Origin of the sequence: Bacillus sp. JH7, assembly GCF_001563515.1 — a bacterium.
GTDB lineage: Bacteria > Bacillota > Bacilli > Bacillales > Bacillaceae_G > Bacillus_A > Bacillus_A cereus.
The window spans coordinates 1-57,671 of record NZ_LPUS01000001.1 but is presented as its reverse complement, the minus strand read 5'-3'; the positions used below and the strand labels follow the sequence as shown (position 1 = coordinate 57,671).

Sequence of the window (57,671 nt, the reverse complement as noted above, 5' to 3'; positions counted from 1 at the left end):
TGGATCATTTCCTCTATTTCTTTAACTCTCTCTAAAGTAATTCCATTTCTTTGTTCGATCGCTAAAGGATGCTCGGTTGGCTCTAATTCAACATACGGTGCCATTCCAACTTCTCTTATATGTACATTTGTTTTTAAATTTAATGTTTCTGGATAAACTGGTATTTCTACAGATAACCAACCAAAATAAGGATCACTATTTTCTCGGCCTCTTTCATCCCACTTTTCTAATACTTCATCATAACTTTCTTTACTAAGTGATACCCACACAGTCCATATGAAATTTTCGTGGTAGTCAATTATAGGAATCTCTAAACATCCTCTAATAAAATAATGTTCACCATCCATTACACAAAGATCTGATGTTAAATGGAAGCGTTCCTCTCTTTCATGGGGCGCTACCTCGTAATAATAATATGGTGCTTCACTTCCGTAGCATAGAGGTAGTGCAAAACGATGCATTTGTACTTTTTCTCCGGATTTTCTTCTTCTTTTCATTTGTCATTCTTTCTCCTATCCTTTTCAGTCACAATCAAACTCTACCCAATTTCTCCAATGCGTATTAGCATTTTCATTCACAATAACACTTGGATCTTTCTTCTCTATTGCAGCGGCTACTGATTGGAAGAATTCATTTTCACTTACTTTTTCGTCTTCAACATGTTTCCATTCTTCCGTTTCATACGCTACTTCCCAGTCGCCTTCTAAACCGAACTCTTCTAAAATTTCTCCTTTATCCCACCACAATAATTTTTGAGCTTCCTCATTAGTAGCAAGCATACGCATAAAGTATGTTGGATAATGCTCTGTCGTTTGTACTTCTATTCCATTATTTATATAATCCTCTTCTGTAAATTCATATTCAAAATGATGCTCGCGAATTTTTAAACTGCCGTTATAAATATTCGGTATAAATTCACCTTCATCATCAAACAACTCATAATCGCCATTATTTAATTGTAAAATGCAATCATCACCCATTGAATGAGTAATTCTATCGCCATATACTTGAATATCATTACATACACCTAATGAACCTACACCCACAATTTGAAACACCATTAGCCAATCCTTAGCATCTTTAAAGAAAAGAGAGAATTTCACTTGTGAAATATCCATATATTCATTATCAAAGGCAGGAAATTCATAGTTACTTTGCTTTTTATCTAATAGTTTTAAAATATCTTTTTGCATATGTATCATCTTCACCCCGATATAAACAAAAATATTTTTTTAATTTCACTAGAGTATAACATAACCATACTTACCTGTGACATTCTAATAAAACTACTAAAAAATAGAAGAATGGCTTGTTTGCATACTCTAGTTCTTTTTATGTACAATGAAGGAAAGAAGTACCTTCATATAAGGGAGAGGACAAACTTTGTTCAACCAACAGTTAGTTAATTTACGCATTGATTTTGCATTTAAACAATTGTTTGGTACGAATGGTAGCGAAGATATTCTAATTGCATTTTTAAATGCTATGTTACAAGAGTCTTTAGAGTCGCCCATTGCTTCTCTACAACTAGAAGATCCACATTTACACAGGGAATATGAAGAGGATAAGTTATCTATTTTAGACATTTCAGCAACATTAGACACAGGAACAAAAGTCAATGTAGAAATACAACTCAATAATAATCACGATATGGTTAAACGCAGTTTATATTATTGGGGAAGACTATACACATCTCAACTACAAAAAGGGATGCCCTACAGTGCACTTCACAAAACCATCACCATAAACTTACTAAACTTCGTAATGTTTTCGGAACACCCAGCCTTCCAAACAACAAGCATATTATGGAATACACAACAACAAAAACTCCTGAGTGACGACATTGAAATCCACATTATAGAAATTCCAAAGTTAACTGAACAATGGCATGAAGAAAAAGTAAATCCGTGGAAAGATCCATTTGTTCGTTGGCTTTTATTGCTTTCAGCAAATGAGGATGAGCACTTAACTAAACTATTGGAGGATATTGCTATGAACCAAGACCCTATTTTACAAAAAGCGATAAATAAATGGGAACGTATGAGTCAAGATTCATCTTTCCGACAAGCCTATGACGCAAGGGAGAAAGTTTTAATGGATGAAGCAGCAAAATTCGCCCATGCAGAGACAGAAGGAATAAAAAGAGGAATGGAACAAGGGATGAAACAAGGAATTAAAAAAGGCATTGAACAAGGCATTGAACAAGGTCGAAAAGAAGGAGTTCAGCAGGGAAAAATTCAAATGATTAAAAATATGTATGATCTTGGTATACCACTTGAAACGATTGCTAAGGCAAGTAAATTAAGTTTGCATGAGATTGAGCATATTTTAGGACATAAATAGTGATAAAAAAAGAGCTTGAATAGTTTCAAGCTCTTTTTTATCAACTCTCCTCAATATCATCCAATTGAGTCTTATAACATTCATCACACTCTGGCCTCGTAGGAAGAGTTCCTCTTTCATCAGGTAATAAAACCCTCAAAACTTCTCGATCCATCTCTACGAAAGACTTCATAATAATGGGATATCCTTCAATAATATTCGTATACTCAATCCCTTGTTCAAACTTTTTTCCGCTCTTTATTTCTTCTATTATGGTACAAAAAACACTATGCGCGGCTTCAGGATCCATATTTAATGCTATTTGTAAATCTTGATGATTAAAGTTATCTCTTAGACCATGCGTATGATAATTAGCATGGATGCCATCAATATCTTCTGCTAATATGCTATGCATGTACCATCCATACTCTTGTAGCATGTTTTCTTCCCATTCATCTGCATCCTCTTCTAAATCTTCATCAAACAAATTCGGATCATACCACACGTCCTCGTAATCTCCAGCAATTAAAAATCTCCAACCAGGTGGTAACCCTAAATACTTCTTTATTTCAGGTGCCCATTCATCAATATGTTGAACGTGTAAAGGAAGAAAGAAATCTTCTTCTGTCCCCATTTCTTCACCAGCCCAAATGTACCAACCTGTCGTTCCGTTTTCTATAGGCATTCGTAACCCATTAATCGGAGCGATACCATCTTTCACATTTTGCGCTATTCCTAATTTCAAGTCATTCGGAGATTCTACATACTCCGCTTTATATTTATCACATATACTCCTCTGTTCTTTTATGTATTTTTCCATCCTTTTAGCACACTCCCCAATTTTTGAAAGATAGATTTCTTTGCCGAAGCACTCTCTAACTTCCATACCCCACACGGATTATAAAATGGATCCTCTTGTTCATATATATCAATTTCAAAGCCAATCTCTTTCTCCTTATGGTGCATAACATTTCCCGCTAATATATAGTTACTTTTACTCACAACTTCTTGTATTAATTCTGTTCTATCTTTCCATAAACCAGGTACTCCAATAACGATTTGTGTCTCCATCATATGCACTCCACTTCTCATCTATTTTCAATCTATTCTTTCAATCTTCCAAACTAAATTAGCTGGGATATCTTTCTCTAAAAAGGTTAACATCCATACAGTTTAGGCATCCTACTATGATTAAAATCTCCAAATATAACACTCCATGTGTACATTTATATTTATTTTCGTTTACATACTATTGTTATTCATAATCCATTTTAGCTAATAAACAAACGAAAGAGAACTAGGTGGATTAATGTTTACTTAAAAATAAAAAGTCCGAAACTATATAAAGTGATTTCGGACTTTTTATTTTTAAAATATTAAATTACATTTCGAACAAAAAGGAGCTGAATTTCCTCTTCTAATTTTTGTATCACATTTTGGACAATATACATATCGTTCCTCTACCTTTTGTCGTTCTATCATGTGTAAAGATACTATTTTCATACTGCACATAATTCCAATTAAGATAAGGCTAAAAATGAGTAGCACAACGCTCTTCCTCCCTTAACTACTTACCTATATTTTACCATTAAATAAAGATAATTTTATACTTATAATCCTATCTTGTCCTTCATACTGGAAGAAACTTTCTTTACTTCTATTTACTCATCAGTGTGATTCTTTTTTGTCTATATAAATAAAGAATACCTGTAACAATAAAAACAATCACGCCAAAATACAAGCCATATTCTATCGCAATCGCTACAATACTTTCAATGTGTTGTCCAAATAAAGCACCGAGCACAAAGTAAACGAGTGTCCAAACAAATCCTGTCGTATAAGAATACAAAGCATACGTCTTAAATGGCATGTTATTCATTCCAACTAAATACGGTACGATATGTCTTACAACTGGTATGAAGTAACTTGTGACTAACGCATAATGACCATACTTCTCTACCATTTGTTGAGATTTCAAAAGATATTTCGCCTTTTTCTTTTTCATTAGCTTATCAAGTACTTTCGTACCAAATATTTTCCCTAATATATAACCTAAAGAAAGCCCAGATACAACACCTAAATATGTTAATAAAAATGCAGGAATGACACTTAATATCCCTAGTGAAGATACAAAGCCACCACTCATTACGATCATTTCGTCTGGAATTGGCATACCAATAATACCTAACCATAAACAGAAAAATAATGCCCAATAACCGTATTGTTCAATATAAGATAATAATTCATGTAATTTCATTATGCATATGCTCTCCTTAGCTCTTTTTTACAGCTAAAGACATACGCTGGTGGGAAATTGAGCCACACTTTCTCTAGCGTAATTTCAGGAAAGAAGTGCTGTATAAATCCTTTTTTCACAAGTGAATATTGAAATGTAATAAATTCACCATTCTCATGTATCCCTTCCATTACATTGTTTAAAATACGCTTTGAAACTTCTTCTGGTAAAGAGGTAAAAGGTAATCCCGATAAAACGTAATCCACGCATTCTATATTGAGATCTTCTATATACTTTTTTATATTTTCGGCTGAACCGTGTACAACAATGACGTTCTGCTCATCTTTAAATTTTCTCTTTAGCTCCTTGCAAAACACTTCATTAATTTCAATAAGAAGAAATATTGTTTCCTTCTTCTTTCTCTTCATAATTTCTTTCGTAAAGACTCCTGTACCAGGACCTAACTCTACAATGCATTTCGCTTTATTAAAATCAATTACATCTACCATTTTCTTTGCTAATATTTTTGAACTTGGCGCAATTGCACCAGTATGTTTCGGATGTTTAATAAATTCATGTAAGAATGTTATGAGTTGCATATAAACCTCTCCTCATTCGTTCAATAGTTTCTAACTTGTTTCTAAGTATAACTATTATTTCTTAACAAAAATTGAGGAGATTTCTTAAGATTTTATGAAGAATAAAAAAACAGCTATCGCCTCTAGCGATAGCTGTCCCTTATTACTTCGCACTCACGATCTTATAATAAGAACGAACTGTTAAGAAGTAATATCCAATATAAATCGCGCCGTATACTCCAATACTAATTAGAAGCGGAATCATAATTTCAAATGGTAATATATTTGATAAACCTTTTAGTGCAAATAGGCTGTGTAAAATACCAATTACTAACGGAATAGCAAAGATAAAGCTCACTTGTTTTGCGATAGCTCTCTTCATCTCTTGCTTCGTTACACCAATTTTATGAAGAACAACGTAGCGATCACGGTCAGCACTTGCTTCTGTTAATTGTTTAAAGTAAATGATTGAGCCTGTTGCTAATAGGAATACTAATCCTAAGAATAACCCAATAAACATCATTAAGCCTGTTGTTTCAAGCCCCATTTGGAATCCTGTATAGAAATCGTTAAATGGTTTTAAAACTTCTGATTCTCCAGCTGGCATAATGCTTGCTAATTTTGCTGTTAACTCTTTACTATTTCGCTCACCTTTTACATCAATATTTTTTACAGTACGCGTTTCGTTTACTTGTTTCACTTGCTCATATGTTTTATCAGGAACGATTACAAATAGTTCATTTAAATTTGTAAGGCTTCTATTATTTACACCTTTAATTTTTAATTCTTTTGACTCGTTTCCAACAGGGAATACAGCTGTATTTCCTGTATAAAGAGGACCAAAATCAAGTTTCTCAATATATAAGCTATCATATACGAAAGCTTCATTCGCACTTAAATTTACAGGTTCTACATCTAAATGTTTCACAAGTGTATTAAAGCTTGATTGAGAAATAAGCTGGTACTGATTCGTAACATTATAGTGTGTGTTCAGAACTTGATCAGCTCTTTCACCTTTAAATGTTCCCTTCACAGGAATCATTTCAACTTCTGATTCATATGTGACTGGGTGATTATTCTTCTCTCCAGCAAGTATTTCATTTACTTTTTTATCTAATGCTGCATCTTTTTTCTCATAGGAATAACTATACGGCGCAGCAACTTTTGATTGCGTAAATGTGTTGTAATACATCGTAACTGACGTACCAACCGCTGTTAATGTTACCGCACTTAAAATAGCGATTGTCGCAAGTGATTTCGCATTTCCTTTAATACGATATAGTAACTGTGATGTCGTTACCATATTCATACCATTATAAAATGCTGACTTATTATTTCTTGCACGTTTCAATACAAATACTGTGAAGAACATGAACAGTAAATAAGTCCCTGCTACTGTCGCTAATAAAATATATAATGCAACGACCATAAAGTCTGCATACATAACTGCTTTCATGTACATTAATGCTAAAAAATAACCTGAACCGATTAAGAAAACTGAAATTAATGCCATAATGACAGATCCTTTTGGCATTGCTTCTCCTTCACGTTCTGCACGGAAAAGTTCAATTAACTTAAAGCGATAAATTAAACGATATCCTTGAAGTGATGTATATAAAATAATCACAAAGAAAATAATTGCTGTATCAATAATGGCAGCCATCGGTACTTCAAAATGAACGTTTAAATTTAATCCCATCATATTTACTAATAACTCAAGGAATAATTTTGAAAGGACACTACCGATTGCAATCCCAATTACTAATGACATTAATCCCATTAACATATTTTCATAAAAGAGCATTTTACCAATTTGTCTTTTACGAATACCTAATAACGAATATAAGCCAACTTCTTTTTTACGTTTACGTGTAAAGAATCCGTTCGAATATATAATGAACACTGCTACGAAAATGATAAGCATCACACTTGAAACTTGGAACGCTCCGCTAATTTTTTTTGAAGCTTCTGCTGCTTTTTCCATTTGTGAATTATATTGCAGTGCTTTAAATGTAAAATAAATAACGATACTAAAAATCATAGATGCAAAATATACAAAGTAGTCTTTAAAGTTCCGCTGTATGTTGCGGAGGGCAATGCTAGATAAGGTCATCAGCCATACCTCCAGAAATAGAAGACATTACGTCAACAATTTTTTGGAAGAACTGTTTACGCGTCGATTCACCGCGGTGTAATTCTTTATATAGTTCACCATCTTTAATGAAAATAACTCGTTTACAATAACTTGCTGCAAATGCATCGTGCGTTACCATTAAAATTGTTGAGTTATCATATTCATTTAACGACTTCATACTTTCAAGTAAATCTGTTGCAGATTTAGAATCAAGTGCTCCAGTTGGCTCGTCTCCGAAAATCATACTTGGATTCGTAACAATTGCACGCGATGCTGCACAGCGCTGCTTCTGCCCACCAGATACTTGATATGGGAACTGACTTAAAATATGATCAATACCGAATTTCTTTGAGATTTCAAGAACGCGGCGATCAATCTCACTCGCTTTCACCTTTGATAACGCAAGTGGTAAAGCGATATTCTCTTTCACCGTTAACGTATCTAATAAGTTATAATCTTGGAAAATGAAACCTAAATGATCACGGCGGAATAACGCTAACTTATCATCATTCATCTTTACAATATCTTTTCCATCAATTAAAATTTCACCGTTCGTCGCATTATCAATTGTAGAAAGAACATTTAGTAAAGTCGTCTTACCAGAACCAGAAGGTCCCATAATTCCAACGAACTCACCTTCTTTTACTTGTAAGTTAATACCTTTTAACGCTGCAAATTTATTCCCACCCGTGTCGTACACTTTTTCAATATTTTTTGCTTCTAACACTGTTTTCATCTCGACATCCCTCATTTCTTCTATTCTCTATTTTCAACTATATACACTCTCTACTCTTGCCACTATCGATGTTTCTTACACAAACATGACAGTTATGTAAGACGCATAAGTAAAGATATAAAAATTTAACCTACTGAACAAAAGTACTTTGTTACTATAACATTGGGATATCATACCATCCATTCATTCTCCTTACAGGAACATTACAATTTTGTAAGGTTAAAAATGTCCCCTACAAAGTTGTGCACGAAATGTCGGATGGAGCTATTTCGTTCCTGCTATTCTATGTACAGAGGAGGTCATAATATGGATTCACTTAAAAATATGAATACTGCAATGCGCTATATTGAAGATAACCTTACGAATGAAATTGATTTTAAAGAAGTTGCGAGGCTAGCTCTCTGTTCTGAGTATCACTTTAAAAGAATGTTTTCGTTTTTAGCAGGTATATCACTATCTGATTATATTCGCTGTAGACGTCTTACTCTTGCTGCCTTTGAACTAAAAAATAGCAATGCAAAAGTCATTGATGTCGCTATAAAATATGGCTACAACTCACCAGATTCATTCGCTCGTGCATTTCAAAACTTGCACGGTATAACACCTTCTGAAGCCCGAAATAGTAGCCGTTCTTTGAGAGCTTATTCACCAATGACCTTCCAGTTATCCATTCAAGGAGGAAATGAAATGAACTATCGAATTGAAGAAAAAGAGCCATTTCGAATTATAGGTATTACAAAACGAGTACCAATTGTTTTTAACGGTGTAAATGAAGAAATTGCTTCTATGTGGAAAAGTTTAAACCCAGAGTCTATTCAAACATTAAAGTCCCTTTCAAACATTGAACCTACTGGAATTATTAGTGCTTCTACTAATTTTTCTGAAGGAAGAATGGAGGAAAAAGGCGAACTCGATCACTATATTGGAGTAGCCACAACAAAGGATTGTCCAGAGGAGTTTAAACAGCTTGAAGTTGCTGCTTCAACATGGGCTATATTCGAAGCTGTCGGTCCATTTCCTGATGCACTACAAAATGTATGGGGACGTATTTATTCTGAATGGTTCCCTTCTTCGAACTATGAACTAGCGGAAGGACCGGAGATATTGTGGAATGAACAGAAAGATATATCTTCTCCAAACTTTAAAAGTGAAATTTGGATACCGGTTTTGAAGAAGTGATAAAAAACAAAGCTGCTCTTCCCTAAAAGGAAAAGCAGCTTTATTTACATTTACATTTTCAACTCTTCTTTATAAATACTATATGACTTTATTGTTGATACGATAATGCATATTAATATGATTCCAATCCCTATAAAAATATTAAATGGATCTGGAAGCAAAGCCCCGGCATATATACAAAGTGAACCTATTACAAATACCCTCGAAGCAAATCTATGTGTTTTCCTCCAAACTACAGGATTTTCTAATGTCCAGTCCATTCGAATGCCTACTAACCCGTTTGGCTTCGTTTGTTGCATGTAATTACCTAGTACAAGAAACAATGTTCCAAGTCCAAAATTAAATGCAATTGAGCCCGATGCAATATAATTAGACGCTGCTAATAGCGCAAATAAGTTACAGCCGAATCCTATCAAAAGAATAGCATAACGGATTGCGGAAAGGACTTTAGCATGCTGTTTATACTTATCTTTCGTTACGTCAATATACCCAAGAGCTAGCCATATCAAATACAGCAACATCATGCTTCCTATTGAAACAGAACTTGCTTCTACTTTAGAAAAATATCCATCTACTACTCCTGCTGCATTATAATGGCGTGGAATTTGTTCTGGTAAATATGGCCATACAATATACCATCCAATTGCAATACCAATAATTAAACTCCATGGTAATACGTGTCTTTTCATCCTCTCTCCCCCATAATTTTTTATTAGGCCCCTATTTCTTTTTTATAAGCAATATATGAATATCCCATTGTTAATCCTACTGCACCGGTAATAATTCCAACCATTACGAAAGATTTCCACGTTACTGGTACAAAAACACTTAGAATCATAATAATTCCTAATATAACAAACACCTTTCCGCTAAAACGGTGTGTCTTTCTCCATACTTCCTCGTTATTTAATGTCCACGGTGTTTTTATACCTACAAAGTAATTTGGTTTACATTGTGGTAAATAGTTACCGATGACTATAAATAAAATACCAACTAATAATTCCGGCACACGATTAATGAATAAGTTATATCCTAATCCACTTGTAATAATATCTATATTTCCTACAAATAGTAGCAATAGTACACCATTATTCATCATCATAAAAGCTTTAGAGAACTTCTCGTAATTTACTTTCTTTGGGTCAATCTTTGGTAACACGTTTAGAAAAATATATAAAACAATCATAATTCCAATCATAGAAATCATTCCATACAATTTAGAAGAATATCCATCTACCTTACCACCGCTCCAATGCGTTGCAATTGTATCCGGCAAATGTGGCCAAGCAAACGCCCAAGCTAAACAAGTTATAACAATTAATAAGATTGCAAAAAGATGTTTTTTCATTTCCCCTCTTCCCCCTTATTCGTAAATGTAAACACCCAAGTTAATAAATCTTGAAAGACAGTTGTGTTTAAAGAGTACACAACAAATTGCCCTTTCTTTTCATCTTGAATAAGTTCAGCATTTTTAAGTGCGCTTAAGTGGTGTGAAATACTTGGTTTTGTCATATTGAAATGTTCAGCGATTTCACCAGCGGTTAAATCACCTTCTTTTAATAAGTCTAAAATTTTTCGCCTTGTTGGATCTGCTAATGCTTTGAATGCTTGATTCAATGTCTTTCTTCCTTTCGATAATTAGACATTTAGATATTTATCTAAATGTTAAACCAATTACTGTTATTTGTCAATTGTATCCAGTGCCCTTTTTACTTTTCTCACTTTTAACCTATACTGTTTACTAGCTTATCTTTCAACATAATGAAAAGACTTGAAACACATGATACACTATAGCTACAATTGTTTTTCTGAGGAGGAATATACATATGTATAAAATTTTAATCGTTGAAGACGATCCAAATATTTCATCATTACTGCAATCTCACATTCAGAAGTACGGTTATGAAGCTGTTGTTGCAGAGAATTTCGATGATATTATGGAATCGTTTAACGCTGTGAAACCACATCTTGTTTTACTTGATGTAAACTTACCGAAATTCGATGGTTTCTACTGGTGCCGTCAAATTCGTCATGAATCTACTTGTCCAATTATTTTCATTTCAGCGCGTGCTGGTGAGATGGAACAAATTATGGCAATTGAAAGCGGTGCGGATGATTACATTACAAAACCATTCCACTACGACGTTGTAATGGCAAAAATTAAAGGACAATTACGCCGTATTTACGGTGATTATGCACCAAATATTTCTGAACGTATCGTTGAAGTAGAAGGTTTAAAACTATTCCCAGAACGTCCTGAAATTCACTTCGGATCTGAACAAGTTCTTTTAACGAAAAAAGAAGCTATTTTAGCTGAAATGTTATTATCTAAATTCCCTCGTACAGCAAGCCGTGAAGATTTATTAGCTGCGCTTTGGGATGACGAAAGCTTCGTTGAAGAAAATACATTAAACGTAAACATTACGCGTCTTCGTAAAAAGTTTAATGAGCTTGGTATTGAGAACTCTATTGAAACAGTACGTGGACTTGGATATCGCTTTAACGCAACTTGGAGTGAATAAGCATGAAGCTATTTTTACGTGATCATTTTGCATTTTTCCTACTGTACGTTTTAAACTTCGGTATCATTTTCGTTCTTTATGATGCAGTAGATGGATTTCAAAACAATAAATTTTATTTCGTCGTTTTAAGTTTATATTTATTTATTTGTTTCCTCGCTTACCGTTACGTTCGCAATCGTAGAATGTACCATAGATTAAGCGAGCAACCAGAAAAAATGGAAGATGCGTTTATTGAAAGAGCAACTGCTCCGATGCCTCACGGTGTCAATGAACTCGTGCGTACGCAGTACCGCCTCTTCCAAAAAGAACTACAATCGTATGAAGTAAAACAACAAGAACATCAATTATTCATTAACCACTGGGTACATCAAATGAAGACACCTGTTTCTGTTATGCAGCTTATGGTGCTAGAAATGGAAGACGAGCATTTAATTCCAAAGTTTAAAAAAGAATTAGAGCGTCTAAACCAAGGGCTTGATATGGCTTTATACATGGCTAGGTTAAATAACTTCCATGAAGATTTCCATGTTGAGACGATTTCATTAAAAGATACGGTAACAAAAAATATTAACGGATTAAAAGAACTATTCATTCGTAATGGTGTCTTTCCTGTTTTAGAAGTTCATTCTGATTTAAAGGTTGCTTCTGATGCAAAATGGCTAAAATTTATCATCTATCAGTTAATGACAAATGCTGTTCGTTACTCTGGTGAGCGCGGAAAGAAAGTTTTCTTATCTGCTTACCGAAACGGAAAAGATATTATTTTAGAAGTTCGCGATGAAGGTGTTGGTATTCCACAAGAAGATATTCGAAGAGTATTTGAACCATTTTACACTGGGAAAAACGGTCGCGCATTCGGAGAATCTACTGGTATGGGACTTTATATTGTAAGTAAAATTTGTGATTATTTAGGTCACTCTGTCAAACTAGATTCTGAAGTTGGTAAAGGAACGACGATTAAAATCATCTTCCACAACGCTGCAAATAATCAAGCAGAACATACGGAGAAGGTGACCGAAGCATGATCGTAACATATGCAAGCAAAATGTATGAGAACTCACTCTCATACATTTTTTGCAATACAACTACTTCTATATCTTCTAGCCGGAGGTATAATCTATGACATTTTGGCAATTTGCATTTAAAAACGTCACGCGCAACTCAAGAGCTTATTTTGCTTACTTTGTAAGTAGCTCCTTTTCCATTGCTGTGTTCTTTTCGTTTGCTGTTTACTTATTCCATCCGAAATTACAAAACTTTGACATGACTTCTGAAATTTCAGGATTAATGATATTTTCAGAAGTAGTAATTGTATTTTTCTCTTTCTTCTTTTTACTATATTCCATTGGTACTTTTTTAAAAGTTAGAAAAAAACAATTTGGTGTTTTGACCATTTTAGGAATATCGAGAAAACAATTACATCGTCTTGTTTTTATGGAGAATATGTTAATCGGGATTTTATCTATATTTTTCGGCATGCAGTTTGGAGTTGTTTTTTCTCAATTTTTCTTATTAGTAACATCCAAACTTACGCATGTTCCAGGAATATATTTATACGGTCCTACTAACGCGTTTATTTTAACAACCATTGTTTTCCTTAGTCTTTTTATCATTGTATCTGCATTCACACCAATGCTTATTCGTACAAAAAAAGCGGTACACCTTTTAAAAACAAATGGTGGAAAACAAAAAGAAAGAAAACCATCCATACTTGTTTCATTATTTGGTGCGATTTGTTTATTTGGTGGTTATGCGTTAGCTGGAAATCCTAAATATTTCGTATCAGTAAGCCCGCAAATCGGTGTTATATATATGGTTTCGAGTATTTTCGTTATCCCAATGCTTGTTACAATAGGAACATATTTTTTCTTTTCTCAAATTAGTTTCTTACTGATTTATATTTTAAAGAAAAGAAGAAGATTTTATATGAAACGGATTAATATGCTTTGGATTTCAGATTTAGCAAACCGTATTCGGACGAATATTAATATGCTTTTTATTGTAGCGATGCTCTCTACAATTGCTTTCACAATGATCACGTTCCTATATGGATTCGGGAAATTTATTAAGCTAGAGGTGAATAGAACTTCCCCTTTCCCAATTTCTTATTTCTCTTATGATGCGAACCCTTTTGTTACAGAGCATTTAAATTGGCTTGAGCAACAATTACAAAAAGAGCATTTCCCTTATCAAAAAATAAAAGCTGATATATATGAAACACCACTAAAAGAAGATAAAGATATAGCTATTTATAATGACGTATACGCAATTAAGCAAAGTGACTATAACAAACTTGCGAATTCTTTACGAATGAAACAACTATTTATGGATGATAACGAAGCATATGTGTTAACAGGGACATCTTATATCACCATATTCAACGAATTTGAGCAAAGCTACAATAGAGATTACATTACACTCTCTAGTACAAATACGAAATTAAGAGTTAAAGGCTATGAGCATGTAAACGCAATCCCATCTGACTTTTCATATCAAACGATAGTGTTGCCTGATGTTATCGTAAATAACTTACCTAACACCGTAAAACATATATCAGCATACAATTACAAAATTCAAAACTGGGAACAGACATATGAAATTGCTGATAATTTTATAGAAAAGGTACAAAAAGATCGAAATAAATACCAGTATGAAGGGCCTCTTATTCGTTCCTTTGAATCAGCAGGATCGTTATACAAAATAACATCAGGTAGTGCCGCGTACTTCCTAATCGGGACATTTTTAGGAGTTATTTTCTTCATTGGAGCTGGTAGCGTTCTTTACTTTAGAATGTATACGGATTTGACGAACGAACAAGAGAAATATATAACGATTTCTAAAATCGGTGTAACAGATACAGAGATGAAACGATCTGCAACCATTCAACTTAGTATTTTATTTTTCATTCCGTACATTATGGCATCCATTCATACAATGTTCGCAACAAAAATGCTACAAGATGTAATTGGTTTATCTCTGTTCAAAGAAGTTTCAGCCGTTCTTATTATTTTTGGATTCGTTGAAATCGTATTTTTCTTATTCATTCGTTCACTTTATATGCAAAAATTATCACATTACACGAGTGGACAAAATATTTAAAACAAACTTGATGAAAAGAGTATCTCTCATACTCTTTTCATCTTCACCCTATTAGGAGGTTTAGGTGAATGACATTTTGGCAGTTTGCATTTAAAAACGTCACAAGAAACGCCAGAGCTTATTTCGCCTATTTTGTAAGCAGTGCGTTCTCCATCGCAATCTTTTTCTCATTTGCAGTTTATTTATTTCATCCTAAATTGCATATGACAGACGTGAATTTTTCTCTGAACATATTAATGACAATTTCAGAAGTTGTCATTGTGTTCTTTTCATTTTTCTTTTTACTGTATTCAATCGGGACGTTTTTAAAAGTACGAAAAAAACAGTTCGGGATTTTAACAGTACTTGGCATATCTCAAAAACAATTAAAGCGACTCATATTTATAGAAAATATGTTAATTGGTGCTCTTTCTATATTTTTTGGCATTCAACTTGGACTTGTCTTTTCACAGTTCTTTTTGTTAGTTACCGCCAAAATTACACACGTACCTGGTTTATATTTATATCCGCCTACAAGTGCTATCGTTTTAACTATCATCATCTTTCTCGGGCTCTTCATTCTCGTATCATCTTTTACACCGATGCTCATTCGCACGAGAAAAGCCGTACGTCTTTTAAAAGAAGGAAAACAACAAAAAGAAAGAAAAGCATCCGTGCTCATCTCTCTATTTGGTGCGATCTGTTTAATATGTGGATATGCGTTAGCCGCAAATCCGCTGTATTTTATGTCGCTAGGTGACATAATTGGAATTTTATATGCCGTCTCTAGTATATTTGTCATCCCATCGCTTATTGCAGCTGGAACATACTTTTTCTTTTCACAAATTAGTTTTTTACTTATTCGTATTTTAAAAACACGAAGAAAGTTTTATATGAAACGAATTAATATGCTTTGGATTTCCGATCTAGCATCACGTATTCGGACAAACATTAACATGCTCTTTATTGTAGCGATGCTATCGACGCTCGCTTTTACAATGATTACATTCTTATATGGATTCGGGAAATTTACAAAGTTTGATGCGATTAGACAAAACCCTTTCCCGTTTACTTATTTATCACATACTGAAAATACGTTAGCTGATGAACATTTAAACTGGTTAGAGCAGAAATTTAATGAAGAGCACTTTACTTATACAAAATTTAAAACGGATATATATGAAGTATCTTCGGCTGAAGATAACACGCAGCTCTATTATGCCATTAAACAAAGTGACTATAATGTACTTGCTAAGGCTTTAAATTGGGAAAAACTCACGGTAAATAAGAATGAATCTTATATTCTTATGAAAGACTTAGATGATCAGGTTATTGGAACACTTCACAATAAAGAACAGAAAAATACTCTTACACTTACTCAAAACAATTTACAACTACAAGTGAAAGAATATAAAAGTTATAGCCCATTCCCAAACAGCTTAATATACCAATTACTCATACTATCTGATGAAAATGTAGAAGCCTTATCCACAGTTTCCAAACAAATGAGTGTATATAACTTCAAAGTTACAGATTGGGAAAAAGCACATAATATCGGTTCATCGTTTATAACAAAAATCCATAACGATAATGCAGCAATTCAAGCAGAGCATCCACCTTTCCATGCAAGTGAAGCGAGCGATTCTCTATATAAGACAAAACTAAATGTCGCTTCGTTCTTCTTAATTGGTACTTTCCTAGGAGTTATTTTCTTTATCGGTGCTGGCAGTGTTCTTTACTTCCGGATGTATACAGATTTAACAAATGAGCAAGAAAAATATATAACGATTACGAAAATCGGCTTAACTGAGACTGAAATGAAACGTTCAGCGACAATTCAGCTTGCGATTCTTTTCTTCGTACCTTACATTATGGCATCAATCCATACGATGTTTGCGACAAAGATGCTACAAGAAATATTACATCTCTCGTTCTTCGCTGAAATTACAGTCGTACTGTTGATTTTTGGAACAGTTGAAATTTTATTTTTCCTTTTAATTCGTTCCTTTTATATGCAAAAATTATCACAACACATTAAGTTTTAAAAAGTAGAAAGGTGATTACTATGGAAGAAGTATTACACATAAAAAACGTCTCAAAAGTATATGAGGGGAAAGTCCCTCATACTGCTTTAAAAAATATAAATTTACACGTGGATAAAGGGGAATTCGTTGCCATTATGGGACCATCTGGTAGCGGAAAATCTACATTTTTAAACGTTATCTCTACAATCGATTCTCCGACTTCTGGTGATGTCGTGATTAACGGAAAAAAACCGCACACATTTCGTAGAGAGAAGTTAGCTATTTTCCGAAGACAAGAGTTAGGATTTGTTTTCCAAAACTTTAACTTACTAGATACACTGACAATCGGTGAAAATATCGTATTACCTTTAACATTAGATAATGTTCCATTAAAAGAAATGGATGAAAAGCTTGATAACATTTCAAAAAAGCTTGGAATTGATCATATTTTGGACAAGCGTATTTTTGAAGTTTCTGGGGGACAAGCACAGCGTACCGCAGTAGCACGTGCTGTTATTCATCATCCTTCACTTCTACTAGCCGATGAACCGACAGGAAACTTAGATTCAAAAGCGGCAATTGACGTAATGGAGTTATTTACGAAATTAAATAAAGAAGAAGATGCAACGATTTTAATGGTTACGCACGATCCGTTTGCAGCAAGTTATTGTAACCGTGTTATTTTCATTAAAGATGGCGAGCTTTACAATGAACTGCACCGCGGATTATATCGCGAGAAATTTTATCAAGAAATATTAGATGTTTTAGCATTATTAGGAGGAAGACGTGGATGACATTTTGGCAATTCGCATTTAAAAATGTCTCGCGTAATTCGAAAGCATATTTCGCCTACTTTGTAAGTAGTGCTTTTTCTATCATGGTTTTCTTTTCATTTACTGTATACGCGTATCATCCGCGCTTACAGAGTGTACAAAGCTTTCAAGAACGTGATCCTCTAATGAACTTAGCTAGTACAGCACAGCTTGTGATCGTTATGTTCTCGTTCTTCTTTCTCTTATATTCAATTGGAACATTTTTAAATGTTCGGAAGCAGCAATTCGGGATACTCACTATTCTTGGTATCTCACAGAGACAATTAAAAAGATTGTTATTTACTGAAAATATGATAATTGGGATATTGTCTATCTTTATCGGCATTCAAGGTGGACTTGTATTTTCTAACTTTTTCTTATTAGTCACTTCGAAATTAACAAGTGCGAAAGGTCTCTATTTATATTGGCCAACAGAAGCGATTATCGTTACAACCGTAACGTTTATCATTTTATTTTTAATCGTTTCTACGTTTACACCAATGTTTATTCGTACTCGAAAAACAGCCCACCTCATTAAGGGGAACAAGAAAATGCCAGCTGAAAAAAGACCATCTATACTCATCTCTTTATTCGCTTTAATTTGTTTAGGGCTATGCTATTATATCGCTGGTTATCCGCGAGGCTACGTAACGGAAAAAAATGTGCAAAATGGATCTGTCTTTTTTATTATGTTATCTATTTTACCGCTCGTAATAGTCGGGACATATTTATTCTTTTCACAAACATTCCTTCTTTTCATCTATATTTTAAAGAAGCGCAGAAAGTTTTATTTGAAACAAATAAATATGTTATGGATTTCAGATTTAGTTTCTCGTACACGCAGTAATATTAATGTACTCTTTATTGTTTCTATGCTATCTGCACTTGCATTTACGATTATTATCGGGTTATTTGCTGCTAATAACAATACGAAGGCATCAGTACTAGAGCGATATCCCGTTCCCTTCACGTATACATCAGAAGGTGACAATTCCCTTGAACAAAAGCATATTTCTACAATTGAAACGGAGCTTACAACTAATAATTTTCTTTACAAAAAATATAAGTTTACAGTATTAAAAGATACAGCTTCCAAAGAAGATATTATGCTTATGAAGATGAGTGATTATAACGCAATTGCTAAACAATTGAAAAGACCTGAAATAACAATCGATTCTACAGAAGTTTATATTATTTCTCGGCACTCACCAGAACTTCTCGATCTCGTATCTAATCCATTTGCAAAGCAAAATACGATTACACTCGGGTCTAATAAAAAAGAATTTCATATTAAAGGGTTTATTAATAAGGGAATCGAACCATCCTTTGCATTCCCACATTTAGCTGTCGTACAAGATTATGTATTTAATAATATGATTCCTCATATTGAAACAACTGTAATCTATAACTACTTCGTAGAAAACTGGGAAAATGCAATCGTTCCAACCAAAAATATGTTACGTGTTATTAGTGGCGATGCGCGTGAGTTCTACGAAAAGCATACAGAAGAGAACGCTCAAGTTCCTTTCTTCATACACACGGCTACGGATGAACTCATTTACGGTAAAGGAAATGCAGTTGCTCAATTCTTTATTTGGGCATTTCTCGGCTTTATTTTCTTTATCGGTGCGGCTAGTGTTTTATACTTCCGTATGTATAATGACTTAACAACTGAAAGACAAAAGTATATTACGATTACAAAGCTTGGCTTAACTGAATCAGAAATGTTTCGCTCTGCAACGATTCAATTAGGAATTTTATTTTTCGTTCCTTACATCGTTGCTGGTGTTCACACGTTATTTGCGGTTAAGTTTTTACAAAGCATGTTTTCTTTCTCATTACTAAAAGAGACATGTATCGTACTCACCTTTTTCGGGATTATTGAGATTATTTTCTTCTTCTTAATCCGTTCTCTGTACATTAATAAATTATCACAGCATATAAAAATATGAATAAAATGGCCTTGTGCATATTGCACAAGGCCATTTTCAATAGTTTTTAATAATTAGCAGCAATATCCGCCGTAGCCGCCTGCATAACCGCCGTAACCACCATAGCCACAACCGCCGCCTCCGCCGAAGCAGCTAGCACCGATGATAATTAATAAAATAAACAATACGATTAGAAGCGCAAAACCGCCTCCGCAACCATGTCTGCGGTTACAATCATCATGTCTGTGTTCACACTTTTCGCTCATTACTCTATTCCTCCTTTAGTATCATTCATAACAAGTTCACCTTGCTCTAAATGAGGGGATTCCATTTATAGTATGTTTTCAGGGCGAATAGGAAGCTTGGCTTTCTTAAAAACGGGCTTGTTTCAGAAAATGAGCCTTATCAAGATGTAGGTATAAAACATTTGACATACTAATAATTTCTTACTAATATTTAATTGAACAACCAATCAATTTTTTGATTATACATTCAAATTATACATTTAAATTATATAAATCAGGAGTTGAATAGCGTGACTGATTCTTTTATTGCAGAGGCTAGGCGTGAACAAATTATTCTTGCATGTATTGATACATTAGAAGAGGTTGGATATAACAACTTGAGCTTAACGAAGGTGGCAAAAAAGGCTAAGATTAGTACCGGACTTATTTCTTATCATTTTAATGATAAGCTTTACCTTATGAACCGTACATTACAATTTTTAGTTGCCAAACAACATGAATTTATTAGTAATCGAGTACTATTAGCCCAATCTGAAATAAACAAACTAGAGGCTTTTATTGAAGCACATTTGGCTTATCAAGAAACTCATTACAAAAATAATATTGCCTTAATTGAGATTGTCTTTAATGCAAGAAATGAAGAGAATGTTCCTTATTACAGAATCGAAGACGACGAAGATGATGCTCTTAGAACGATGTTATTAGATATTTTGAAGACTGGACAACAAAATGGTGTGTTTTCTAACTCTTTTCAAACCGACACATTAGCTTCATTTATTTTAGGAGCAATCGAAGAAAGAATGTTGAAGGCAAATTCATCTATATCCATAGAAAATTACTCAGATGAGCTCATAAAAATGGTGAAAAAACTCACTATTTAAAACATGCCCTGGTTAAAAAATATATATAAGAAAGGATGAACTACACATGAAAAAGGCATCTGTCATTGGATTAGTTTTTTTAGAAAAGTTACTTGCTATAGTAAGTCCAATCCTTTTAGGCGTTATTGGATATTTTTCACCTAAATTAATAGAGATTATAAAAAAGATTCCTCTCTTTTCTGATTCAAAAATTATAGAACTTTTAAATTTTATTAATCCCTTCTGGCTTCCTATTATCCTCATGCTAATTGGTGTTATTGCAGGAATTTTATTTTCTTTAATTATTTATAGTGAAGCTTTAAAAATGAACATTACTTCGGAAAGCATTCACGTGAATAAGGACGATCAAAAGAAACAAATCACCAGATCAAATGTAAAAGCCGTTTTTGTAGATAAGCGTCAAGTGGTTATCATTGATCAAGAAGACCGAGAATGGTTACGTGAAACATCTGACATTACCCCAAGCAAAATTAAAGATACTTTCTTAATGCACGGCTTCCCCTGGGTGGAACAAGATCCTTATAAACATGAGTATAGCTTATGGAAATTAGAGGATGCGCGATTTAATAAAAGCATAAATACTATTTTGTATGAAAGACGAAATGCCCTTCGAGAAGGAAACTCGAAAAAAAAGAAGCATTTACGCAAAGATTTGAATGAGCTAGGAGTCTTTGTCAAAGACGATGGAGAAAATCAGTATGTCCGTTCTATTAAATAATAGGACAATAGAAAAAAGATATAAAAAGCACCTTGCCCTGTATATTTGTAAGTAACTACGATTAAAAAATAGCAAAACCCACAGAGAAATTGAATTTCTCCTGTGGGTTTTATTAATTAAAATGGGCTTTTCTCCCTAAAGAAACATATTCAACAAAAGAGCAAAACCAAATGCAATAAATGATAACAATGTCTCGAGTACCGTCCACGTTTTAAATGTTTCCTTCACCGTCAAACCTAAATACTCTTTTACAAGCCAGAACCCTGCATCATTTACGTGAGAAAACATTAATGATCCTGCACCGGTTGCAATAACTAGCAACTCTAAATTCACACCAGACATGTGCTGAATAACTGGTGAAACAATCCCTGCTGCTGTCGTTAATGCTACTGTAGCTGAACCTGTTGCAATTCGAATTAATCCAGCTACCATGAAAGCTAATACAATTGGTGATAACGAAATATGTTCTGCCATTTGCGCAATCGCCGTTCCAACGCCACTTTCAATTAATATTTTTTTAAATCCACCGCCTGCACCAACTATTAAAATAATAGAACCGACAGGCAATAAACTTTCATCTGTTAATTTTTTAATCATCTTTTTATTAATACCTTGTTTGATACCAAGTAAATAAAATGCTGCGAAACATGAAATAAGTAAGGCGATTACTGGACTCCCTATAAACACAAAAAATTCAGTCAATTTTTTCGGTAATGAAATATATGGTGCAACTACTGATAAAATCATCAATACAACTGGTAATAAAATAATAAAGAATGAAACTTTACGACTTGGCAAATCAGTTGATACTGTCGTAACTCGAACAAGCTCCGGTTCATTTTCAGGTATAACCCTCTTATGTACCCACTTTGCAAATATTGGGCCTGCGATAATGGCTGTTGGTAACGCGATAATTAATGAATATAAAAGTACCTTTCCTAAGTTCGCGTTATAAATACCGATTGCTGTCATCGCCCCTGGATGTGGTGGTACGAGCCCGTGAACAATAGATAATCCTGCAATGACAGGTAACGCAATTAATAATATATTTTGCTTCGTCGTTTTTCGAATTGAAATAACGAGTGGTAATAAAATGACAATCCCCACTTCAAAAAATACAGGAATCCCTATAACAAACCCTGCAAATAACATAGCCCAAGGTAATTTTTTTACGCCGAAAAATCGAATAAAGAAATCTGCAACTTGCATGCCTGCCCCTGAATCGGACATCATTTTTCCTAAAATTGTTCCAAGTGCTAAAATACCAACTAAATGCCCTAGTACACTACCAACACCAGTTTCATAGGCAGCCACTATTTTCGTTAAGTTCAGTCCAGACATAATAGCTAAAAATAAACTCGCAACTGTTAAACTAATAAATGCATGCCATTTCCACCATGATACCCCTAAAATAACAATCGTAATTGCAAGTAACGTGACGATTAATAAGTATATATCCATCTCCCATTCCCCTTACTTTATAAAGTGAAACTTTAATCAGTGGGGGTTTTGTTCATCCCCCACTGATTATTAGTTCAACCAATCGGACGTTTATGGACAGTCGATCTCCCACCTAACTTCTTTGCTCCAACTGAATTTTGAGGTGGGAGTTTTACTGTCCGTTAACGCGGGATAAAAAAAGAGGGAACATCCCCTCTTTTTATACGTCATAATTCACTACATAATGCTGCATTTCTGTATTGTAGTAGCCTTCGCTATATTCAATTACTTCGCCAACTTCATCATAAGAATAGCGCATACGTTTTAATAACGCTGTCCCCTCTTTTTCACCTAGCGCTTCTGCAACGAAACTAGGCGCGAGTCCAACAGCGAATTCATCTCTGAAGTTTTCTAAGTGAATGCCTCGGTCTTCAACTAAATCATAAAGCGATTGCAAGTCAAAGTCCGATAAATCTGTACTTGCCATTCCTGCTGAGAAATAGTGCGTATAATGAATGTAAGGTGCATCATTTAACGTATATAAACGTTCAATACGAAAACTCTCCTTGCCGAATAATCGAAATGGCACCGTTCCTTCTTCATTATGAACGATTTCTGCTTTTAGCAATTTCTTCTGTACTTTATATCCTTCTTCCACTAACACTTCAGTAAATTTCTTACCCTTTGACAGTTTTGTCGCAGAAGTATTGCGGATGACTTTCGTTCCTTTACCGCTTTTCTTTTCCAAATATCCTTCTTGAGCGAGTTCTTTAATCGCATTTCGCACTGTAATTTTACTCACTTTGAACTCTTCTTCTAACTGCGGTTCGGAAGGAATATTCGTATGAATCGCATATACACCATGCAATATTCGATCACGAATAATATTTTTTATTTGTAAATATAATGGTCCTTTTTTCCTCGTTACGTTCACTGTTACACCCACTACCTTTCTACATCACCTACTGATGCCGTCATCGCCCGAAGTATATCTTTCTCTGATGACATTGGCGTATCACCGACGATTGTATGTGCTAGCATTCCAGCTGCTGACGCAAATGAAACAGCTTTCTCTGGTGCAAACTCTTTTATCTCGCCATGAATAATTCCGCTCGTATAAGCATCTCCAGCACCTATTCTATCATATACAGAAAACGTAAGTGTTTTTGCAAAAGTTAACGAACCATCTTTACATATAAACCCGCGAAGCGAATGTGTATTATCACTGTTAATAGAGCGATGAGTACCAGCGATTGTAGCGATATGATACGTTTCAGCTACCTTTGGAATAAGATCCAGCAGCTGCGCTTCTCGCTCCGTCTCTTCTGTTTTCATTCCAAGAACGAACATCGCATCTTTTTCGTTCATCATAACGATATCAGCAAGCCCCAGCATTTCTTCATAATGCGGTTTTGCCTGTTCATATCCGTCTTCTCCCCAAAGAGATGGACGATAGTTGCAATCAAAAACGACAGTGCCTCCGTTGTCTTTCACTGCTTTCGCTAAAGATTTCATATGATGGCGTACAGTATCATTCATCGCAAGTGTAATCCCGCAAAAATGAACGATATCAATTTCCTTTGCGATTTCTTCAAATTGATACATTTCTTCACATGCCGTATTGAAGCTACTTTCTAATCGATTTGAATATGTAACGCGGCTTGCACGTGCACCAAATCCATTTTCTAAAAAGTACATGCCGACATATTTGCCATCTCTTGAAACAAGTGAGGTTTGCACACCTAATTTTTGAATGTAAGATAATGCAGCATCTCCAACCGAATTTTCTGGTAAAGTTGAAATAAGAAAGCCTTCATGCCCGAGATGAGAAAGTGCCGCTGCCACGTTCACACCTGTACCAGAAAAGGAGTAATTTAATTTGTTAGCTTGCGACAATAACTCATATCCTGGTACTTGCAGGCGCATCATTACTTCACCAAATGCTGCAATTTTCTTACGCATATTGATCAACTAACTTCTTCACGACTGCTAATAATTCACGCACATCTTCTACTTTCGTGTTACCAGTTTCTTTATCAATAATAGAAGAGTACACGTGCGGGATAACTTGCTCTACGTTTGCTTCAAGCGCAATACGTACAATTGTTTCGAAGTTTTCTTTATCAATTCCGCCTGTTGGCTCTAATGCAAATCCTTCTTCTGCACAAGCCTTCGCAACTGCGCGATATTCTTCCTCATGAGCTAAACCTTTCATTGGGAAGTATTTCAATGAGTTTCCGCCCATATCACGTACAAGTGCAATTGCTGTTTTAATTGGAACGATTGCTTTTTCTTCTCCAGCTGCGCTAATTGGACCAGTAGAAATATTTACGTAACCCACTTTTCCTGTTGGGGATACTAAACTATTAATCCAGCTATCTTTTTCGCCAAGATTTGCACGTGTAGCTCCAACTGAAGGGAACACTTGGTTAATATGGCTGCCAGGATAATGCTTCGCAATCTCAGCTACAACTGCCGCTTGGCGATTATCTCCTGCTCCTAGTCCGATTGATACAGCGTCATCAATTTCTTTTCCGTATGCTTTCATCGCTGTAACGGCTTCTTCTACTGTTGGGTAGTCTTTTGATAATACCCCCACTACTACATACCCTTCTGCTGCTTCAAAAATATCTTTCGCATTTCGGGTATTGTTCGCTAATACATTTAATGCTACGCGGCCTTTATAAAAACGTTTTTGAATGTTTGTCATTTTAGTTTCCCCCTACAATTTCTCTCAATTTTTCTTGAATCACATGTATGTCATCACCTTGAAGTGGACGTGGATCAATATCAAAGAATCCTTGTCTTACTCCGTAATCACGTGTATAGATTGCGATTTCCCCTTCGCGTAATGCTGTCACAACGCCTTTTGCCGATTTATTTAACTCTTTTTCGTTAATATGAATACGTGCTCTAAAGATTGCTCTTCCCGCTTCATCTTGAACGATCGTTACATTTACACCTTTTAATTCTTTTAGCGGCATAAGTACTTGTAGCAATTCTTTTTCTTGCTCACTTTTATCTTCTTTTACGCCGTACTCATCAAGCGCTTGAAGTAAGCCGAAAGTTGTTTCTTTCCCGACTTTCATACTTCTTCCGATGCAATGTAATTGCACTTTCAGCCATTCGATATATTTTCGTTTACCGCCAACAATACCAGAAGTAGGTCCTTCAATTGCCTTTGAACCACTATAAATGGCAAGGTCTGAATACTTCACATATTTTTGAATGTCTTCTTCAGCTGCCGCATCAACGATAAGTGGTACGTTATTTCGCTGCGCTACTTCCCATGCTTCTTCAACAGAAATCATATTTTTTTGCACTGCATGATGTGATTTCACATACAGAATCGCTGCTGTATTTTCACCAATTGCATCTTCAATATGCTCTGCTTTCCCTTCATTTGCGTAACCCACTTCAACAAGCTTACCGCCGCCTAAATAAATCATCGTTTCAACTGGAGCACCGTATTGAACGTTATGACCTTTTAACATAATTACTTCGTTTTTCGCGATTACTTCTTGATGAAGTCTTTCACTTTTACGGCGATTTCCTTCCGTCACGATACCAGCGATAGAAAGCGCAATTCCGCTCGATGCTGAGTTCACAACGACCGCTGCCTCTGAATCTAGAATTCTCGCAATATGGTCTCCCGCTTTATCTACTAAATCAGCAATTTCCACATAATTTTGTCCACCATGTTTCATCGCATCCATAACTGTATCTGTAGGAGCGGATACACCTAAAATACTCATTCTACCGCTCGCATTAATTACTCTTTTTAATCCGTACTTAGCATTCAATGAATGACCCATTGATTACAACCCCTTTCGTATCAATCCTTCTTTCAGCAATGCGCTGATCCCCTTCTGAATCAATTAACGTAACCTTCTCATCTTTCACTGTAAATAAAGTTAAGTTTGCAATATCTCCTTCTTGAATACGGCCAAGCTCTGGTTTTTTCAGCCACTCTGCTGCATTTTTCGTAACCGCGTCAATTACTTCTTCTAGCGGATAACCTAAGTAAAGGAATTTCGAAAGAACGTGAGCCATACTATACACGGGACCGTGTATACGATTCTTCCGGTAAATATCTGTACTAATTGTATTAAAAGCAATACCGTGATGCTTCGCCGCCTCTGCTACTTTAAAAGAAAAACTAGCATTACCGTGACCAACATCTAAATGAACACCACGATTCACTGCATCTAGTAATACAGGTAGCGGTTTGCCTTCTTCATCGAATAAATTATTTTCTTTCCCGTTTAAGTAATGTGTAATGACATCATCTTTTTCTAAAAGAGGTACAACTTCCTCAATGTGAGGAGGCGCTGAACCGATATGTACCATAATTGGTAATGATGTTTCACGGGATAAAGAGCGTGCAACATGAAGCGGTTCAATTCCGCTATCACAAACGACACTTTTACTCATTCTCGCCTTTAACCCAACGATTACATCTTTATACTTTTCTACTGCTTCTATCACTTTCTCTTTATCGATCCATTCCATATTGGATAGTTCATCAATTCGTTTCAAACCGATGCGAGAAATATTTAAAAAGGCAAATAAATTCGTTTTTGCCTGCTCTCTACTTTTTACTAAATCTGCAATACGATCAGCTCCGCAGCTACCCGCATCAACAATTGTCGTTACCCCTTGCTTAACGCCAATTTCATCCACCTCATCGCCATACGGATCAAACTCCGGAAAAGCATGAACGTGCAAATCAATCCAGCCACTCGATACGTAAGTACCTGAGTAATCAAGAACCTTTCCACCTTCGCCAGCACCAGCTTTCGTCACCTGTGCGATTTTATTATTTTCAATTACAATGTCAATCTCTTCCCCGTTCACACGTTTTACATTACGTAGTACGAATCGTTCTGTCATTGTACTTCCACCCTTTTCTATAAGAAGCCATAAGAATACGCTTACATTAAAGTTTCATTTTATATGTCTTTCACACGTTTAGCGTAACACAAAAAAAGGGAGAAGTAAATATAACGTTATAATGTTTGAAAGTGAATAAAAAGATGCTCCTCCAAAATGGTAATAGTATAGGAAATTATATCAACGATTTTTTGAATATATCTATCATAACTTACAATATATCAACGATTTTTCAATTATATCTATCATAACTTATAATATATCAACGATTCGACAAGGAATATCGATTTACCGACAAGAAACATCAATTCCTTTCTTATATAAGAAAAGGCTGTCCCAAATGGCACAGCCTTCTTCTCTATTCCTGAACCGTCACAATAACCCCATCCATATTGTTCCCGGAAATTTCATACTGCTTGTTTGCTGGAACGTTCACTTTCGTATTCTCAGAAACTTTATAATAAGAAACAGTATATTTCTTACCTTCTACTTCAGTTGAAACCTCTTTTTCCTCTTTTAAAAACTCTAAATATTCCTCTAGTGTGAAATTCTTTTTTTGCATAATTGCGCTATGAGGTAGGCCAACATAACGGATATGCCATGGCTCATATTGAATTCCAGTAATGTTACTTTTATTTTTCGGATAACGTAATACAAAGCCATGCTTCCATACGTTCTCTTCGATCCATTTTCCTTCAGGCGCTTTCTCCATCTTCTTTTGCGTTGATCCAACGTCTAGTGATAATCCTAAATTATGTTCACTATATCCTGCTGGAAGCGCGTAATCAGATCCCATTTCTTTATATAATTTACTTTGTTCTTTAAAATCTCGATACCCACTACTCATTAAGAAATGCTGTACGCCATCTTTTCCAGCCGCATCGACAACGTTCAAAAACTTTTTTACAACATACTTTGATAAACGAAGATTTCTATCAAATATTACGTAGCCTCTTACTAATTCACTATTATGATTTACATTTATAATATCAGACCTAATACTATCTTTTTTTACTGGATAATCCCTATTAACTAATAATAAATCACCCTTATAAATTTGTTCCTTCGTAATCTCTTTCCTCTCGGTATTTGCCGCCTTTACTAGCTCATCTTTTCCGACAATTTTAACATCGATTTCCTTTTGAAATAACGGTGATATATAAAAGCCTACACATACTGTGCATGCTATAAAAAAAGAAATAAATACCCACTTTTTCATTTCTAGTTCCTCCTTAACGTAACTTACGTATAGAATAGAAAAAACTATTAAAATAAAAAGTGGGATAAAGTTTAAATTTTTATTAAATTGTTAAGTTCTCGTCTTTTGGCAATCGCACTTCAAACATTGTTCTAACTACATTACTTTCAGCAGAAATTGTACCGTTATGCTGCTCAACAATATTTTTCGCAATAAACAGTCCAAGGCCTGTCCCGCCACGGTTCTCAGTTCTCGATTTATCACCTGTATAAAACATATCAAAAAGATACGGTAAATCTTCTTCTGGAATGCTGTCTCCATAATTCATAACTTGTACGACAACTTCTCCATTATCGATATACCCATTCAGATCAACAAATTGCCCATCATATCCGTATCGAACGGCATTTGTTAACAAGTTTTCAAATACTCTAGCTAACAATTTTCCATCACCGTTAATTGGCAAATGAGGATCAATATTCAACCTAGCTTGTAAATGATGTTTCTCTAATAAAGGATACAATTCCTCATCTAACTGTATAAGTAGTTCACTTATATCAATCGGCTTTTTATCCAGCTTTAGCATGCCATAATTCATACGTGTAATTTCAAATAACTCATCAATTAAACTTTCGAGCCTTTGCGATTTCGTATATGCAATCGTGGAAAAATGTTTAATTTGTTCTTTTGTTAAATTCTCATCTTTAAGAATTAAATCTAAATACCCTAACACGGATGTTAATGGTGTCCTTAAATCATGAGCTAAGTTTACAACGAGCTGATCTTTACTACTTTCAGCAAAGTCTCCTCTTTCCACCGCTTCTTTTAACTTTTCACTTGCAACATTTATTTCACGTGCGATATCTCCAAACTCATCGTTTGATGAAACTTGAACTTTATTCGTAAAGTTACCGTTCGCAAGATGATGAATCCCGTTAGAAATCTCACTAAAATACTTTAAATACGGTTTTGTCAAAAAGAAGAAAAAGATAATAGATAACGGAATAAAGAAAATTAAAAAGAAGTTAATGTCTCCAACTTCCCTTACCACTGACCTAAATTGCGCTAAAGGCTCTTCGTAGCGAACCATCGTTTTATAATACAGCTGCAATCCTTTATAAATTATATAAGTTACAGTTGCTGCAAGCACCATACTTAACGCAAATAAGGCAATCATTTTAAATCGAAAACTTTTCATCATATTAGCCATTGAAAGTATAACCTACTCCCCACACTGTTTTTATTAATTTATCCTTTCTTTTATCTTCCCCAAGCTTTTTCCGCAACGTACGAATATGTACCATAACTGTATTTCCGCCTTCATAATAATCATCTGCCCATACTTGCTGAAAAATATTTTCCACATTATACACTTTCTTCGGATGGCTCGCTAATAAATATAAAATATCAAACTCTTTCGGTGTTAACTCAATTTGCTCTCCATAGACGTTCACTGTTCTTCGCTCAGGATCAATAATAACTCCGCCTATCTCTAAAGCAGATTTATTCTCCGCTACTTTCGGCTGATTTAATGTAAGAAACCTACGTAATTGTGCATTTACACGCGCAACTAATTCAATCGGTGTAAAAGGTTTCGTCATATAATCATCTGCACCTAATACTAAACCTGTCACCTTATCAAAATCAGATGTTTTCGCACTTAAGAAAATGATTGGCATATGATGCTTCGCGCGAATTTGGCGCGTCACCTCATACCCATCCATTTTCGGCATCATAATATCTAAAACCACTAAGTCGATTGGCTGCGTTTCAATAATATGAACAGCCTCTTCCCCGTCTGCTGCCTTCACGACGTGGTACCCTTCTTTTTCTAAATGTATCTCAATTAAATCAGCAATTTCTGCCTCATCATCCACTATTAAAATTGAAATGCGCTTCATTTTACTCCCCCTTTTATACGCTCGATTGTAAACTAGTCTATCCAATTTGTACAATACGAAAAGGTTACCCATTAGAGTAACCTTTGTAAATAAAATTATATCAGCGATTTTCCAAATATATCGACCATAACTTGAATTATATCGGCGATTTCTCAATTATATCGACCGTAACTCGCATTATATCAGCGATTATTGAAATATATCGACTTACCGACAATTAACAACGAAATTCGCCCGCTACTTTAAAGACTCAAGTTACCGCTCCAAAACAATTCGCTGTTTCGTGATCTCCGCCAACCTTCCGCGGTCTACTTCATACTCAGCTTCAACACTTTGCGGCACCATAACTTTTCCGCCCTTAAGCGTCACTTCCGGCGAAATAATATCCTGCTCCCAATGTCTGCTAGAAGCAGATATATCGCCTGGAATCGTAAAGTTCGGCAATGAGGCAAGCGCAACATTTTGTGCTCTTGAAATCCCCATCTCCACCATACCGCCGCACCAAACGGGTATGTTGTACTCCATGCAATAATTATGGATTTGAACCGATTCTGTTAATCCGCCCACTCGCCCTGGTTTAATGTTCACAATTTGGCAGCTACCAAGGGTAATCGCAACGCGTGCATCTTCTAAACTATGAATACTTTCATCTAAACAAATCGGCGTTTCAATTTTCTTTTGCAACTCCGCGTGATCAAGAAAATCATAATCGGCTAACGGTTGTTCAATCATCATTAATTGGAATTCATCTAGTCGTTTCAGCCTCTCCGTATCCCCTAATGTATATGCTGAATTTGCATCTGCCATTAGCGGGATATGCGGAAACTCTTTTCGAATCTCTTTCAATAATTCGTAATCATGCTCTGGCTTTATTTTCACTTTAAAACGCTCGTATCCTTCTTCTGCGTACTTCTCGATTTGTTTTAACATAACCGGAATCGTATTGATCCCAATTACAACGCCGACTTCAATTTCAGACTTCGTTCCGCCAAGCACTGTCGCTAACGATTTCTTTTGACACTTCGCATATAAATCCCAAACAGCCCCTTCAATTCCGGCCTTTGCCATTCGGTTTCTTTTTATATGTTGAAATAGACCCGGTACCTCATTCGGATGAGAAATTTCAGCCTTTAATAAATCAGGTATTAAAAAGTCTTGCAGTACATGCAGCGCCGTCTTCACCGTTTCTTCCGTATACCACGGTTCAGAGAACGCAACGACTTCGCCAAATCCAATGTACCCGTCTTCATCTTCTAATTCAATAACGATACTCTCACGCTTTTCGTAAGTCCCGTAGCTTGCAGCAAACGGGATTACGAGTGGCATTTCCGTTATATACAGTGTCGCTTTTTTTATTTCCACCTACATCTCCTCCACTAATTGTCTTAACTCTCGTCTTAACAATTTTTTCGAAGCGTTACGTGGTAATTCCTCTAAGAAACATGCTTTCTTCGGCACTTTATATTTCGCTAATTTCTCCTCGCAAAAGTGAAGAATTTCTTCTTCTGTTACCGCCCCGCTTTTCACAACAAAAGCAGCGGGTACTTGTCCCCATTTATCGTCAGACATACCGACAACACCGGCTTCCGCTACCATCGGATGAGAGAGTAACACTTCTTCAATTTGAGCTGGGTATATATTCTCTCCACCAGAAATAATTAAATCGCTGCGGCGGTCTAATACGTATAAAAATCCTTCTTCATCTAAATAACCGAGGTCGCCAGTATGAAGCCATCCGTTTTGAATAGTCTCACGCGTCGCATCTTCACGGTTAAAGTAACCACCTGTTACGTTCGGTCCTTTTACTACGATTTCACCTTCCGCATGTGGCGGCACTACTACGCCATCTTTTTCAATACGAAGTTGGCACTGAAATAGTGGCTTTCCAGCTGATCCTACTTTCGTTAACATGTAATCTGCGGACAACGTACAAATTTGCGAAGACGTTTCTGTCATACCGTACGTTTGATACACAGGAATTCCTTTATCTACACACGTTTCGAGTAACGGTTTTGGCGCTGGTCCTCCGCCAAGTAACATACATCGTAAAGAAGATGGATATGTTTCTTCTCCAAGTCTCTCTAATAAATCAGTTAACATTTTTGATACGACTGAAATAATCGTTACGCCTCTCGTTTGAAGTGCTGTATGAATAAAATCAGCATCATATTTCGGAACGAGTAAAATGCGCATGCCGTACATAATATTTTTCATTAGAAGAGATAACCCGCCAACATGGAACATCGGCATACACGCTAACCAGCAATCATCATCACGAAGTCCTAAATTAAGCGAAGAGCCAACCGCGCTGGCCCAGTGATTTCCATATGTTAAAATAACGCCTTTCGGTTTCCCTGTCGTCCCTGACGTATAAATAATCGTCATCGCTTCTTCTAAAGAGAATTCTTCTTGTATAGAGGCTTCCTCTTTTGGTCCATTCATCACTTCGGCGAATGAATAGACAGGAACATCTTTAGCCTCAAAATCTTGATCCGTCACTAAACAAATAACTTCAGCATCATCCATTTGCCAAAGTAGCTCTTCTCTTGAAAGACGCGTATTTAAAAGTACAGCTACTGCCCCTACGTACGATAGGGCGTGAATAACTGTAATCATCTCCATACCGTTTTTCATCAGAACAGCCACCTTTTGCCCTCGCTTCACTCCAACATGCGTGAGACGTTCACAAACAGATACTACTGTTTCATGCAGCTGCATAAAATTAACTTTCTCTTCCTCTATTTCAATTGCAGTTCGATCTGGTGTTAAAAACGCACGTTGCATTAACCAATTTGGCATCGTCTCCATCATACATTCTCCTTTCATGAAAGAAAGAGACTTGATGTGACATCAAGTCTCTTAGTTGTTTTGTTTCCGGTTTGTCACATCCAGCTACAGCGGCTAGAACAGTCGGTCGTTTCACGCCTTCCTACGAGGCAAAAAGCGCCTCTACGTCAGGAGTTCCAACACCCTCTTGTTCTAAACGAGCCGCTTCCGCTTTTGGTTTCATCCAGCTACAGCGGCTAGAACAGTCGGTCGTTTCACGCCTTCCTACGAGGCAAAAAGCGCCTCTACGTCAGGAGTTCCAACACCCTCTTGTTCTAAACGAGCCGCTTCCGCTTTTGGTTTCATCCAGCTACAGCGGCTAGAACAGTCGGTCGTTTCACGCCTTCCTACGAGGCAAAAAGCGCCTCTACGTCAGGAGTTCCAACGCCCTCTTGTTCTAAGCGAGCCGCTTCCGCTTTTAATTTCATCCAGCTACAGCGGCTAGAATGTTCGGTGGCTTCACTTCTTCCTACGAGGCAAAAAACGCCTCTATGTCAGAAGCTCCATCCCCCTCACATTCTAAGCGAGCCGCTTCCGCTTTTGATTTGATCAAGGGAAACGAGGGAATTGACCGAAGTCCGGACTGCGTTTTTCTTTGAATGCGTCGCGACCTTCTTTTGCTTCGTCAGTTGTGTAGTACAATAACGTTGCATCTCCAGCTAGTTGTTGAATACCAGCTAGACCGTCTGTGTCTGCGTTGAATGCAGCTTTTAGGAAACGAAGTGCCATTGGGCTGTTTGCTAAGATCTCTTGTGCCCATTGTACTGTTTCTGCTTCAAGTTGTTCTAATGGTACTACTGTATTTACTAAGCCCATATCAAGCGCTTCCCCAGCACTGTATTGGCGGCATAGGTACCAAATTTCGCGAGCTTTCTTGTGGCCTACCATACGAGCTAAGTAACCAGCTCCGTATCCACCGTCAAAGCTTCCTACTTTAGGACCTGTTTGTCCGAATACAGCGTTGTCTGCAGCGATTGTTAAGTCACATACGATATGAAGCACGTGTCCTCCACCGATTGCATAACCTGCTACCATTGCGATAACTGGTTTAGGAATTGCGCGAATTAGACGTTGTAAGTCTAATACGTTTAAACGAGGGATTTGGTCGTCACCTACATATCCACCATGACCACGAACTTTTTGGTCGCCGCCAGAACAGAATGCACGTCCACCTTCACCTGTTAAAATGATAACGCCAACATTTGCATCATCACGAGCTTGTGCAAAAGCGTCGATTAACTCCATTACCGTTTTTGGACGGAATGCGTTATGTACTTCAGGACGGTTAATCGAAATTTTTGCGATACCATTGTATGTTGAATAAATAATATCTTCGTAATTGCCTTCTTTTACCCATTCAATAGCCATTACAACTACCTCCTTGTATATTTCTGATCTCCTCTATAAGTGTAACTTCATTCTTAACTGAAAAAAGCATCACTGCATAGTTTTTAGAAATCCCTTTACTATTGTATCAAACTTTTCCGGTTGTTCCACATGAATTGCATGGCCAGCACCATCAATTTTGACAATTTTCGCATCAGAGACGCATTTTTCGATGTTTTTTAATATGCGAAAGAACTTTTCATCATGCTCTCCGTTCATTAAAAGAACAGGTATTTTTAAGTTTTTTAGCTCATCCCACCATGAAGGCTGAGCCCCAGTTCCCATGCCGCGCAAGCTATTTGCGAGCCCTTTTGGGTTGTTAGCAAGTCGTTCTTTTCGCACCGCTTCTTGTACGTTTTTTGCTAAACGTTTTTGCGTTTCAAACAGCGGAATATTTTCCCACATTGATACAAAACTTTCTATGCCTTCTCGCTCAATTTTATCGGCAAGTCGCTCATCTTTTTCACAGCGTTCTTTTCGCTCATCTTCACTTTTGAGCCCAGCTGTACAATTTTCTAATAAAAGAGAACGTACATATTCTGGATATAGACACGCCATCGTAATCGCCAGTCTACCGCCCATTGAATAGCCAAGTATGTGCGCCTTTTCAATATGAAGATAATCTAGTAGTTCTTTCATTTGCAACGCTACATTTCGAATATCATAATGCGTCACATCTTCAGGACTTTCCGTTTTTCCGTGCCCAACAATGTCTACTAAAATAACTTGAAATTGCTCGCTCCAAGAAGGAATGAAAGAACGCCACGTTTCCATGCTTCCCGTAAAACCATGAAGAAGTAGAAGTGGTTCCCCGCTTCCGACTACTTCATATTCATACGATACACCTTGCAGTTTTACGTTCATTTTGATTCACCTTGCAATGATGTAGTAATTACGTCCTGTGTTTTTGCCCATAACGTACGGTGCAACGTTAAGTTTTCATCACGGTTCGTACAAATTTCTACAACGTGTAAACCTTCTGTCGTCGTTCCTTTTTGTACCTCTTCTCGAAATTGCTCCCAACCATTTACACGGCTAAATGAACCGCCGTACATTTTAACAACATGCTCATAGTCAAGCCCAATCGGCGTTCCAAATAACGATTCGAAGTGTTCCTTTTTCTCATACTGTGGTAAGAATGAGAAAATACCGCCACCATCATTATTTACAACGACAATCGTTATATTTAATTCATGTAATTTTGCAGCTAATAGTCCATTTAAATCGTGATAGAATGATAAGTCACCGATGACTAATACGAGCGGATCGCAAATCATGCTCGCTCCTAAAGCTGTCGAAATGATGCCATCAATCCCATTTACACCGCGGTTTGCCATCACTTGAATATTTTTATCTGATGTGAAGAAGAATGAATCTGTATCACGAATTGGCATACTATTACTCGCAAATAACGTTGCTCCTTCTGGTAATACGCGTACAATATCTGTAATGACTTTTCCTTCAAATGCAGTTTCATATGTTTCCATTTCACGAAGCGTTTCCTTCGTTTTTTCGTTTATATGTTGCCACATTTGGGACCAATCATTCTTTTTCATAACTGGCATTTTTTCTATTAATGTACTGCAAAATGCAATATCACTTGCCTGTACAACTTCTGTCGCAACAAGAGCTGGATCTCTCCATTGTCCAGATTCGTCAACAACGATATGAACAGCTTTCGTTTGTTTTTTAATGAACTGCGTTAATGCTTTCGAAACAGGCATACCGCCAAAACGAATTAAAACGTCCGGCTTCCACGTCTCTTTTAACAATTCATTTCGTAAAAATGTATCATAACAGTCGATTACCATCGTTTTATCGTGGTGTCCGCTACGAATATTAGAAAGTGGATCCGCTAATATTGGGTATCCCGTTTTTTCAGCTAGTTGCGTTGCAAACGTTGCGATTTCTGAATGACTATCATCTCCACAAATAATAAGCCCCTTTTCCATATGTGAAAGGCGCCCTACAAGAGAATCTACATATTCACTCGGCATCACCACGTTCCCTTGCTGAACTACTCCTGTATATTCCCCGCGTCCTTTATCCCATAAACTTTCTAATGAAAAGTCCGGGATAAGCGGTTCACGAACTGGAAAATTAAGATGAACAGGTCCTTGCGGCGCTAAACAAGCACTTGCTATCATGCGCTGCGTTGTCATGCGAGCGTAGTGGTACATCGCTTCACTCGCTTCTGGAAGTGCCATCTCTGTAAATTGCTTCACAAACGTACCGTATAAATTAAATTGATTCATCGCTTGTGGTGCACCGACATCTCTTAATTCATGCGGTCTATCTGCTGTTAAGACGATAAGCGGCACTCGTGAATGGAAAGCTTCACATACAGCTGGATAGTAGTTCGCTGCTGCTGTTCCTGACGTACATAATAATGCAACCGGACGTTTTTTCGCTTTTGCGATACCGAGCGCAAAAAATCCTGCAGATCTTTCATCTACATGTAAATATGTGTTCATTCCTTCGTGTTGTTCCATTAGTAGAGCAATCGGCGTTGACCGTGAGCCTGGACTAATGACAACATCACATACATTTAGACGCGTCAGTTCATCCACGAACGCGCCTAAATAATATGATAATGCTTCTATATGATTGTTCATTTCATTAATTCCTCCAAAGCACCAAGCATCGGTCTAAACTTCAAACTTGTCTCTTCATATTCAAGTTGCGGTACTGAATCAATTACAATCCCGCAACCGGCAAATAAGGATGCTTTCTCGCCATTTAATAATCCGCAGCGAAGTGCAACCGCAAATTCACCATTTCCTTCATCATCTATCCAGCCAATCGGTGCACCATATAATCCTCTGTCTAACAATTCAACATCACGAATCAGTTTCATCGCTTCCAAACGAGGTGTCCCGCCAAGAGCTGGTGTTGGATGTAATTCTTCTACCATCGTTAAAAGACTCGCAGTGCCTTTTGCCTCTACAGGCGTATATAAATGAATTAAGTTTTTCGTTGTTAATAGACCTGGACTCTCCGGAATATTAACGTATTCGCAGTGCTCATTTAATACCGACCTGATCATGTTCACAACATAACCGTGTTCAGCTAAATTCTTTTCATCATGAAGAAGCGCATTACTATTTCGCTTACTTTCTTCTATAGATTGACCATGACCAGTTGAACCAGCAAGACACATCGAAGTAAACTTCTCATCTTCTTTGCGAATTAACCTCTCTGGCGTCGCTCCTAAGAAGCATGCTCCTTTATAATCAAAAGAAAATACGTAACAATCCGGTTGCCCAATGCGAAGTGCTTCTAAAACAAGAGCAGAATCAATATGATGATCCATTTCTACTTTTAGCTCCCTCGCTAATACAACCTTCTGCACGTTACCCTGCTTCATCTCATCTTGCACTTTCTCAATGGCTTTCATCCAGCCTTTCGGATCCACTTCCACTTTAGAAGTAACTGTTAATTTCGATCCTTCTAATGCACATTTACTCTCCCCAAAAATTTTCTCTTCTAAAGAAACAATTTCGTTATAAAGAGTTTCTGCACAATCTGTTGCTGAAACGAATGTATTCATCGTTAACCATGCTTTTTCATTTTTTACAGTTAATAAAAATGCTGGTAGTGAAAATGTCGTATCATCGAATTCTTTCCATAAGTCCGTTTTCTCTTTTTCTTGGTCAAATGAAAATCCACCAAATAAAAGAGGACCTGTTCCAAATTCATATTTTTCTCTTTGTACAAATGCTTTCTCTTTTACTTTATCCCACTCGTCACGAGCCGCTTGAAAGCGTTTGTGAGAAGAATTTGCTATAGTGAAAACAGAGCCAATTCCAGCAAATATTACATGCTGAGCTGGATCTGCAAAATAACATCTATTTTCCAATGCAATCCTTTTTCCTGCTGCATAAAACAGAAGCGGATCCATCCAGTCTATTTGTTTTACAAAACTAACCAATATTTTTTCATCAGTTGCATGCTTAATGGCTGCACTAAGAACTTCTTGCAAGCCTTTTTGTTTCGTTTGAATCACAATTGTCTCCCCCCTATGGGCGAAAAATAGTCATAATTACGCTTGATTTTAAGATACACCTCAAACGAAAGGCCTGTCAACGTTTAGCATTTCTGAGAAATTCACCTTCTCTTCCTAGAAAATAAACGTTGACACTAAATGATGCTTTTTCTACACTTAGTTGTGTACAATATGTGACCAAAGGAGGATTCAACATGGAAATGAACGTCGAAACGAATTCCTCTCCTACGGCGCCAAAACCAAGCAAGCAAACAGGCTGGCGCATTTGGTGGAGTTTACTACGTCCCCATACATTAACAGCAGCTTTCGTTCCTGTTTTCATCGGAACAGCCTATGCAATGCAGGTCGGAGGTATAAATCAAATACATCTCCCTCTTTTCCTTATAATGCTTCTTGCTTGTCTTCTCATTCAGGCAGCAACAAACATGTTTAATGAATACTTTGATTATAAAAGAGGACTCGATCACGAAGGTTCAGTTGGTATCGGCGGCGCTATCGTTCGCGATGGCATTCAGCCAAAAACAGTGCTTAACTTAGCATTTGGATTTTTCGGCATCGCAATACTATTAGGTGTTTATATTTGTATGAATTCTAGCTGGTGGCTTGCTGCAATCGGTCTTGTTTGTATGGCCGTTGCTTACCTTTACACGGGTGGCCCACTTCCCATTGCCTATACACCATTTGGAGAGTTAACAGCCGGATTATTTATGGGTGTTATCATTATTGGAATTTCATTCTTTATTCAAACTGGAACTGTAACATCAGAAGTCATTTTACTATCTATTCCAAGCTCCATTTTAATTGGTGCCATTTTACTAGCTAATAATATTCGTGACTTAGATGGCGATAAAGAAAACGGTCGTAAAACGTTAGCAATTCTCGTTGGACGCGAGCGAGCGGTTGGTGTACTTGCTTCGATGTTCATCGTTTCCTACATTTGGACAATTGCTTTAATTATCGTGAGCATCGTATCACCATGGATGCTTATCGTATTTTTAAGTGCACCGAAAGCATTTAAAGCGACGAAAGGCTTTATCGGCAAAAGCATTCCAATGGAAATGGTACCTGCGATGATTGCAACAGCAAAAACAAATACAATCTTCGGTCTCTTAATGGGAATCGGGTTATTACTTGGATATTTCCTTTAAAAGGAGCTGCTAACGCGGCTCCTTTTTCGTATCTGAAATTCATCTCATAATTCCTACTCGCAACGCTCATACTATGTAAAGAAACTGAATTGTAGGAAGGTGGACGACTATGTTAACTCCACAACAAGTAGGTCAATTTAAATCCATTTTAGAAAAACAAAAACAAGAACTAGAGCAAACGATACAAACACACGAAAATGAAGATCGTGCATCTGAACGTGAGTCTGTTGGAGAATTATCTAGCTATGATAACCATCCAGCTGATATGGCAACAGAGCTATATGAACGTGAAAAAGACTTCGGGCTTATTGAACTTTGGCATAAACAGCTAGAGGATACGAAACATGCCTTGCAAAAAATAGAAGCGGGTACGTACGGCATTTGCGAAGTGTCTGGCGAAGAAATTCCATTTGAAAGATTAGAAGCAATGCCGACTGCTACAACATGCATCCAGCACGCGACAAATAAGCTAAATATGAATACACGACCAGTCGAAGAAGAAGTGTTATCTCCTTCTTTCCACAAACATGATGAAGATCGTTCTGTTGAATATGATGCAGAAGATGCATGGCAAGATGTTGCTAATTACGGAACATCTGAAACACCATCTGATTTAGAAAGACAAGATTCGAAAAACTATAATGGCATGTACGTAAATAGTGAGGAAAATGTAGGATACGTAGAAGATTTCGAAAACTTTATTGGTACAGATATGTATGGAAAAAATCCGCAAGTTTTCGCTACGGAAGAACATGAAGAATATGAACAAATGCTTGATGACTTTGAAGAGCGTACCTTTAAGGGCGAATTATCTTCAAATGAGTCGAGTTCCAAAGAATAAAAAAAAGCATTCCGAAAATCGGAATGCTTTTTATCGCTAGCTAATTAGTTTTTTGTAACGTTAGCAGCTTGTGGTCCACGGTTACCTTCAACGATTTCGAAAGAAACTTCTTGACCTTCTTCTAAAGTTTTGAATCCGTCACCTTGGATAGCTGAGAAGTGAACGAATACATCGTCTCCACCTTCAACTTCGATGAAACCGAAACCTTTTTCGCTGTTGAACCATTTAACTTTACCTGTTTGCATGTCATGTACCTCCTAAATAAAAATGAAACTATGAATCCACATGAAAAGGTGGATATAAAGGACATGAATGTATAACAAGCTTACAGCCTTTAATTCAACGTGCTTTATTTCCGTACCACATTATGTAGCTCAATAGTGATTTCACTATATCACGCTATATCCAAAACGTCAAATGAGAACACTTTCATTCCACCATTTTTTTATAATTTTAATATAATGTTGAATTTCCATATTCATATTTTAGCCCGGTATTTGCGGACAGCTTGATTGGCGGGAGCTGATAATCAGTTTTGGTTTGTTCCACTTTATTTGAAAATTAACAAAACTAAAGTATTCTAATCCTATTAAATTCTGTACAATATAAGTATCTATTACATACGAGGTGAAAAAAATGAGAGCACATGAAATCGAGTATAAGTTATACGGAGATGATATGCAGTTTGTTGAAATTGAGTTAGATCCAGAAGAAAGCGTGATCGCAGAAGCTGGCGCAATGATGATGATGGAAGATTACATAGAAATGGAAACAATCTTCGGTGATGGTTCTGGCCCATCTGGAGGTTTATTCGGAAAATTAATGGGCGCTGGTAAGCGTCTCGTTACAGGCGAAAGTATGTTTATGACTGTATTTACAAATACAGGTCACGGCAAACGCCACGTCTCATTTGCTGCTCCTTATCCTGGTAAAATTATTCCTGTAGATTTAACAGAATATCAAGGAAAAGTAGTTTGTCAAAAAGATGCCTTTCTTTGTGCCGCAAAAGGTGTTTCTATCGGAATTGAATTTACGAAAAAAATAGGAACTGGTTTCTTCGGTGGTGAAGGTTTTATCATGCAGAAACTTGAAGGTGACGGTCTTGCTTTCATGCACGCAGGTGGAACTGTATATAAACGTGAATTAAAACCTGGTGAGAAACTTCGCATTGATACAGGTTGTCTCGTTGCTATGACAAAAGACATTAACTATGATGTCGAGTTCGTTGGAAAAGTAAAAACAGCTCTATTTGGCGGCGAAGGTTTATTCTTCGCAACGTTAGAAGGACCTGGAACAGTTTGGATTCAGTCCTTAACACTTAGCCGATTAGCAGCACGCCTTACAAGCCCAGCAGCGCAAAGTACTGGCGAAGGTAGTGTATTAGGTGGCCTTGGTCGTTTATTAGATGGGAAAGAGTAAACTGTGCCCTTATGTGGGCATGGCCATCAACTAATAAAATAATAAAATTAAAACACCCTTGCTTGCAGTAATAAAGTGAAAGGGTGTTTTAATTTACGTCTACAAACGAGAAAAAGCAGTTAAAATAAAGTAATAAGGTTTACTTCAGGAAAATAAGGTATATTATATTTGTTGAGTAGATTCTCTTTAGAGACAAGAAAAGTAGGTGAACAAAGTGGGAAAATATCAATTGGATTCCAAAAGTCAGGTAGCTGTGGCAAAGTTCCATGAAAAACAGAAGCCTGCCAAATTTGATAAAAAGCAGCAACTTGAAAAATTGCGTACGGAGTATTTGAAAAAGAAGCAAAAACAAACAGATAAATAATATGTTTTATTTTCCGAATTTTTTCTGTATGTAACGCAAACAAACACAAGAAAATAGGTAAGTTATTCATCATTCAAATATATACAGGCTATTTTTTCAAACCTCTTACTTATGCAACTAACGCATGCGTCAGTTCATTAAGAATAACTAAAAAAGTCGATTCCTTGAGATGAAAAAGAGTAAACAGTGCCCTTATCAGGCACTGTTTTATTTTGCCATTATAATTTCCTCCACTGATTTAGGTAAGCGATACAAGCTATTCCCCACCTCCAAAAGAATGAATCAAGTTCCTCACCGCATATATTAAACTATACCTTTTCTTAAGGAGGGCTACCTTAATGCGTACTCCTTTATCCTTTGATAAAGAAACTGCCATACTGTTAGCTTCTTGTTGTGAGTTAACGTATGAACAATATAAACAAAATGGTATTTTCGAAATACCAGATGGTTTTCAATATGTACAAGGTTTTCAAGGAAAGGCCATTCAAACAACAGAATGGTTCGGATTTATATTAGAATCTGAGGATACAATTATCGTTGCCTTCAGAGGCACTCAAACAGATCCAGATTGGATTATTGATTCTCTCGTCAATCAAAAACCTTATCCTTATGCTTTAAATGGCGGAAATGTCCATAACGGTTTTCTCTCTATTTATGAGTCTTGTCGTGATTCTATTATGGATATGCTCGTATCATTGCCAGCACATAAAAAACTGCTAGCTACTGGGCATAGTCTAGGTGGCGCGCTTGCCACATTACACATATTAGATGCACGTATAAATACTGCCTTCGCACAGTATGGACTTTATACATTCGCTTCTCCAAAAGTAGGAGATATCGCTTTTCGAAATTATTATAAACTACAAGTAGCTAGTAGCTTTCGTTTCGTCAACTTATTCGATGTCGTTCCACTTCTCCCTCCCCGAAACATAAATTTTAATGATCATGATTGGGAGTATGCACACGTCCATCACAACATGACATTTACAAAAAACACAAAATCCATTACAAATAATCATTCCATTACAACATACAAAACATGTCTGACTTCTCATTTTTAACCAGTAAGCAATTGGAAATAAAATATTCGTATACTATAATAATCTATGAAGTTATTTTTGGATGAGGGGACCTTACATGTTAAAATTTATCTTCGCATTTTTCCTTATTGTAATTTTTACGGTTACAGGTTTCTTTACATTTTCATACTTTGCGACAGGAGAGTATGATGGGGCAGGTATCATATATACCACTGTTCCATTTCTTTCTTAAGCAAAATAAATAAAACGAGCTTAATTTTATTAAGCACGTTTTATTTATTAATATCCATTTCTGTTGGTAAATCGATAATATATCTCCCAATATAGCAACCTCTTTAAAACTGTTTAACTGTATTACCAATACCCCAAATTTCATTACTGTACTGCAAAATCGTTCGATCGCTCGCAAAATGACCAGACTGTGCAATATTTAAAATCGACATTTCTAGCCACTTCGTTCGGTTCTCATAAGCTCTACCGACAGCTTCTTGTCTTTCAGCATATGGACCAAAATCTCGCAGAACAAAATATTCATCATTTTGAATAACGAGAGAATCGTAAATTGCTTCAAATTCGGCTCCCGACTGTGCAAAGAAACCATTCGTTAACTGATCTACTACCTTTTTAATGTGCCCATTGTGGTGATAATAATCACTTGCACGATATCCACCATTTTGATAGTAATGAAGAACCTCTTCTGCTGTTAAACCGAAAATAAAACAGTTATCATCACCGACCCGGTCTTTTATTTCAACGTTAGCACCGTCTAGCGTTCCGAGTGTAATCGCACCATTCATCATAAATTTCATATTACCTGTTCCCGATGCTTCTTTACTCGCCGTTGAAATTTGTTCACTTACATCCGCCGCCGGGAATATATCTTCTGCTAAAGAAACTCGATAGTTTTCTAGAAAGATAACTTTCATATATTGACTGACATACGGGTCATTATTTACTTTTCTTGCGAGTTCATTTATTAATTTAATAATTTTTTTCGCGTAATAATAGCCAGGTGATGCTTTCGCTCCAAAAATAAAAGTACGCGGATAAAATGTAAAACTAGCATCCTCTTTCAAACGGTTATACAAATATAAAATATGAAGAACATTTAATAATTGTCGTTTATAAGCATGTAATCTTTTCACTTGCACATCAAAAATAGAATTTGGATCAATGGTAATCCCCATTGTATTATGAATACGCTCCGCTAAAATCTCTTTACGCTCTTGTTTTACCTCTGCAAATTTCTCTTGGAAACTCGCATCATATTGAACTAATTGTAGCTCTTGAAGCTTAATCGGTTCTTTCTTCCACTCTGTTCCAATCGCCTCTGAAATGAGATTTGTTAACTGTGGATTTGCTTTCATAAGCCAGCGCCTATGAGCAATTCCATTCGTCTTATTATTAAACTTATCTGGATAAAATTCATAAAACAATCGCATTTCCCGCTGCTTTAATATTTCCGTATGAATTTTCGCTACACCATTTACGCTATGGCTACCGACAATCGCTAAATGAGCCATTTTCACAAGGTCATGTGCAATAATCGCCATTGCTTCAATACGATCCCACTCATACGGATACTGTTCCCAAAGTTCATGACAGAAACGTTCATTAATCTCTTCAATAATCATATAAATTCTCGGTAATAACGGTTTAAAAATGTGAATTGGCCACTTTTCGAGCGCTTCTGATAACGTTGTATGATTCGTATAAGAAATCGTCTGCGTCGTTATGTGCCAAGCTTCTTCCCATGCTAACTTTTCTTCGTCTAGTAAAATGCGCATCAGTTCCGGAATTGCTAAAACCGGATGTGTATCGTTAATGTGGATCGCAATTTTTTCATGTAGTTGACGAAGGTCACCATATCTTTCTCTATGCATTCGAACGATATTTTGCAAACTTGCTGATACGAGGAAATACTGTTGTTTTAAACGAAGTATTTTTCCCTCATCATGCGTATCATCTGGATATAAAAACTCCGATACAGCCTCTGTTTCACGCTTATATTTCAAAATATCTTTGCAGTTTTGCGGGAAAGGAACTGGTTCAGCATTCCAAAGTCTAAGTGTATTTACAGTACTCGTCTCATAGCCAACTACCGGCACATCATATGGCACGGCCATAATGACTTCTGCATTTGTATGCCTAAACTCTAAACGCCCGTCAATTTCTAGCGGTTCAACATTGCCGAAATAACTTACTTCTACAGCTTGATCATGCCTTCTTACTTCCCATACGTTTTCATGAAGAAGCCACTGTTCTGGAAATTCGACTTGATAACCATCAACAATTTTCTGATCAAACAAACCATGTTTATAACGAATTCCACAGCCGTGTCCTGGCAAGTTTAAAGATGCAAGTGAATCGAGAAAACAGGCTGCTAAGCGTCCAAGCCCACCATTACCAAGGCCTGCATCTGCTTCCACTTCTTCTAACTCTTGTAACGAAATCCCTAGTTCGGATAACCCTTGCTCGCATACATCTCTAATACCTAAATTCAAGATGTTACTTCCAAGCAAACGTCCAAGCAAAAACTCAATAGACAAGTAATACATTTGCTTTTGCTCTCCGGATCGATAACTCTCATTCGTTGCAATCCATTGACTATTCATATACTCACGTACCATATGGCCGAGTGTATTATATTGATCACGAGTTGTAGAATCTTTGAAACTTTTCCCATACATCGTCTCTAACTTTTCTAGAAAAGTTGATTTAAAACTTTCAACATGAGTAAACATTTTTTCACCACCTACATGTTATTCCATGAGACTTTTATATAATTCCTTATAAGCAAGAGCCGATTGCTCCCAGCTGTAATCTTCAGTCATCGCTTGTTTTACAAGCTGCTCCCATACCGGTTTATCGTGATAGAATTCAATTGCACGATGAATCGTATGCAGCATGTCATGTGCATTAAAATTCGTGAAACTAAAACCATTTCCTTCTCCAGTTTCTTCATCATAAGAATGTACCGTATCGTTTAATCCACCTGTTTCTCTTACAATTGGAATCGTACCGTATGCTAATGCGATAAGTTGTCCAAGTCCACACGGTTCAAACAGCGATGGCATTAAGAATAAATCACTTCCTGCATACACTTGATGAGCTAATTCTTCATTAAATCCGATATAAACTTTTACCTTCTCCGGATACTCATATGCCATCCATTCAAAGAATTGCTCATATTCCGAATCACCTGATCCTAAAATAATACATTGTACATCTTCTTCCATTATTTCGCGGAATACAGTACGTACTAAATCAAGACCTTTTTGCTTCGTTAATCTCGTTACCATTGAAATAATTGGTGTATCCTCTTTTTCTGGCAAACCAAAATAACGCTGCAAGGCGCGTTTATTTTCACTCTTTTCATATAATGACTCTGCATCATACTGAGCCTTAATATACGAATCTGTTTCTGGATTATATACGCTCGTATCAATACCATTTACAATGCCGCTAAGCTTATCATTATATTTTCGCAGCAATCCATCTAACTTCTCACCGAAAAATTCATATTGAATTTCTTCCTTATATGTCGGGCTAACTGCTGTAATTTGATCTGAAGCTATAATACCGCCCTTCATAAAATTCACATTCCCATAAAACTCTAACTGCTCACTGTGGAAATATTCATCACCAAGTTCTAACAAGTCGTACATTACTTCAGGAGGAAATACACCTTGGAACTGTAAGTTATGAATTGTATATACCGTTTTAATACGCTCATATAACGGGTTATCTTGATACTTTTCACGAAGTAAGAAATTAACCATAGCCGTATGCCAATCGTGGCTATGAAGAACATCCACTTCAAAATCAAGGTGCGGAATACACTCTAACACCGCTTTTGAGAAATAAGAAAAACGCTCTCCGTCATCATAATGACCATACAGAGAATCTCTCTTAAAATAATATTCATTATCTATTAAGTAATACGTAATTCCGTCTTGCTCACCTTTTAAAATTCCACAATATTGATTTCTCCACCCAAGAGGGACGTTAATTACTTTATGTAACGTACATCCATCTCTTAACTTTTGCGGAATGAGACTATAATTCGGAAGTATAATACGCACGTCCACTCCTAATTTTTTCAGCTCTTTTGGGAGCGCACCCGCTACATCAGCTAATCCTCCCGATTTCACAAACGGTACACATTCTGATACTGCAAATAAAATATTCACTTGTTGTCCCACTGCGCGAAAAGTTTTTATTACTCCTCTTGCAGCTTCCTCCCTTCGAGTTTTCATTTGAATTAAAACTTTAATCAGTGGAGGAAAAAGCCCCCACTGATTCTTTTAAGAATAACTATTAATCGTACTGTTTTGTACGCTTCCTTTTTCTACAACATACGGCCCATCGGCGTTTCCTTTTAATACGACACCGTCACCAATTTTCACATCTTTATCAATAATAACACCATCTATTATACAGTTATCTCCAATTTGGCTCTTTTGCATAATAATACTGTTACGAATAATTGAACCTTTTCCAATTTTAACTGAACGAGAAACAACACTGTTTTCGACTTCCCCTTCAATAATACTACCGTTTGCAATCATTGTATTTTTCACGACTGCACCCTTTAAATAACGAGTTGGTGGCTCATCTTTTACTTTCGTAAAGATCGGTGCTTCTTTCTTAAATAATTGCTTCCAAATAGCAGGTTGCAAAATTTCTAAGCTATGTTTATAGTAACTTTCAATCGAGTCAATAATTGCTACATATCCAGTATGTTCATATGTAGCAATGTGTAATGATTTCCCGCGCTTTTCTCTCACTACATCAAATAAACTGTATTGTTCCACATCTTTATATGACTCAAATAAGTCTAACAATAATTGTTTCTTTAACACATATGTTTGAAGTGAAACCCCTTCATGGCAAACTTCCGTAATATCAGCTGCCGTATGTATATGTCGCTCTAACACCGCTTGAAAATTTAATGCTGTTACGAGATGGCTATTCGTAATAACAACGTACTCTTCTCTGCTTCTTAGAAAATAATCAATATGTCTTCTAAAGTGTGCAAAAGACCCAAATTCATCTTGGTCACATTGGCAGTTTGGCGGGAATAAAAATAGTCCGTCTCGTTTTCTATCTAAATCCCACTGTTTTCCTGAACCAACATGGTCCATTAACGAACGATTTTTATGGCTTGTAAAAACTGCCACACTATGAATACTAGAATTCACCATATTTGAAAGCATGAAATCAATGAGTCGATAACGGCCCCCAAACGGTAACGCCGCTAGTGAACGATGCCCTGTTACTTTCTTTAAGGAAGGAAAACTTCCCGTTGCATTAATAATTCCTAACATTTTTTCTCCCATTCATTTCATCCCCCTTTTCTATTTTCCTTCAGCAATTAATACTACATCGTCAACATTCTTTTCTGGACGAATGATTGTTCCATCCTCGATAACCATTTCTGATCCAACAATCGCTCTTTCAATCACAACATTTTTACCAATCTTAGCCCCTGGCATAACGACAGAATCAATCACCATACTTCCTTCTTCCACCGTCACTCCTTGGAATAACACAGAATGCTTCACGTCCCCTTCAATGACGCACCCTTCGTTAATAAGCGATTCTTCTACTTTCGCCTTTTCAGCAATATATTGAGGCGGTTCGTTTGGATTGACAGAGTAAATACGCCAATTACGATCGTTTAAATTCAGTGATGTTTCATCGCGAAGCAAATCCATATTCGCTTCCCATAAGCTCTTCACCGTTCCAACATCTTTCCAATATCCTTCAAACGGATACGCCATTAGCTTCTTCCCTTCATCCAATAAAAGCGGAAGTACGTCTTTTCCGAAATCGTTACTAGATTCAGGGTTTCTTGCATCCATCTCTAAATACTCTTTCAAAATTGACCAATTAAAAATATAGATTCCCATTGATGCAAGATTACTTCTTGGAAATTGTGGTTTCTCTTCAAACTCAACAATCTCCATTTCTTCATTTGTATTCATAATGCCAAAGCGACTTGCTTCATCCCAAGGTACTTCAATAACAGAAATGGATACGTCCGATTCTTTCTCAATATGGTAATCTAGCATCTTACTGTAATCCATTTTATAAATATGGTCGCCTGATAAAATGAGAACATACTCCGGTTCATACTGACTTAAATAGTTTAAGTTTTGATAAATGGCACTTGCCGTACCTGTATACCACTTAACCCCTGAAGACTCCGCATAAGGAGGTAAGACTGTGACCCCACCGTTTACTCGGTCTAAATCCCACGCATTTCCGATTCCGATATAATTATGAAGTTCGAGTGGTTGATATTGCGTTAAAATCCCAACCGTTTCAATACCAGAATTCGCACAGTTACTTAGCGTAAAATCAATAATGCGATATTTACCACCAAATGGAACAGCTGGCTTGGCTAAATTCTTTGTTAATGCACTTAAACGACTACCTTTTCCCCCTGCTAGTAACATTGCTACGCACTTTTGTTTTTGAGCCATCTTGTTTTTTGCTCCCCTTTCTCGTCTTCACTGGTCGTAATATGGATACGCCAAATGGTGGAATTGTAATCTCTACATGTGCTGCTTGATTATGGTACGGTTCTAGAATCGTCTTAAGACGTTTCTTATTCACTTGTCCCGAACCGCCATATTGCTGTGCATCACTGTTTAAAATCTCGTTATAATACTCGAAATCTGGTACACCTACTTTATAGTTTTCATATGTAGCTTTCGTAAAATTACATACGATAACTAACGCATCTTCTTGTTTATCCCCTTGGCGGATAAACGAGAAAATACTTTGCTCGTTATTATTAGCATCAATCCACTGAAAACCTTCAGGCGAATGATCAAGCTGCCAAAGTGGTTTTGAGCGCTTATACAATGCTATGAGCTCTTTAAAGTAATCATGCATATAACGATGCATTTCAAAATCATGTAAATTCCAATCTAAATCTTCAAGGTCTTTCCACTCATCAAACTGCCCGAATTCTCCTCCCATGAAAAGTAATTTCTTTCCTGGGTGAGTAAAGAAATATCCATATAACAAACGAAGCTGAGCAAACTTATCCCAGTAATCACCTGGCATTTTATTTAATAACGACTTTTTCCCATGAACGACTTCATCATGAGAAAGGGGTAATATGAAGTTTTCAGAGTAAGCATATAGTAAAGAGAACGTCATTTTCTCATGAATATATTTTCTGTACTCTGGCGCACACTCCATATATTTCAGCACGTCATTCATCCAGCCCATATTCCATTTGTAATTGAATCCAAGCCCACCTTCATACGTTGGTGCTGTTACAAGTGGCCAAGCTGTTGAATCCTCTGCCGTCATAAGAAAATCTTCATCCTCTGCAAACACTGCTTCATTTAACTCCCGTAAAAATGACACAGCGTACTCATTACTTTGCTCTTGTCCTTCTTTATTCCAGTACAACATGTTCGCAACTGCATCTACTCTGAAACCATCAATATGGAAATATCTCATCCAAAATAACGCATTTGAAATTAAGAAATTACGTACCTCTCTCTTTCCTAAATCAAAATTGACAGTTCCCCATACTAGATTTTCTTGTACATCTTTATCTTTATATTCATAGGTCGGTGTGCCATCAAACAAATATAAACCGTGAGCATCTTTACAAAAGTGCCCCGGTACCCAATCTAAAATGACACCGATTCCATATTTATGACATTCGTCGACAAAATACATTAAATCATGCGGTGTACCAAATCTACTCGTCGCTGCATAATATCCCGTTCCTTGATATCCCCAAGAACGATCATATGGATGCTCAACAAGCGGCATAATTTCAATATGTGTAAATTGATGTTCCACCACATACGGAATGAGTTCTTCTGCCATTTCCCTGTAAGAATATAGTGTTCCATCTTCTTTCTTTTTCCAAGAACCAAAATGTAATTCATAAACTGTCATCGCTTCTTTATAAATCGGTTTTTTCTTTTTCTTACGATTCCAGTTTTTATCATTCCATTCATATCCTTTTATATCAAAAACTACAGATGCCGTATTCGGTCTTACTTCTGCATATATAGCATACGGATCTGCCTTTAAAATGACGTCACCAGCCAACGTTTCAATCGCATATTTATATATTTCTCCTTCTTCAATATGCGGTATAAATAAGGACCAAATCCCTTCTTCTGTCACTTGTAGCATCTTATGTTGCTCATAATCCCACTCATTAAAATCTCCAACAACACTCATTGCTTTCGCATGAGGAGCCCAGACTGTAAATCGTACCCCTTGAATCTCATCTTCCGTCACAACATGTGCGCCAAAGATGTTATAACTTTCATAGTACTTTTCTGTATGAAACTCATCTCGTTTCACTTCTTCACAATTTATTACACTCAATATGCTCACCTCACTTAGATGACAGAATTTTTTATACTTTAACTATTTCTGCGAAAAACTGCAATATCCTTGTTAATTTATAAAAAACATTCGTTTTTTTCTTAAAAATGTTAGTTTTTCTTCACATTTCCGTGTAAAATATCGAATTTTGACGAATATTCATTGAAAACGCTTTATTATTCTTCTATATTTTTACCAATTATTTTTTCTCAACCTTTATTTTATTATTTTTATCCTATTTTTCATGCTATTTTCCACTCAAAATCAAAACAAAATAATCTGTCATAAAAAAATGTTTCTCAATATTTTTTGTCACAATGTTATTGAAATGCGAAATTTAATCCTGCTTTTGAAAAGCTACTTTCCGAAAAAGGAGTAACCGCAAAAGTAAATGAACCGAAACTAGAGGCAGGTTCTGTTACAGTTGGCGGCGCTATCGATGACAAAAACTTTGCTGGATTAGATGGTGATTTCCCGTTCATTGATGTAATTTTCAAAGTAGAAAATGATGAATTTTATGAAGCAAACGCTCAATTAGAGTCACCAATTTTTGTTTACTGGAAACAAGGTGAATCAGAACCAAATAGAATGCGTGTACTTCAAGATCAAACATTCTCAGTTATGTCCTTAAACTCACTAGTAGAAGGAAATATTAAACCTGGTGCGTTCTTAAATGAACGCGAATATTTAGATGAAAAGTTCGATTATACAAAGCTTGGCGTAAAAGTATATGCGACTGATTCTTACCGTCATAAGTTTGAAGGCTCACTAGATAAATACGGATACTTCAAACTAAATGGACTTCCAGTTAATAAACGCAACAATAACTTATATGTAGAGATGCCAGGACATTTAACAAGCCGCCTAACAACGAAACTTGGTACTGAAAAAGACGGTAAGCTGCTTGGCCAATATTATTATGCAAGACCTGACGAAAACCTTACCGGCGATGTAAATGCTCATAAAGTAATCGATATTAAAGATGCTGAAATTATCGCTAGCAACTATGGTAAAAAAGGACTAACTGTAAAAGACGGAGACCTTAATAAAGATGGTATTGTCGACGAAAAAGATATTCGCTTCGTTGAAAGGAACTTCTTGAAAAAAGGTCCAGATGCATCTAAATCACAAACACCTGTAGAAAAATCCAAAAGCGGTACACTGGCAGATATTTTAAAGAAATTAGGATTAACACCTAAAAAATAATAAAATGAAACTTTAATCAGTGGTTTTTTACTGCCCGGCAAATAGCGGAATAATAAAGAGCACTCTACGTAAAATAGAGTGCTCTTTTCTATAAACGACCCTTATCCAGCAAAAGGGGTATATTGGGGATATACAAGGGAAACCGGAAAAGGAATTTATATTAAATTATATAAGTTCAGAGGTAAGAAGCAGTTTCCCACCTCTGAATTATTTAGCAATTATTATAGTACTGGTGCCATTGTTTCTTTTAATACTTTTACAGAATGAGCGAACTTCACTTTTTCCTCTTCATTTAGCTCAAGTTCTACGATTTCACGTACACCTTCGCGGTTAATTACAGCTGGAACACCTACGTAAGCATCTTTCTCGCCGTATTGACCTTCAAGGTATGCAGATACAGTTAATACGCTGTTCTCGTTGTTTAAGATTGCTTTAGTTACACGAAGTAGTGACATACCGATTCCGTAGTAAGTTGCACCTTTACGCTCGATGATATGGTAAGCTGCATCACGTACGTTTTCGAAGATTTTGTCTAAGTCTTCTTGTTTGTACTGTTCGTTGTTAGCTAAGATTGTTTCTAATTTTTGTACACCGATAGTAGCGTGGCTCCATACTGGAAGTTCAGTGTCACCGTGTTCACCAACGATGTAAGCATGAACGTTGCGTGGATCTACATCTAAGTAGTCACCTAACATGTAACGGAAACGAGCAGAGTCTAAAGTAGTACCAGAACCGATTACGCGCTCTTTCGGTAAACCAGATTCTTTCCAAGTTACGTAAGTTAAAATATCAACTGGGTTAGTTGCGATTAAGAAGATTCCATCGAATCCGCTATCCATAATGCCGCGAACGATTTGTTTAAAGATCTTTGTATTTTTCTCAACTAAGTCTAAACGAGTTTCACCTGGCTTTTGTGGTAACCCAGCAGTGATAACAACTAAATCTGCATCTTTACAATCTGCATAGCTACCGCTCCAAACTTTTGTTGGTGATGGAGAGAATGGTACCGCATGGCTTAAGTCCATTGCTTCCCCTTCTGCTTTTGCTTCATTAACATCTACTAATACGAATTCTTCAGCTACACCTTGGTTGATCATTGAGTAAGCGTAACTACAACCTACAGCTCCTGTTCCTACTAATACTACACGATTGATACCTTTTTTCATGGTAATTTCCCCTCTCTATTGTTCACATATATTTTTTTATGATTGTTTAAGTAATTAATTAAAATACTAATTTAATGTTGTTTAACTTCTTTACATTCATATTGTAGCACGTATTATTGTGAATTACTTCACAAATTATGACCTATTTGTGAACTTTTTCACATAGAGTGTAAAGTTATTGGAATAGGTGTGGAATCCATTTCAATGGAGGCGTTTTCTTTAGATTGTGAAAGGGATTTTCTTGTGTTTTTCGTCGGTAAGTGAAATTATATCGGCGATTTTTAGAATATATCGACCGTAACTCCAAATATATCAGCGATTATTAAAATTTATCAATCGTAACTCAAATTATATCAGCGATTTTTGCAATATATCGACTTACCGACAAAACTCGACAATAATGACAACATAAAAAAGCTGTCTCCAGTAGATCACACCTGTTGAAAGAAAGCAGCTTCTTCTATATATTATTTATTTTCATCCGTTTCTCCAAGTGTAGGAGGCTACAGCCATACAGCTGGGGTAAATAAACAACATGATTGTATTTACGGCTCTCTATACCCAACTGCAACAGCCCATACTTCATATTTCTTCTATTGCATAAAAAAGCAGACTATCCAAAGTTCACTTTTATACAACAAAAAAGAGATAGCAGATTATGCTATCTCTTTTAGTATGACCCGTACGGGATTCGAACCCGTGTTACCGCCGTGAAAGGGCGGTGTCTTAACCACTTGACCAACGGGCCAGTTCTGGCAGAGAAGAAGGGATTCGAACCCTCGCACCGCGTTCGCGATCTACTCCCTTAGCAGGGGAGCCCCTTGAGCCACTTGGGTACTTCTCTATAAATATGGCTCCGCAGGTAGGACTCGAACCTACGACCGATCGGTTAACAGCCGATAGCTCTACCACTGAGCTACTGCGGAACAATTATGGTGGGCCTAAATGGACTCGAACCATCGACCTCACGCTTATCAGGCGTGCGCTCTAACCAGCTGAGCTATAGGCCCATAATTGAAAAGCGGGTGAAGAGAATCGAACTCTCGACCAGAGCTTGGAAGGCTCTTGTTTTACCACTAAACTACACCCGCATTAAATTGTAAATGGTGAGCCATGAAGGACTCGAACCTTCGACCCTCTGATTAAAAGTCAGATGCTCTACCAACTGAGCTAATGGCTCATTTTGAAAGTGGTGCCGACTAGAGGACTTGAACCCCCAACCTACTGATTACAAGTCAGTTGCTCTACCAATTGAGCTAAGTCGGCTCGTGATTTCAAAATGGTGGCTCGGGACGGAATCGAACCGCCGACACGAGGATTTTCAGTCCTCTGCTCTACCGACTGAGCTACCGAGCCTTTATGTAAAAAATGGCGGTCCCGACCGGGGTCGAACCGGCGATCTCCTGCGTGACAGGCAGGCATGTTAACCACTACACCACGGGACCATTTGGTTGCGGGGACAGGATTTGAACCTGCGACCTTCGGGTTATGAGCCCGACGAGCTACCGTGCTGCTCCACCCCGCGATGATAAAATATTCACTTTAGAAAAAATGGAGGAGGTAGAGGGATTCGAACCCCCGCGCGACTCTCGCCGCCTGTCGGTTTTCAAGACCGATCCCTTCAGCCGAACTTGGGTATACCTCCGAGATATATACGTCTAATGGTGGACCTTGTAGGACTCGAACCTACGACCGGACGGTTATGAGCCGTCTGCTCTAACCAGCTGAGCTAAAGGTCCTTTATGGTAGCGGCGGAGGGGATCGAACCCCCGACCTCACGGGTATGAACCGTACGCTCTAGCCAGCTGAGCTACACCGCCATAAATGATATTAATATAAGTGGAGCCTAGCGGGATCGAACCGCTGACCTCCTGCGTGCAAGGCAGGCGCTCTCCCAGCTGAGCTAAGGCCCCATGTTTTTTAGGAATATCGGGAAGACAGGATTTGAACCTGCGACCCCCTGGTCCCAAACCAGGTGCTCTACCAAGCTGAGCCACTTCCCGTTAATAAAAGCGCGCCCGAGAGGAGTCGAACCCCTAACCTCTTGATCCGTAGTCAAACGCTCTATCCAATTGAGCTACGGGCGCATATGGTGCCGAGGGCGGGGGTCGAACCCGCACGGTGGTCACCCACCGCAGGATTTTAAGTCCTGTGCGTCTGCCTGTTCCGCCACCCCGGCATGTCATATTGAAAATTGGAGCGGAAGACGGGATTCGAACCCGCGACCCCAACCTTGGCAAGGTTGTATTCTACCACTGAACTACTTCCGCAAGACATGTATAAGTTATTTTATTAAAAGTGCGGGTGAAGGGAGTCGAACCCCCACGCCAAAGGCGCTAGATCCTAAGTCTAGTGCGTCTGCCAATTCCGCCACACCCGCATATTTCATTAAAATGGTGAGCCATGAAGGACTCGAACCTTCGACCCTCTGATTAAAAGTCAGATGCTCTACCAACTGAGCTAATGGCTCTTAATGGCTGGGCTAGCTGGATTCGAACCAGCGCATGACGGAGTCAAAGTCCGTTGCCTTACCGCTTGGCTATAGCCCATTAATTAAGAATGGTGGAGGGGGGCAGATTCGAACTGCCGAACCCGAAGGAGCGGATTTACAGTCCGCCGCGTTTAGCCACTTCGCTACCCCTCCGACATATATGGTGGAGGATGACGGGATCGAACCGCCGACCCCCTGCTTGTAAGGCAGGTGCTCTCCCAGCTGAGCTAATCCTCCATTTTGCCTGGCAACGTCCTACTCTCACAGGGACAAGGTCCCAACTACCATCGGCGCTAGAGAGCTTAACTTCCGTGTTCGGTATGGGAACGGGTGTGACCTCTCTGCCATCATTACCAGACTGTATTCATTTAAGACAAGAATCATTGTAACTCATTTAACTTTTAAAGTCAACAAGTTTTTTATATTCTTTCAAAACTAGATAACATTGCTACATATTATATGGTTAAGTCCTCGATCTATTAGTATTCGTCAGCTCCACATGTCACCATGCTTCCACCTCGAACCTATCAACCTGATCATCTTTCAGGGATCTTACTAGCTTACGCTATGGGAA

General features: G+C 37.0%; 51 protein-coding genes, 23 tRNA genes, 2 rRNA genes and 1 pseudogene (1 of these 77 running past the window's edge). 17 read left to right on the top strand and 60 right to left on the bottom strand.

The features are described from left to right. Positions 1-497, bottom strand: partial view of a DUF2199 domain-containing protein gene (locus AU379_RS00375; protein ID WP_000830212.1) — the 5' portion only. 13 nt of this gene lie to the left of the window's left edge; the window shows 497 of its 510 coding nt (coding positions 1-497); its start codon is at positions 495-497; its stop codon lies off the left edge, out of view. A 24-nt stretch (positions 498-521) separates the two neighbouring features. Beyond that, positions 522-1,193, bottom strand: coding sequence for a hypothetical protein (locus tag AU379_RS00370; protein WP_001168095.1), 672 nt, complete (start codon positions 1,191-1,193; stop codon positions 522-524). Positions 1,194-1,383: 190 nt separating this feature from the next. Here AU379_RS00370 and AU379_RS00365 point away from each other — a divergent pair, with 190 nt between their 5' ends. Next, a complete protein-coding gene (locus AU379_RS00365; RefSeq protein WP_061138886.1) occupies positions 1,384-2,343 on the top strand; it encodes an Rpn family recombination-promoting nuclease/putative transposase in 960 nt (319 codons plus the stop codon). Between the two features lie 40 nt (positions 2,344-2,383). Here the strand turns inward: AU379_RS00365 and AU379_RS00360 are convergent, their stop codons facing one another. The 7 genes from AU379_RS00360 to AU379_RS00335 form a co-directional block, all read right to left on the bottom strand. Continuing rightward, on the bottom strand, positions 2,384-3,142 hold the full coding sequence (locus tag AU379_RS00360) for a DUF4262 domain-containing protein (RefSeq protein WP_061138885.1): 759 nt from the start codon (positions 3,140-3,142) through the stop codon (positions 2,384-2,386). Next, positions 3,127-3,396: a hypothetical protein gene (locus AU379_RS00355; protein ID WP_000970753.1), complete on the bottom strand. Its 270-nt coding sequence runs from the start codon at positions 3,394-3,396 to the stop codon at positions 3,127-3,129. The genes AU379_RS00360 and AU379_RS00355 overlap by 16 nt, the downstream gene beginning before the upstream one ends. A 294-nt stretch (positions 3,397-3,690) precedes the next feature. Continuing rightward, positions 3,691-3,870: a hypothetical protein gene (locus AU379_RS28155; RefSeq protein ID WP_001986677.1), complete on the bottom strand. Its 180-nt coding sequence runs from the start codon at positions 3,868-3,870 to the stop codon at positions 3,691-3,693. Positions 3,871-3,979: 109 nt separating this feature from the next. Continuing rightward, positions 3,980-4,579 (bottom strand): DedA family protein, encoded by a 600-nt coding sequence (locus tag AU379_RS00350; RefSeq protein ID WP_061138884.1) that lies wholly within the window; start codon positions 4,577-4,579, stop codon positions 3,980-3,982. Next, complete coding sequence (locus AU379_RS00345) at positions 4,579-5,157, bottom strand: rRNA adenine N-6-methyltransferase family protein (protein ID WP_001176053.1); 579 nt, start codon at positions 5,155-5,157, stop codon at positions 4,579-4,581. The genes AU379_RS00350 and AU379_RS00345 overlap by 1 nt, the downstream gene beginning before the upstream one ends. A 142-nt stretch (positions 5,158-5,299) precedes the next feature. After that, positions 5,300-7,249, bottom strand: coding sequence for an ABC transporter permease (locus tag AU379_RS00340; protein ID WP_000176154.1), 1,950 nt, complete (start codon positions 7,247-7,249; stop codon positions 5,300-5,302). Then, positions 7,236-8,006 (bottom strand): ABC transporter ATP-binding protein, encoded by a 771-nt coding sequence (locus AU379_RS00335; protein WP_000859655.1) that lies wholly within the window; start codon positions 8,004-8,006, stop codon positions 7,236-7,238. Before AU379_RS00335 ends, AU379_RS00340 begins: the two co-directional genes overlap by 14 nt. Before the next feature lie 306 nt (positions 8,007-8,312). Here AU379_RS00335 and AU379_RS00330 point away from each other — a divergent pair, with 306 nt between their 5' ends. Further along, positions 8,313-9,185: an AraC family transcriptional regulator gene (locus AU379_RS00330; protein ID WP_061138883.1), complete on the top strand. Its 873-nt coding sequence runs from the start codon at positions 8,313-8,315 to the stop codon at positions 9,183-9,185. 50 nt (positions 9,186-9,235) lie between these two features. Here the strand turns inward: AU379_RS00330 and AU379_RS00325 are convergent, their stop codons facing one another. From AU379_RS00325 to AU379_RS00315, 3 genes are read right to left on the bottom strand one after another with little or no spacing between them, the layout of a single operon-like run. Continuing rightward, entirely contained in the window at positions 9,236-9,874 is a 639-nt protein-coding gene (locus AU379_RS00325; RefSeq protein WP_000820674.1) for an SdpI family protein, read from the bottom strand. Between the two features lie 23 nt (positions 9,875-9,897). Beyond that, positions 9,898-10,533 carry an SdpI family protein gene (locus tag AU379_RS00320; protein ID WP_061138882.1) on the bottom strand — a complete coding sequence of 212 codons (636 nt, stop codon included), beginning with the start codon at positions 10,531-10,533 and terminating at the stop codon, positions 9,898-9,900. Further along, positions 10,530-10,802 (bottom strand): autorepressor SdpR family transcription factor, encoded by a 273-nt coding sequence (locus tag AU379_RS00315; protein ID WP_001070531.1) that lies wholly within the window; start codon positions 10,800-10,802, stop codon positions 10,530-10,532. The genes AU379_RS00320 and AU379_RS00315 overlap by 4 nt, the downstream gene beginning before the upstream one ends. A 209-nt stretch (positions 10,803-11,011) precedes the next feature. On the opposite strand from AU379_RS00315, the gene AU379_RS00310 reads away from it, so the two are divergent. The 6 genes from AU379_RS00310 (at position 11,012) to AU379_RS00285 (ending at position 19,573) form a co-directional block, all read left to right on the top strand. Further along, on the top strand, positions 11,012-11,707 hold the full coding sequence (locus AU379_RS00310) for a response regulator transcription factor (protein WP_000276738.1): 696 nt from the start codon (positions 11,012-11,014) through the stop codon (positions 11,705-11,707). Between the two features lie 2 nt (positions 11,708-11,709). Then, positions 11,710-12,732 (top strand): sensor histidine kinase, encoded by a 1,023-nt coding sequence (locus AU379_RS00305; protein WP_000765341.1) that lies wholly within the window; start codon positions 11,710-11,712, stop codon positions 12,730-12,732. A 94-nt stretch (positions 12,733-12,826) separates the two neighbouring features. Continuing rightward, positions 12,827-14,806, top strand: coding sequence for an ABC transporter permease (locus AU379_RS00300; RefSeq protein ID WP_061138881.1), 1,980 nt, complete (start codon positions 12,827-12,829; stop codon positions 14,804-14,806). Between the two features lie 68 nt (positions 14,807-14,874). Beyond that, positions 14,875-16,830, top strand: a complete 1,956-nt coding sequence (locus AU379_RS00295; protein WP_044584941.1) for an ABC transporter permease — start codon at positions 14,875-14,877, stop codon at positions 16,828-16,830. A gap of 20 nt (positions 16,831-16,850) precedes the next feature. Further along, positions 16,851-17,603, top strand: a complete 753-nt coding sequence (locus AU379_RS00290; RefSeq protein WP_000393250.1) for an ABC transporter ATP-binding protein — start codon at positions 16,851-16,853, stop codon at positions 17,601-17,603. Continuing rightward, complete coding sequence (locus tag AU379_RS00285; protein ID WP_000144955.1) at positions 17,600-19,573, top strand: ABC transporter permease; 1,974 nt, start codon at positions 17,600-17,602, stop codon at positions 19,571-19,573. Before AU379_RS00290 ends, AU379_RS00285 begins: the two co-directional genes overlap by 4 nt. Positions 19,574-19,626: 53 nt before the next feature. Here AU379_RS00285 and AU379_RS00280 read toward each other — a convergent pair whose 3' ends face one another. Next, positions 19,627-19,818 (bottom strand): YjcZ family sporulation protein, encoded by a 192-nt coding sequence (locus tag AU379_RS00280; RefSeq protein WP_001290392.1) that lies wholly within the window; start codon positions 19,816-19,818, stop codon positions 19,627-19,629. Between the two features lie 269 nt (positions 19,819-20,087). On the opposite strand from AU379_RS00280, the gene AU379_RS00275 reads away from it, so the two are divergent. Then, a complete protein-coding gene (locus tag AU379_RS00275; protein WP_061138880.1) occupies positions 20,088-20,678 on the top strand; it encodes a TetR/AcrR family transcriptional regulator in 591 nt (196 codons plus the stop codon). Positions 20,679-20,724: 46 nt separating this feature from the next. After that, positions 20,725-21,396 carry a hypothetical protein gene (locus AU379_RS00270; protein ID WP_000710360.1) on the top strand — a complete coding sequence of 224 codons (672 nt, stop codon included), beginning with the start codon at positions 20,725-20,727 and terminating at the stop codon, positions 21,394-21,396. Between the two features lie 135 nt (positions 21,397-21,531). Here the strand turns inward: AU379_RS00270 and gntP are convergent, their stop codons facing one another. From gntP to AU379_RS00195, 15 genes are all read right to left on the bottom strand, one after another. Further along, on the bottom strand, positions 21,532-22,857 hold the full coding sequence (gene gntP / locus AU379_RS00265; protein WP_061138879.1) for a gluconate permease GntP: 1,326 nt from the start codon (positions 22,855-22,857) through the stop codon (positions 21,532-21,534). A gap of 199 nt (positions 22,858-23,056) precedes the next feature. Continuing rightward, positions 23,057-23,782, bottom strand: coding sequence for a GntR family transcriptional regulator (locus AU379_RS00260; protein ID WP_000539261.1), 726 nt, complete (start codon positions 23,780-23,782; stop codon positions 23,057-23,059). Then, positions 23,782-24,798, bottom strand: coding sequence for a sugar kinase (locus AU379_RS00255; RefSeq protein WP_061138878.1), 1,017 nt, complete (start codon positions 24,796-24,798; stop codon positions 23,782-23,784). The genes AU379_RS00260 and AU379_RS00255 overlap by 1 nt, the downstream gene beginning before the upstream one ends. Then, positions 24,791-25,546 carry a KDGP aldolase family protein gene (locus AU379_RS00250; protein ID WP_000181937.1) on the bottom strand — a complete coding sequence of 252 codons (756 nt, stop codon included), beginning with the start codon at positions 25,544-25,546 and terminating at the stop codon, positions 24,791-24,793. The genes AU379_RS00255 and AU379_RS00250 overlap by 8 nt, the downstream gene beginning before the upstream one ends. Position 25,547: 1 nt before the next feature. Beyond that, a complete protein-coding gene (locus AU379_RS00245) occupies positions 25,548-26,651 on the bottom strand; it encodes a DgaE family pyridoxal phosphate-dependent ammonia lyase (protein WP_061138877.1) in 1,104 nt (367 codons plus the stop codon). Continuing rightward, entirely contained in the window at positions 26,629-27,729 is a 1,101-nt protein-coding gene (locus AU379_RS00240) for an amidohydrolase/deacetylase family metallohydrolase (RefSeq protein ID WP_058840199.1), read from the bottom strand. Before AU379_RS00240 ends, AU379_RS00245 begins: the two co-directional genes overlap by 23 nt. 358 nt (positions 27,730-28,087) lie before the next feature. Next, a complete protein-coding gene (locus AU379_RS00235) occupies positions 28,088-28,948 on the bottom strand; it encodes a D-Ala-D-Ala carboxypeptidase VanY (RefSeq protein ID WP_000759395.1) in 861 nt (286 codons plus the stop codon). Between the two features lie 82 nt (positions 28,949-29,030). Further along, the gene (locus tag AU379_RS00230) at positions 29,031-30,137 is read right to left on the bottom strand and encodes a HAMP domain-containing sensor histidine kinase (RefSeq protein WP_000002610.1); all 1,107 of its coding nucleotides are present in this window, start codon (positions 30,135-30,137) and stop codon (positions 29,031-29,033) included. Next, positions 30,130-30,828: a response regulator transcription factor gene (locus AU379_RS00225; protein ID WP_000822516.1), complete on the bottom strand. Its 699-nt coding sequence runs from the start codon at positions 30,826-30,828 to the stop codon at positions 30,130-30,132. The genes AU379_RS00230 and AU379_RS00225 overlap by 8 nt, the downstream gene beginning before the upstream one ends. Positions 30,829-31,083: 255 nt before the next feature. Further along, positions 31,084-32,190, bottom strand: coding sequence for an o-succinylbenzoate synthase (gene menC, locus AU379_RS00220; protein WP_061138876.1), 1,107 nt, complete (start codon positions 32,188-32,190; stop codon positions 31,084-31,086). Beyond that, entirely contained in the window at positions 32,191-33,636 is a 1,446-nt protein-coding gene (locus AU379_RS00215; RefSeq protein ID WP_061138875.1) for an o-succinylbenzoate--CoA ligase, read from the bottom strand. Between the two features lie 567 nt (positions 33,637-34,203). Next, positions 34,204-35,022 (bottom strand): 1,4-dihydroxy-2-naphthoyl-CoA synthase, encoded by an 819-nt coding sequence (menB, locus tag AU379_RS00210; RefSeq protein WP_000963884.1) that lies wholly within the window; start codon positions 35,020-35,022, stop codon positions 34,204-34,206. A 69-nt stretch (positions 35,023-35,091) separates the two neighbouring features. Further along, positions 35,092-35,904: a 2-succinyl-6-hydroxy-2,4-cyclohexadiene-1-carboxylate synthase gene (gene menH, locus AU379_RS00205; RefSeq protein ID WP_001101295.1), complete on the bottom strand. Its 813-nt coding sequence runs from the start codon at positions 35,902-35,904 to the stop codon at positions 35,092-35,094. Then, positions 35,901-37,655, bottom strand: coding sequence for a 2-succinyl-5-enolpyruvyl-6-hydroxy-3-cyclohexene-1-carboxylic-acid synthase (menD, locus tag AU379_RS00200; RefSeq protein ID WP_050964479.1), 1,755 nt, complete (start codon positions 37,653-37,655; stop codon positions 35,901-35,903). The genes menH and menD overlap by 4 nt, the downstream gene beginning before the upstream one ends. Next, a complete protein-coding gene (locus tag AU379_RS00195; protein WP_000616750.1) occupies positions 37,652-39,046 on the bottom strand; it encodes an isochorismate synthase in 1,395 nt (464 codons plus the stop codon). The genes menD and AU379_RS00195 overlap by 4 nt, the downstream gene beginning before the upstream one ends. A 194-nt stretch (positions 39,047-39,240) precedes the next feature. Here AU379_RS00195 and AU379_RS00190 point away from each other — a divergent pair, with 194 nt between their 5' ends. Next, positions 39,241-40,194, top strand: a complete 954-nt coding sequence (locus AU379_RS00190) for a 1,4-dihydroxy-2-naphthoate polyprenyltransferase (protein ID WP_000425743.1) — start codon at positions 39,241-39,243, stop codon at positions 40,192-40,194. A 109-nt stretch (positions 40,195-40,303) separates the two neighbouring features. After that, positions 40,304-41,035, top strand: coding sequence for a yteA family sporulation protein (locus AU379_RS00185; protein ID WP_000957391.1), 732 nt, complete (start codon positions 40,304-40,306; stop codon positions 41,033-41,035). Positions 41,036-41,079: 44 nt separating this feature from the next. Here the strand turns inward: AU379_RS00185 and cspD are convergent, their stop codons facing one another. Next, on the bottom strand, positions 41,080-41,280 hold the full coding sequence (gene cspD / locus AU379_RS00180) for a cold-shock protein CspD (RefSeq protein WP_001193054.1): 201 nt from the start codon (positions 41,278-41,280) through the stop codon (positions 41,080-41,082). A gap of 391 nt (positions 41,281-41,671) precedes the next feature. On the opposite strand from cspD, the gene AU379_RS00175 reads away from it, so the two are divergent. From AU379_RS00175 to AU379_RS31095, 4 genes are all read left to right on the top strand, one after another. Further along, on the top strand, positions 41,672-42,454 hold the full coding sequence (locus AU379_RS00175) for a TIGR00266 family protein (RefSeq protein ID WP_001201257.1): 783 nt from the start codon (positions 41,672-41,674) through the stop codon (positions 42,452-42,454). A gap of 214 nt (positions 42,455-42,668) precedes the next feature. Next, a complete protein-coding gene (locus AU379_RS30420) occupies positions 42,669-42,818 on the top strand; it encodes a hypothetical protein (protein ID WP_000521639.1) in 150 nt (49 codons plus the stop codon). Positions 42,819-43,156: 338 nt separating this feature from the next. Continuing rightward, positions 43,157-43,879, top strand: a complete 723-nt coding sequence (locus AU379_RS00165; RefSeq protein WP_001260134.1) for a lipase family protein — start codon at positions 43,157-43,159, stop codon at positions 43,877-43,879. Between the two features lie 76 nt (positions 43,880-43,955). Beyond that, positions 43,956-44,090: a hypothetical protein gene (locus AU379_RS31095; protein WP_000911065.1), complete on the top strand. Its 135-nt coding sequence runs from the start codon at positions 43,956-43,958 to the stop codon at positions 44,088-44,090. Positions 44,091-44,193: 103 nt separating this feature from the next. Here the strand turns inward: AU379_RS31095 and glgP are convergent, their stop codons facing one another. The 5 genes from glgP to glgB all read right to left on the bottom strand — a co-directional run bounded on the left by glgP (position 44,194) and on the right by glgB (position 52,234). Next, entirely contained in the window at positions 44,194-46,602 is a 2,409-nt protein-coding gene (gene glgP / locus AU379_RS00160; RefSeq protein ID WP_061138874.1) for a glycogen phosphorylase, read from the bottom strand. Positions 46,603-46,620: 18 nt separating this feature from the next. Continuing rightward, positions 46,621-48,051 carry a glycogen synthase GlgA gene (gene glgA, locus AU379_RS00155; protein ID WP_023901191.1) on the bottom strand — a complete coding sequence of 477 codons (1,431 nt, stop codon included), beginning with the start codon at positions 48,049-48,051 and terminating at the stop codon, positions 46,621-46,623. A 114-nt stretch (positions 48,052-48,165) separates the two neighbouring features. Continuing rightward, a complete protein-coding gene (gene glgD / locus AU379_RS00150; RefSeq protein ID WP_000504164.1) occupies positions 48,166-49,200 on the bottom strand; it encodes a glucose-1-phosphate adenylyltransferase subunit GlgD in 1,035 nt (344 codons plus the stop codon). A gap of 18 nt (positions 49,201-49,218) precedes the next feature. Next, on the bottom strand, positions 49,219-50,349 hold the full coding sequence (gene glgC / locus AU379_RS00145) for a glucose-1-phosphate adenylyltransferase (protein ID WP_000057604.1): 1,131 nt from the start codon (positions 50,347-50,349) through the stop codon (positions 49,219-49,221). Then, positions 50,297-52,234 carry a 1,4-alpha-glucan branching protein GlgB gene (gene glgB, locus AU379_RS00140; RefSeq protein WP_000111398.1) on the bottom strand — a complete coding sequence of 646 codons (1,938 nt, stop codon included), beginning with the start codon at positions 52,232-52,234 and terminating at the stop codon, positions 50,297-50,299. Before glgB ends, glgC begins: the two co-directional genes overlap by 53 nt. Positions 52,235-52,561: 327 nt before the next feature. Between glgB and AU379_RS30180 the strand changes: the two are divergent. Continuing rightward, positions 52,562-53,440, top strand: a pseudogene (locus AU379_RS30180) (peptidase S8); the annotation flags it as partial. Between the two features lie 221 nt (positions 53,441-53,661). Here AU379_RS30180 and AU379_RS00130 read toward each other — a convergent pair. From AU379_RS00130 to AU379_RS00005, 26 genes are all read right to left on the bottom strand, one after another. Continuing rightward, complete coding sequence (locus AU379_RS00130; RefSeq protein ID WP_000715340.1) at positions 53,662-54,606, bottom strand: L-lactate dehydrogenase; 945 nt, start codon at positions 54,604-54,606, stop codon at positions 53,662-53,664. A 676-nt stretch (positions 54,607-55,282) separates the two neighbouring features. Further along, positions 55,283-55,354 (bottom strand) — tRNA-Glu (locus AU379_RS00125). Between the two features lie 5 nt (positions 55,355-55,359). Then, positions 55,360-55,450, bottom strand: a tRNA-Ser gene (locus AU379_RS00120). 7 nt (positions 55,451-55,457) lie between these two features. Further along, positions 55,458-55,532 (bottom strand) — tRNA-Asn (locus AU379_RS00115). Between the two features lie 7 nt (positions 55,533-55,539). Continuing rightward, positions 55,540-55,616: transfer RNA gene (locus AU379_RS00110), tRNA-Ile, on the bottom strand. Between the two features lie 10 nt (positions 55,617-55,626). After that, positions 55,627-55,697 (bottom strand) — tRNA-Gly (locus AU379_RS00105). Positions 55,698-55,710: 13 nt separating this feature from the next. Further along, positions 55,711-55,786 (bottom strand) — tRNA-Lys (locus tag AU379_RS00100). Positions 55,787-55,796: 10 nt separating this feature from the next. Continuing rightward, positions 55,797-55,872, bottom strand: a tRNA-Thr gene (locus tag AU379_RS00095). Between the two features lie 14 nt (positions 55,873-55,886). Then, positions 55,887-55,962, bottom strand: a tRNA-Phe gene (locus AU379_RS00090). A 13-nt stretch (positions 55,963-55,975) separates the two neighbouring features. Beyond that, positions 55,976-56,051 (bottom strand) — tRNA-Asp (locus tag AU379_RS00085). A 3-nt stretch (positions 56,052-56,054) separates the two neighbouring features. Continuing rightward, positions 56,055-56,131, bottom strand: a tRNA-Met gene (locus tag AU379_RS00080). 27 nt (positions 56,132-56,158) lie between these two features. Next, a tRNA-Ser gene (locus tag AU379_RS00075) sits at positions 56,159-56,251 on the bottom strand. 17 nt (positions 56,252-56,268) lie between these two features. Further along, a tRNA-Ile gene (locus AU379_RS00070) sits at positions 56,269-56,345 on the bottom strand. Positions 56,346-56,349: 4 nt separating this feature from the next. Further along, positions 56,350-56,426: transfer RNA gene (locus AU379_RS00065), tRNA-Met, on the bottom strand. Positions 56,427-56,446: 20 nt separating this feature from the next. Then, positions 56,447-56,519, bottom strand: a tRNA-Ala gene (locus AU379_RS00060). Positions 56,520-56,535: 16 nt separating this feature from the next. After that, positions 56,536-56,609: transfer RNA gene (locus tag AU379_RS00055), tRNA-Pro, on the bottom strand. A gap of 10 nt (positions 56,610-56,619) precedes the next feature. Next, positions 56,620-56,693, bottom strand: a tRNA-Arg gene (locus AU379_RS00050). Positions 56,694-56,696: 3 nt separating this feature from the next. Further along, positions 56,697-56,785, bottom strand: a tRNA-Leu gene (locus tag AU379_RS00045). 16 nt (positions 56,786-56,801) lie between these two features. After that, positions 56,802-56,876: transfer RNA gene (locus AU379_RS00040), tRNA-Gly, on the bottom strand. Between the two features lie 29 nt (positions 56,877-56,905). After that, positions 56,906-56,986, bottom strand: a tRNA-Leu gene (locus AU379_RS00035). 14 nt (positions 56,987-57,000) lie between these two features. Continuing rightward, positions 57,001-57,076, bottom strand: a tRNA-Lys gene (locus tag AU379_RS00030). 4 nt (positions 57,077-57,080) lie between these two features. Then, positions 57,081-57,155, bottom strand: a tRNA-Gln gene (locus tag AU379_RS00025). Between the two features lie 11 nt (positions 57,156-57,166). After that, positions 57,167-57,250: transfer RNA gene (locus tag AU379_RS00020), tRNA-Tyr, on the bottom strand. Positions 57,251-57,258: 8 nt separating this feature from the next. After that, a tRNA-Val gene (locus tag AU379_RS00015) sits at positions 57,259-57,334 on the bottom strand. Positions 57,335-57,339: 5 nt separating this feature from the next. After that, positions 57,340-57,455: ribosomal RNA gene (rrf, locus tag AU379_RS00010) — 5S ribosomal RNA — on the bottom strand. A 101-nt stretch (positions 57,456-57,556) separates the two neighbouring features. Beyond that, a 23S ribosomal RNA gene (locus AU379_RS00005) occupies positions 57,557-57,671 on the bottom strand; the annotation flags it as partial.

Coding starts and splice junctions, on each gene's coding strand:
- AU379_RS00175 (WP_001201257.1), top strand. CDS start 41,672: ATGAGAGCACATGAAATCGAGTATAAGTTATACGGAGATGATATGCAG.
- AU379_RS00235 (WP_000759395.1), bottom strand. CDS start 28,948: ATGAAAAAGTGGGTATTTATTTCTTTTTTTATAGCATGCACAGTATGT.
- AU379_RS00310 (WP_000276738.1), top strand. CDS start 11,012: ATGTATAAAATTTTAATCGTTGAAGACGATCCAAATATTTCATCATTA.
- AU379_RS00350 (WP_061138884.1), bottom strand. CDS start 4,579: ATGAAATTACATGAATTATTATCTTATATTGAACAATACGGTTATTGG.
- AU379_RS00345 (WP_001176053.1), bottom strand. CDS start 5,157: ATGCAACTCATAACATTCTTACATGAATTTATTAAACATCCGAAACAT.
- AU379_RS00245 (WP_061138877.1), bottom strand. CDS start 26,651: ATGGGTCATTCATTGAATGCTAAGTACGGATTAAAAAGAGTAATTAAT.
- AU379_RS00240 (WP_058840199.1), bottom strand. CDS start 27,729: ATGACAGAACGATTCGTACTACGTAATGTAAAACGTGTGAACGGGGAA.
- menH (WP_001101295.1), bottom strand. CDS start 35,904: ATGAACGTAAAACTGCAAGGTGTATCGTATGAATATGAAGTAGTCGGA.
- AU379_RS00330 (WP_061138883.1), top strand. CDS start 8,313: ATGGATTCACTTAAAAATATGAATACTGCAATGCGCTATATTGAAGAT.
- AU379_RS00225 (WP_000822516.1), bottom strand. CDS start 30,828: ATGAAGCGCATTTCAATTTTAATAGTGGATGATGAGGCAGAAATTGCT.
- AU379_RS00250 (WP_000181937.1), bottom strand. CDS start 25,546: ATGACAAACATTCAAAAACGTTTTTATAAAGGCCGCGTAGCATTAAAT.
- glgC (WP_000057604.1), bottom strand. CDS start 50,349: ATGGCTCAAAAACAAAAGTGCGTAGCAATGTTACTAGCAGGGGGAAAA.
- AU379_RS00355 (WP_000970753.1), bottom strand. CDS start 3,396: ATGATGGAGACACAAATCGTTATTGGAGTACCTGGTTTATGGAAAGAT.
- AU379_RS00320 (WP_061138882.1), bottom strand. CDS start 10,533: ATGAAAAAACATCTTTTTGCAATCTTATTAATTGTTATAACTTGTTTA.
- AU379_RS00130 (WP_000715340.1), bottom strand. CDS start 54,606: ATGAAAAAAGGTATCAATCGTGTAGTATTAGTAGGAACAGGAGCTGTA.
- AU379_RS00185 (WP_000957391.1), top strand. CDS start 40,304: ATGTTAACTCCACAACAAGTAGGTCAATTTAAATCCATTTTAGAAAAA.
- AU379_RS00305 (WP_000765341.1), top strand. CDS start 11,710: ATGAAGCTATTTTTACGTGATCATTTTGCATTTTTCCTACTGTACGTT.
- menD (WP_050964479.1), bottom strand. CDS start 37,655: ATGAACAATCATATAGAAGCATTATCATATTATTTAGGCGCGTTCGTG.
- AU379_RS00270 (WP_000710360.1), top strand. CDS start 20,725: ATGAAAAAGGCATCTGTCATTGGATTAGTTTTTTTAGAAAAGTTACTT.
- AU379_RS00190 (WP_000425743.1), top strand. CDS start 39,241: ATGGAAATGAACGTCGAAACGAATTCCTCTCCTACGGCGCCAAAACCA.
- menB (WP_000963884.1), bottom strand. CDS start 35,022: ATGGCTATTGAATGGGTAAAAGAAGGCAATTACGAAGATATTATTTAT.
- AU379_RS00215 (WP_061138875.1), bottom strand. CDS start 33,636: ATGGAGACGATGCCAAATTGGTTAATGCAACGTGCGTTTTTAACACCA.
- AU379_RS00360 (WP_061138885.1), bottom strand. CDS start 3,142: ATGGAAAAATACATAAAAGAACAGAGGAGTATATGTGATAAATATAAA.
- glgP (WP_061138874.1), bottom strand. CDS start 46,602: ATGTTTACTCATGTTGAAAGTTTTAAATCAACTTTTCTAGAAAAGTTA.
- AU379_RS00335 (WP_000859655.1), bottom strand. CDS start 8,006: ATGAAAACAGTGTTAGAAGCAAAAAATATTGAAAAAGTGTACGACACG.
- cspD (WP_001193054.1), bottom strand. CDS start 41,280: ATGCAAACAGGTAAAGTTAAATGGTTCAACAGCGAAAAAGGTTTCGGT.
- AU379_RS00230 (WP_000002610.1), bottom strand. CDS start 30,137: ATGGCTAATATGATGAAAAGTTTTCGATTTAAAATGATTGCCTTATTT.
- AU379_RS00340 (WP_000176154.1), bottom strand. CDS start 7,249: ATGACCTTATCTAGCATTGCCCTCCGCAACATACAGCGGAACTTTAAA.
- glgD (WP_000504164.1), bottom strand. CDS start 49,200: ATGGGAGAAAAAATGTTAGGAATTATTAATGCAACGGGAAGTTTTCCT.
- AU379_RS31095 (WP_000911065.1), top strand. CDS start 43,956: ATGTTAAAATTTATCTTCGCATTTTTCCTTATTGTAATTTTTACGGTT.
- AU379_RS00300 (WP_061138881.1), top strand. CDS start 12,827: ATGACATTTTGGCAATTTGCATTTAAAAACGTCACGCGCAACTCAAGA.
- AU379_RS00370 (WP_001168095.1), bottom strand. CDS start 1,193: ATGCAAAAAGATATTTTAAAACTATTAGATAAAAAGCAAAGTAACTAT.
- AU379_RS00165 (WP_001260134.1), top strand. CDS start 43,157: ATGCGTACTCCTTTATCCTTTGATAAAGAAACTGCCATACTGTTAGCT.
- AU379_RS00255 (WP_061138878.1), bottom strand. CDS start 24,798: ATGCGTAAGAAAATTGCAGCATTTGGTGAAGTAATGATGCGCCTGCAA.
- AU379_RS00280 (WP_001290392.1), bottom strand. CDS start 19,818: ATGAGCGAAAAGTGTGAACACAGACATGATGATTGTAACCGCAGACAT.
- AU379_RS00325 (WP_000820674.1), bottom strand. CDS start 9,874: ATGAAAAGACACGTATTACCATGGAGTTTAATTATTGGTATTGCAATT.
- AU379_RS00290 (WP_000393250.1), top strand. CDS start 16,851: ATGGAAGAAGTATTACACATAAAAAACGTCTCAAAAGTATATGAGGGG.
- gntP (WP_061138879.1), bottom strand. CDS start 22,857: ATGGATATATACTTATTAATCGTCACGTTACTTGCAATTACGATTGTT.
- AU379_RS00295 (WP_044584941.1), top strand. CDS start 14,875: ATGACATTTTGGCAGTTTGCATTTAAAAACGTCACAAGAAACGCCAGA.
- AU379_RS00285 (WP_000144955.1), top strand. CDS start 17,600: ATGACATTTTGGCAATTCGCATTTAAAAATGTCTCGCGTAATTCGAAA.